The 55,213-nt window shown below is 70.2% G+C and carries 58 protein-coding genes, 3 pseudogenes and 4 CRISPR repeat arrays (1 of these 65 cut by a window edge); of the genes and pseudogenes, 16 read left to right on the top strand and 45 right to left on the bottom strand.

Translation table 11 applies throughout. The features are described 5' to 3' along the window. Window positions 1–435 carry the 5' portion of a GNAT family N-acetyltransferase gene (locus ACFWRT_RS33375; protein WP_380955206.1) on the bottom strand. The gene continues 129 nt to the left of window position 1, outside the view, so only the first 435 of its 564 coding nucleotides appear in the window; the start codon lies at window positions 433–435; its stop codon lies beyond the left edge, outside the window. A gap of 328 nt (window positions 436–763) precedes the next feature. Between ACFWRT_RS33375 and ACFWRT_RS33370 the strand changes: the two genes are divergently transcribed. From ACFWRT_RS33370 to ACFWRT_RS33355, 4 genes are all read left to right on the top strand, one after another. Next, a complete protein-coding gene (locus ACFWRT_RS33370) occupies window positions 764–1,036 on the top strand; it encodes a hypothetical protein (RefSeq protein WP_380955204.1) in 273 nt (90 codons plus the stop codon). Window positions 1,037–1,086: 50 nt separating this feature from the next. Next, complete coding sequence (locus ACFWRT_RS33365; RefSeq protein WP_380955203.1) at window positions 1,087–3,153, top strand: hypothetical protein; 2,067 nt, start codon at window positions 1,087–1,089, stop codon at window positions 3,151–3,153. Next, window positions 3,080–4,726 (top strand): site-specific integrase, encoded by a 1,647-nt coding sequence (locus ACFWRT_RS33360; protein WP_380955202.1) that lies wholly within the window; start codon window positions 3,080–3,082, stop codon window positions 4,724–4,726. Before ACFWRT_RS33365 ends, ACFWRT_RS33360 begins: the two co-directional genes overlap by 74 nt. Before the next feature lie 156 nt (window positions 4,727–4,882). Then, the gene (locus tag ACFWRT_RS33355; RefSeq protein WP_380955201.1) at window positions 4,883–5,299 is read left to right on the top strand and encodes a hypothetical protein; all 417 of its coding nucleotides are present in this window, start codon (window positions 4,883–4,885) and stop codon (window positions 5,297–5,299) included. A gap of 150 nt (window positions 5,300–5,449) precedes the next feature. Here the strand turns inward: ACFWRT_RS33355 and ACFWRT_RS33350 are convergent, their stop codons facing one another. The 11 genes and pseudogenes from ACFWRT_RS33350 to ACFWRT_RS33300 form a co-directional block, all read right to left on the bottom strand. Then, window positions 5,450–6,619 (bottom strand): hypothetical protein, encoded by a 1,170-nt coding sequence (locus tag ACFWRT_RS33350; protein ID WP_380955200.1) that lies wholly within the window; start codon window positions 6,617–6,619, stop codon window positions 5,450–5,452. A gap of 60 nt (window positions 6,620–6,679) precedes the next feature. Next, window positions 6,680–6,907 (bottom strand): hypothetical protein, encoded by a 228-nt coding sequence (locus tag ACFWRT_RS33345; protein WP_380955198.1) that lies wholly within the window; start codon window positions 6,905–6,907, stop codon window positions 6,680–6,682. A 209-nt stretch (window positions 6,908–7,116) separates the two neighbouring features. Further along, window positions 7,117–7,266: pseudogene (locus ACFWRT_RS33340) on the bottom strand (AAA family ATPase); the annotation flags it as partial. A gap of 95 nt (window positions 7,267–7,361) precedes the next feature. Further along, entirely contained in the window at window positions 7,362–7,529 is a 168-nt protein-coding gene (locus tag ACFWRT_RS33335; RefSeq protein WP_355882582.1) for a pRL2-8, read from the bottom strand. A gap of 1 nt (window position 7,530) precedes the next feature. Then, on the bottom strand, window positions 7,531–8,112 hold the full coding sequence (locus tag ACFWRT_RS33330) for a hypothetical protein (RefSeq protein ID WP_380955197.1): 582 nt from the start codon (window positions 8,110–8,112) through the stop codon (window positions 7,531–7,533). Window positions 8,113–8,239: 127 nt separating this feature from the next. Then, a complete protein-coding gene (locus tag ACFWRT_RS33325) occupies window positions 8,240–8,482 on the bottom strand; it encodes a hypothetical protein (RefSeq protein WP_380955225.1) in 243 nt (80 codons plus the stop codon). A 28-nt stretch (window positions 8,483–8,510) separates the two neighbouring features. After that, window positions 8,511–8,987, bottom strand: coding sequence for a hypothetical protein (locus ACFWRT_RS33320; RefSeq protein ID WP_380955196.1), 477 nt, complete (start codon window positions 8,985–8,987; stop codon window positions 8,511–8,513). A 28-nt stretch (window positions 8,988–9,015) separates the two neighbouring features. Further along, window positions 9,016–9,480 (bottom strand): RRQRL motif-containing zinc-binding protein, encoded by a 465-nt coding sequence (locus ACFWRT_RS33315; RefSeq protein ID WP_380955195.1) that lies wholly within the window; start codon window positions 9,478–9,480, stop codon window positions 9,016–9,018. A gap of 55 nt (window positions 9,481–9,535) precedes the next feature. Next, window positions 9,536–10,135: a hypothetical protein gene (locus ACFWRT_RS33310; protein ID WP_380955194.1), complete on the bottom strand. Its 600-nt coding sequence runs from the start codon at window positions 10,133–10,135 to the stop codon at window positions 9,536–9,538. A gap of 164 nt (window positions 10,136–10,299) precedes the next feature. Continuing rightward, entirely contained in the window at window positions 10,300–10,713 is a 414-nt protein-coding gene (locus ACFWRT_RS33305) for an NUDIX domain-containing protein (protein ID WP_380955192.1), read from the bottom strand. Between the two features lie 90 nt (window positions 10,714–10,803). After that, window positions 10,804–11,568 carry a hypothetical protein gene (locus ACFWRT_RS33300; protein WP_380955190.1) on the bottom strand — a complete coding sequence of 255 codons (765 nt, stop codon included), beginning with the start codon at window positions 11,566–11,568 and terminating at the stop codon, window positions 10,804–10,806. A gap of 102 nt (window positions 11,569–11,670) precedes the next feature. On the opposite strand from ACFWRT_RS33300, the gene ACFWRT_RS33295 reads away from it, so the two are divergent. Then, on the top strand, window positions 11,671–11,889 hold the full coding sequence (locus tag ACFWRT_RS33295; RefSeq protein WP_380955188.1) for a hypothetical protein: 219 nt from the start codon (window positions 11,671–11,673) through the stop codon (window positions 11,887–11,889). A 78-nt stretch (window positions 11,890–11,967) separates the two neighbouring features. Here ACFWRT_RS33295 and ACFWRT_RS33290 read toward each other — a convergent pair whose 3' ends face one another. The 16 genes and pseudogenes from ACFWRT_RS33290 to ACFWRT_RS33215 form a co-directional block, all read right to left on the bottom strand. Further along, entirely contained in the window at window positions 11,968–12,462 is a 495-nt protein-coding gene (locus tag ACFWRT_RS33290; RefSeq protein ID WP_380955187.1) for a hypothetical protein, read from the bottom strand. 84 nt (window positions 12,463–12,546) lie between these two features. Beyond that, the gene (locus tag ACFWRT_RS33285) at window positions 12,547–12,744 is read right to left on the bottom strand and encodes a hypothetical protein (RefSeq protein WP_380955185.1); all 198 of its coding nucleotides are present in this window, start codon (window positions 12,742–12,744) and stop codon (window positions 12,547–12,549) included. 43 nt (window positions 12,745–12,787) lie between these two features. Then, the gene (locus ACFWRT_RS33280) at window positions 12,788–12,976 is read right to left on the bottom strand and encodes a hypothetical protein (protein ID WP_073872947.1); all 189 of its coding nucleotides are present in this window, start codon (window positions 12,974–12,976) and stop codon (window positions 12,788–12,790) included. 41 nt (window positions 12,977–13,017) lie between these two features. Beyond that, window positions 13,018–15,315: a hypothetical protein gene (locus ACFWRT_RS33275; protein WP_380955183.1), complete on the bottom strand. Its 2,298-nt coding sequence runs from the start codon at window positions 15,313–15,315 to the stop codon at window positions 13,018–13,020. An 82-nt stretch (window positions 15,316–15,397) separates the two neighbouring features. After that, the gene (locus tag ACFWRT_RS33270; protein ID WP_380955181.1) at window positions 15,398–15,850 is read right to left on the bottom strand and encodes a conjugal transfer protein TraB; all 453 of its coding nucleotides are present in this window, start codon (window positions 15,848–15,850) and stop codon (window positions 15,398–15,400) included. 16 nt (window positions 15,851–15,866) lie between these two features. Continuing rightward, complete coding sequence (locus ACFWRT_RS33265) at window positions 15,867–18,641, bottom strand: hypothetical protein (RefSeq protein ID WP_380955180.1); 2,775 nt, start codon at window positions 18,639–18,641, stop codon at window positions 15,867–15,869. Window positions 18,642–18,764: 123 nt separating this feature from the next. Further along, window positions 18,765–18,971, bottom strand: coding sequence for a hypothetical protein (locus tag ACFWRT_RS33260; RefSeq protein WP_359252575.1), 207 nt, complete (start codon window positions 18,969–18,971; stop codon window positions 18,765–18,767). Further along, window positions 18,968–19,516, bottom strand: coding sequence for a hypothetical protein (locus ACFWRT_RS33255; protein WP_380955178.1), 549 nt, complete (start codon window positions 19,514–19,516; stop codon window positions 18,968–18,970). The genes ACFWRT_RS33260 and ACFWRT_RS33255 overlap by 4 nt, the downstream gene beginning before the upstream one ends. Window positions 19,517–19,651: 135 nt before the next feature. Continuing rightward, window positions 19,652–21,256, bottom strand: coding sequence for a DUF2637 domain-containing protein (locus tag ACFWRT_RS33250; protein ID WP_380955176.1), 1,605 nt, complete (start codon window positions 21,254–21,256; stop codon window positions 19,652–19,654). A 420-nt stretch (window positions 21,257–21,676) separates the two neighbouring features. After that, a complete protein-coding gene (locus tag ACFWRT_RS33245; protein ID WP_380955175.1) occupies window positions 21,677–22,039 on the bottom strand; it encodes a DUF6197 family protein in 363 nt (120 codons plus the stop codon). A 166-nt stretch (window positions 22,040–22,205) separates the two neighbouring features. Continuing rightward, window positions 22,206–22,379 (bottom strand): annotated as a pseudogene (locus tag ACFWRT_RS33240) (DUF5999 family protein); the annotation flags it as partial. A 192-nt stretch (window positions 22,380–22,571) separates the two neighbouring features. Further along, window positions 22,572–22,829, bottom strand: a complete 258-nt coding sequence (locus ACFWRT_RS33235; protein ID WP_380955174.1) for a hypothetical protein — start codon at window positions 22,827–22,829, stop codon at window positions 22,572–22,574. Then, window positions 22,826–22,984: a hypothetical protein gene (locus tag ACFWRT_RS33230; protein WP_380955173.1), complete on the bottom strand. Its 159-nt coding sequence runs from the start codon at window positions 22,982–22,984 to the stop codon at window positions 22,826–22,828. The genes ACFWRT_RS33235 and ACFWRT_RS33230 overlap by 4 nt, the downstream gene beginning before the upstream one ends. Window positions 22,985–23,318: 334 nt before the next feature. Next, window positions 23,319–23,789 (bottom strand): hypothetical protein, encoded by a 471-nt coding sequence (locus ACFWRT_RS33225; RefSeq protein ID WP_380955172.1) that lies wholly within the window; start codon window positions 23,787–23,789, stop codon window positions 23,319–23,321. Then, window positions 23,786–24,319: a WhiB family transcriptional regulator gene (locus tag ACFWRT_RS33220; protein ID WP_381121399.1), complete on the bottom strand. Its 534-nt coding sequence runs from the start codon at window positions 24,317–24,319 to the stop codon at window positions 23,786–23,788. Before ACFWRT_RS33220 ends, ACFWRT_RS33225 begins: the two co-directional genes overlap by 4 nt. A 191-nt stretch (window positions 24,320–24,510) precedes the next feature. Next, window positions 24,511–25,356, bottom strand: coding sequence for a hypothetical protein (locus tag ACFWRT_RS33215; protein WP_380955170.1), 846 nt, complete (start codon window positions 25,354–25,356; stop codon window positions 24,511–24,513). A gap of 309 nt (window positions 25,357–25,665) precedes the next feature. On the opposite strand from ACFWRT_RS33215, the gene ACFWRT_RS33210 reads away from it, so the two are divergent. The 4 genes from ACFWRT_RS33210 to ACFWRT_RS33195 all read left to right on the top strand — a co-directional run bounded on the left by ACFWRT_RS33210 (window position 25,666) and on the right by ACFWRT_RS33195 (window position 30,919). After that, entirely contained in the window at window positions 25,666–26,412 is a 747-nt protein-coding gene (locus tag ACFWRT_RS33210) for a GntR family transcriptional regulator (protein WP_380955169.1), read from the top strand. A gap of 1,047 nt (window positions 26,413–27,459) precedes the next feature. After that, window positions 27,460–30,042, top strand: coding sequence for a hypothetical protein (locus tag ACFWRT_RS33205; protein ID WP_380955168.1), 2,583 nt, complete (start codon window positions 27,460–27,462; stop codon window positions 30,040–30,042). A gap of 163 nt (window positions 30,043–30,205) precedes the next feature. Beyond that, a complete protein-coding gene (locus tag ACFWRT_RS33200) occupies window positions 30,206–30,523 on the top strand; it encodes a DciA family protein (protein WP_380955167.1) in 318 nt (105 codons plus the stop codon). A gap of 21 nt (window positions 30,524–30,544) precedes the next feature. Continuing rightward, entirely contained in the window at window positions 30,545–30,919 is a 375-nt protein-coding gene (locus ACFWRT_RS33195; RefSeq protein WP_380955166.1) for an SPFH domain-containing protein, read from the top strand. Between the two features lie 294 nt (window positions 30,920–31,213). Here ACFWRT_RS33195 and ACFWRT_RS33190 read toward each other — a convergent pair whose 3' ends face one another. From ACFWRT_RS33190 to ACFWRT_RS33180, 3 genes are all read right to left on the bottom strand, one after another. Then, window positions 31,214–31,612, bottom strand: coding sequence for a hypothetical protein (locus tag ACFWRT_RS33190; protein WP_380955165.1), 399 nt, complete (start codon window positions 31,610–31,612; stop codon window positions 31,214–31,216). Between the two features lie 287 nt (window positions 31,613–31,899). Then, a CRISPR array of direct repeats spans window positions 31,900–33,698; the repeat unit is 29 nt; unit sequence CGGCTCACCTCCGCTCGCGCGGAGAGGAC. 262 nt (window positions 33,699–33,960) lie between these two features. Further along, window positions 33,961–34,326 (bottom strand): hypothetical protein, encoded by a 366-nt coding sequence (locus ACFWRT_RS33185; RefSeq protein ID WP_381121397.1) that lies wholly within the window; start codon window positions 34,324–34,326, stop codon window positions 33,961–33,963. A 217-nt stretch (window positions 34,327–34,543) separates the two neighbouring features. Continuing rightward, window positions 34,544–34,675: a hypothetical protein gene (locus ACFWRT_RS33180; protein ID WP_381121395.1), complete on the bottom strand. Its 132-nt coding sequence runs from the start codon at window positions 34,673–34,675 to the stop codon at window positions 34,544–34,546. 149 nt (window positions 34,676–34,824) lie between these two features. On the opposite strand from ACFWRT_RS33180, the gene ACFWRT_RS33175 reads away from it, so the two are divergent. Then, the gene (locus ACFWRT_RS33175; protein WP_380956088.1) at window positions 34,825–35,700 is read left to right on the top strand and encodes a hypothetical protein; all 876 of its coding nucleotides are present in this window, start codon (window positions 34,825–34,827) and stop codon (window positions 35,698–35,700) included. Between the two features lie 460 nt (window positions 35,701–36,160). On the opposite strand, the gene ACFWRT_RS33170 is transcribed toward ACFWRT_RS33175, so the two are convergent. The 13 genes and pseudogenes from ACFWRT_RS33170 to ACFWRT_RS33110 form a co-directional block, all read right to left on the bottom strand. Then, a complete protein-coding gene (locus ACFWRT_RS33170; RefSeq protein WP_381121393.1) occupies window positions 36,161–36,409 on the bottom strand; it encodes a hypothetical protein in 249 nt (82 codons plus the stop codon). Then, window positions 36,406–36,540, bottom strand: a complete 135-nt coding sequence (locus ACFWRT_RS33165; RefSeq protein ID WP_380956089.1) for a hypothetical protein — start codon at window positions 36,538–36,540, stop codon at window positions 36,406–36,408. Before ACFWRT_RS33165 ends, ACFWRT_RS33170 begins: the two co-directional genes overlap by 4 nt. A gap of 22 nt (window positions 36,541–36,562) precedes the next feature. After that, window positions 36,563–36,685, bottom strand: a complete 123-nt coding sequence (locus ACFWRT_RS37660) for a hypothetical protein (RefSeq protein WP_380956090.1) — start codon at window positions 36,683–36,685, stop codon at window positions 36,563–36,565. A 46-nt stretch (window positions 36,686–36,731) separates the two neighbouring features. Continuing rightward, a CRISPR array of direct repeats spans window positions 36,732–38,346; the repeat unit is 29 nt; unit sequence CGGCTCACCTCCGCTCGCGCGGAGAGGAC. A gap of 91 nt (window positions 38,347–38,437) precedes the next feature. Continuing rightward, window positions 38,438–38,772: direct repeats of the CRISPR family, unit length 29 nt; unit sequence CGGCTCACCTCCGCTCGCGCGGAGAGGAC. Between the two features lie 262 nt (window positions 38,773–39,034). Continuing rightward, window positions 39,035–39,400, bottom strand: a complete 366-nt coding sequence (locus tag ACFWRT_RS33155; RefSeq protein WP_381121391.1) for a hypothetical protein — start codon at window positions 39,398–39,400, stop codon at window positions 39,035–39,037. Continuing rightward, the gene (locus ACFWRT_RS33150) at window positions 39,397–39,660 is read right to left on the bottom strand and encodes a hypothetical protein (RefSeq protein ID WP_380955614.1); all 264 of its coding nucleotides are present in this window, start codon (window positions 39,658–39,660) and stop codon (window positions 39,397–39,399) included. The genes ACFWRT_RS33155 and ACFWRT_RS33150 overlap by 4 nt, the downstream gene beginning before the upstream one ends. Before the next feature lie 302 nt (window positions 39,661–39,962). Beyond that, a CRISPR array of direct repeats spans window positions 39,963–40,602; the repeat unit is 29 nt. A gap of 435 nt (window positions 40,603–41,037) precedes the next feature. After that, on the bottom strand, window positions 41,038–41,703 hold the full coding sequence (gene cas6e, locus ACFWRT_RS33145) for a type I-E CRISPR-associated protein Cas6/Cse3/CasE (RefSeq protein WP_380955612.1): 666 nt from the start codon (window positions 41,701–41,703) through the stop codon (window positions 41,038–41,040). Beyond that, window positions 41,700–42,524 (bottom strand): type I-E CRISPR-associated protein Cas5/CasD, encoded by an 825-nt coding sequence (cas5e, locus tag ACFWRT_RS33140; RefSeq protein ID WP_380955610.1) that lies wholly within the window; start codon window positions 42,522–42,524, stop codon window positions 41,700–41,702. The genes cas6e and cas5e overlap by 4 nt, the downstream gene beginning before the upstream one ends. Next, window positions 42,521–43,696, bottom strand: coding sequence for a type I-E CRISPR-associated protein Cas7/Cse4/CasC (gene cas7e, locus ACFWRT_RS33135; protein WP_380955609.1), 1,176 nt, complete (start codon window positions 43,694–43,696; stop codon window positions 42,521–42,523). The genes cas5e and cas7e overlap by 4 nt, the downstream gene beginning before the upstream one ends. A 24-nt stretch (window positions 43,697–43,720) precedes the next feature. Then, window positions 43,721–44,386: a type I-E CRISPR-associated protein Cse2/CasB gene (casB, locus tag ACFWRT_RS33130; protein WP_380955608.1), complete on the bottom strand. Its 666-nt coding sequence runs from the start codon at window positions 44,384–44,386 to the stop codon at window positions 43,721–43,723. A 28-nt stretch (window positions 44,387–44,414) separates the two neighbouring features. Then, complete coding sequence (casA, locus tag ACFWRT_RS33125) at window positions 44,415–46,049, bottom strand: type I-E CRISPR-associated protein Cse1/CasA (protein WP_380955606.1); 1,635 nt, start codon at window positions 46,047–46,049, stop codon at window positions 44,415–44,417. A gap of 40 nt (window positions 46,050–46,089) precedes the next feature. After that, entirely contained in the window at window positions 46,090–48,813 is a 2,724-nt protein-coding gene (locus ACFWRT_RS33120; protein WP_380955605.1) for a CRISPR-associated endonuclease Cas3'', read from the bottom strand. A 2,793-nt stretch (window positions 48,814–51,606) separates the two neighbouring features. After that, a pseudogene (locus tag ACFWRT_RS33115) lies at window positions 51,607–51,795 on the bottom strand (TetR/AcrR family transcriptional regulator); the annotation flags it as partial. A 187-nt stretch (window positions 51,796–51,982) separates the two neighbouring features. Continuing rightward, complete coding sequence (locus tag ACFWRT_RS33110; protein WP_381121389.1) at window positions 51,983–52,180, bottom strand: hypothetical protein; 198 nt, start codon at window positions 52,178–52,180, stop codon at window positions 51,983–51,985. Between the two features lie 65 nt (window positions 52,181–52,245). On the opposite strand from ACFWRT_RS33110, the gene ACFWRT_RS33105 reads away from it, so the two are divergent. The 5 genes from ACFWRT_RS33105 (at window position 52,246) to ACFWRT_RS33085 (ending at window position 54,782) form a co-directional block, all read left to right on the top strand. Continuing rightward, window positions 52,246–52,401: a hypothetical protein gene (locus ACFWRT_RS33105; RefSeq protein ID WP_380943213.1), complete on the top strand. Its 156-nt coding sequence runs from the start codon at window positions 52,246–52,248 to the stop codon at window positions 52,399–52,401. A 29-nt stretch (window positions 52,402–52,430) separates the two neighbouring features. Beyond that, the gene (locus tag ACFWRT_RS33100) at window positions 52,431–52,961 is read left to right on the top strand and encodes a sigma-70 family RNA polymerase sigma factor (protein WP_331761511.1); all 531 of its coding nucleotides are present in this window, start codon (window positions 52,431–52,433) and stop codon (window positions 52,959–52,961) included. Next, the gene (locus ACFWRT_RS33095; RefSeq protein WP_380955604.1) at window positions 52,958–53,842 is read left to right on the top strand and encodes a hypothetical protein; all 885 of its coding nucleotides are present in this window, start codon (window positions 52,958–52,960) and stop codon (window positions 53,840–53,842) included. The genes ACFWRT_RS33100 and ACFWRT_RS33095 overlap by 4 nt, the downstream gene beginning before the upstream one ends. A gap of 269 nt (window positions 53,843–54,111) precedes the next feature. Then, window positions 54,112–54,363, top strand: a complete 252-nt coding sequence (locus ACFWRT_RS33090) for a hypothetical protein (RefSeq protein ID WP_380955602.1) — start codon at window positions 54,112–54,114, stop codon at window positions 54,361–54,363. A gap of 200 nt (window positions 54,364–54,563) precedes the next feature. Further along, a complete protein-coding gene (locus ACFWRT_RS33085) occupies window positions 54,564–54,782 on the top strand; it encodes a hypothetical protein (RefSeq protein ID WP_380955601.1) in 219 nt (72 codons plus the stop codon). A gap of 52 nt (window positions 54,783–54,834) precedes the next feature. Here the strand turns inward: ACFWRT_RS33085 and ACFWRT_RS33080 are convergent, their stop codons facing one another. Then, entirely contained in the window at window positions 54,835–55,002 is a 168-nt protein-coding gene (locus tag ACFWRT_RS33080) for a hypothetical protein (protein ID WP_381121387.1), read from the bottom strand. Here ACFWRT_RS33080 and ACFWRT_RS33075 point away from each other — a divergent pair. Next, window positions 54,997–55,188 carry a hypothetical protein gene (locus ACFWRT_RS33075; RefSeq protein ID WP_381121385.1) on the top strand — a complete coding sequence of 64 codons (192 nt, stop codon included), beginning with the start codon at window positions 54,997–54,999 and terminating at the stop codon, window positions 55,186–55,188. The two genes, ACFWRT_RS33080 and ACFWRT_RS33075, sit on opposite strands and share 6 nt — an antisense overlap. Window positions 55,189–55,213 lie beyond the last annotated feature (25 nt).

Here is a 55,213-nt window from a genome sequence, read left to right as displayed (position 1 = left end):
CTGATGGAGCAGGTCGAGACGCTCCAGACCCTCGACCGCGAAGATGTCGAAGGCCCAACTGGTGAGAGTTTCGAGAGCACGAGGGGCAACTCCTCGGCCTCGGGCGTGGGCTGCTGTCCAGTAGCCGACCTCTGCGGATTCCGGGCTGGGACCGGTCCGCTTCATGACCACGTTCCCAGCCAGTCGGCCCTCGCCAGTGCCGGAGTGATCTTCATACACGGCGAAGCTCAGCCGTTCTCCGGTCTCCCAGCCGCGTCTCTGAAGCTCCAGCCACTTGGCTGCATCCTCGATGCTGTCTACCTGAAGGCTCGTCCAACGACGCAACGTGGGATCGCGATATGCCTCGACCAGCGGCTCGACGTCGCCAGCATTCCAAGGGCGCAGGAAGAGCGCAGAGGCAGATGGCGTCGCGTCCGCCTGCAAGGTGACGTTCATCAAGGTCCTCCCCGAACGGTTCACTTGATCATCTCTCATCCCGTGAGCTGTGATCCGTGCGGTCGCGCGGTCAGCAGAACGCCGACAAGAGGAACCGAACCGCAGAAGACGTGCCGCGGGTCGACACAGGGCAATCGAAGAGGTGATCTGCACCACATCATTGCTCGTGGAATGCAACACGCGCACCGGACTGCGTCACGAAAACCGCTCGCGCCGAGGCGCCTGCTCAATCGCTACACGGCGTCACCCGCACACGGCCTCTGCGGACACAAGTCATGGCTTCGCGCTGGTGATGCTCGTGGTCCTCAATCACGTCATGGACCGGCGCATGGGCCTGACACCGCAGGAGCGGCGGGACTTCCGGCTCCTGTACGGAGATCCGTGGCGGATGGTGCAGGACCTGCTCGGACACGCCCAGCTGGAGACCACGAAGCACATCTACCTCGCTCCGGTCGCGGACTTGCAGCTGCGGTCGCTGCTCACCGACTTCCAGCCCGAAGACGGTCCGCTCTCCGAGGGACAGATGACGTCGGTGTTCGCGCGGCTGGCCCAGGAGAGCGAATGCATCCAGGACCTGGACGACAAGCTGGTATCGCAGTGAGCCGCCGTGGCCACGCGGCTGCTCTGCCGGACGGGCCGCACCAGCGGCCGATGGCCCTGGAGTACGACGCTCTGGTGGTGACGCACCAGGATCAGCAGGGCCGGGTGCGCCGCTACGACTTCGGCACCGTCCTCGTCCCCAGGCCGTGGCAGCGGTCTCTGGCCGTGCTCTTCGCTGCCAAGTGCACCCCGGGCGGTGGCTGGGACAGCGTGGAGAGCAGCGAGGCGACCTGGTACATGGTGCGGCCCTTCGCCGCATTTCTCAGCGGGCTGGAGCAGGCGCCCGAGGATGTGGACCGGCTGACCGCGGGCCACTGGAACGCGTGGCGGCTGAGCCTGCCGCCGAACCCGAACGGGTGCAGCAAGTACTCCGCTGTCGCCGGCCTCCTACAGCACGACCGACGGCTGTCGCGACCGGTGCGGGAGGCGATGGCCCAGCGGTTCGGGTGGACTGCGGGTCGCGTGGAGGCGTATACGCCGCAAGAATTCACGGCCATCCGCGTGGCGGCACGGCGAACGTTCCGGGCAGCGCTGCTGCGGATCCGGACGAACACCCAGCACCTGGCGGCCTGGCGGGCTGGAGGGATCGAGCCCGGCGGCACCGAGTGGCTGCTGGGTGAGGCGCTGGACGTGCTGGCCCGCACCGGCGATGTTCCCGTTTACGAAAAGCGGCGCACGGTCCGCAAGCGCTACCGGGTGGCGTTGGGCGGCGGGTCGGCGCCGTACACCTGGGGACGGCTCTACCTCAGCCGTAAGGAGACGGCCGCGCTGGCCGTCTTGATCGTCGGGGAACTCGGCCTGAACGCGACGCCGCTCTCCGAAATGCCGGTGCCCGAGACGCAGCCGGGCACGGTCGCAGCAGGCACGCCGGTCTACCGTCTACGGCTGGAGAAGCGACGCCGCGCAGGGCACCGCGGCCGCTTCGAAAGTCGGAACGTGACCGACTCCGGCGCCGACTCCGGCGGGCGCATCATCACCGAGGCCTTGGAGGCGACCGCGCACGCTCGTGCCCTGCTGAAGCAGCTGGATGCCGGTGTCGACCGGCTGCTGGTCTGGCGCCAGACCACGCCGCACGATGGGCAGGGGTATCCGAACGCGGTGCGCATCGGCTCGTTCGGGCTGGGCGTGGACGAGCTGGCCGGCGCCGCCTGGGGACGCTCGGTCGGCCTGCCGGGTTCCCCGCTACGGCGCCTGCGAAGAACAGTGAACGTGCTGCACCGACGCGAGCCCGGGCAGAACACCCAGGACACCCACGACCGCGTCTACGTGGCGGGTGAGCCGCGGGCCCAGCAGGCGGCGGTGCCGGTCATCGCCGACGGCGCGCTGGAGGCGGTGGATGCCGCACACCGTGCCGTCTTCACTGCCCGCCTCGCCGCTTCGGCGGAGGCCGGGGACCGGCAGACGGCGACCGCGGCTTGCGCCGGGTGGGAAGACAGCCCGTTCAGCCCGGCGGGGCAGGGCTGCACCGCGTCGTTCCTGTTGTGCACGGCCTGCCCGAACGCCCGGGTCACCCCCGCTCATCACCCTCGCCTCGCTCACCTTTTGCATGCCTTGGACCAGCTGCGCAGTGTGGTGGAGCCGGTGATCTGGGAGGCGGACTGGGCCGATGCCTATGCCCGGTTGACCGACCTGCGCGGCCGGCTCGGCGAGCCGCTCTGGCAGCTCTCGCTGAAGGCCGTTACGACACCGACCGTGTGCTCATCGGCCATCTTCTGCAAGGGGACTTCGACCTATGACCGCCCTGCCTGCCGGACTTCCGGGCCTGCCCGCCTGGGACACCCCGGTCGTCGCCCCGTCCCTGATCCTGGCTCCGGGCCCCGTACCGATGTCGATCTACATCGACGACGTGTGGTCGTTGGCCCCGCTCGTTGCCAACCCCAGCGCCACCCGGCCCAAGCTGGACTGGTCACGGTTCCCATCCGCGACGCGTCCCCAAGCGCAGATGGCGGCCTGGATGATGATCAACACACCGCTGCCGGCGAGCGTGCTGGTCGGCCATCCGACCTGGCACTCCCGACTGGGCCCGCCTGGGATCCACGACACCGTGCTGCGCTGGCAGCGCTTCATGACCTGGCTGCACCAGCAGGGCCTGAGCACCCTGCACGCGGTCACCGATGACGTTCTGGCCTCGTGGGCTGGCCACCTGGCCCGGCAGGGAGGCGCCAGCCGCGGCAAGGTCACCAAGGATCTGGTGGCCCTGACCCGTCTGTGGGCCTTCGACGCCGCCGGTCCCACGCCGAGCGGGATGGCGATGCCGCCCTGGCACCACCTGGGCATCGACGACTTCCTGCCCCGGGCTCCCGGCGCCGGCCGAGGCGAGAACACGACCGAGGCGATCTCACCGGCTACCATGGGACCGCTGCTGATCTGGGCGCTGCGCGTGGTCGACGACTTCGCCGATGACATCCTCACCGCCTGGTCAGAAAGCTGCCGAATGGCCGATGCGGCCGCCAGCACGCCGGCCACGCCTCAGTCGAAGATCCGCTTGAAGCGCTACCTGCAGGCCCTCATCGACCGCGGACAACCGGTACCTGCAAGGTCCAACGCCGGCTACCGCCACGCCCTGGCCAACATCTACATCGCCGCCGCGGTCGGCTGCTCGACCACGCAGGTCAACGGCCTGCTGATGACCGAGCGGTGGCAGCAGCTGCCTGCTTACGTCGATGCCAACCCCGGTCCCTGCCCGCTGGACACGCCCATCACCGGCGGCATCGAAGGCGAGCCGTGGACAGCGTTCATCGACTTCACCGAGACCCGCGAGCTGATGAGACATCTGGGCACAGCGTGCTTCATCGTCCTGGCCTACCTGACCGGCATGCGCCCAGCCGAAGTGCTCGGCCTGGAAGCCGGGTGCTGTCCTGAAGTCGTCTCCGGCCGACACCTCATCTACGGGCGCGAGTTCAAGAACGCCTTCGACGAAGACGGCAACCACCACTCGGCCGGACGCACACGCGAAGTCCCCTGGGTGGCGATCGCACCGGTGGTGAGGGCAGTCCGCGTGCTGGAGAAAATCGCCCCAGCCCACGGACTGCTGTTCGACACGGCCACGCACACCTTCGTGAACGCCCCCAGGCCCAGCACGGCCTCCCTGGGCTATCAGGGCATGCGCCTGCGTATCGAGGCCTTCGCCACTTGGGCCTCCAACCTGGCCCGCCGCCTGGGCCGCGAGAGCGAGATCATCCCCGACGATCCGCACGGCACGATCGGCCTGGCCCGCTTCCGACGCACCCTGGCCTGGCACATCGCCCGCCGCCCGGGCGGCCTGGTCGCGCTGGCCGTCCAGTACGGACACCTGCGCACTACGATGAGCGCCGGGTACGCCGCCCGGAGCCGCGACGGCATCCACGAACTGCTCGACATCGAGACTGCCCGGGCCACCGCCGACACCCTCACCACCCTCCACGACGACATCACCCACGGAGCGGGTATCTCCGGCCCGGCCGCCCGGCGCGCGATCCACGCCGCCGCTCAGGCACCGACGTTCATCGGGTCGATCCGCACCCACCGCCAGGCCCGCGACATTCTGGCGAACCCCGCCCTGACCGTCTACGACAACCCGCGCGCCTTCCTGATGTGCGTCTACAACCGCGACCGGGGCCCTGTGCCACCGCCTCGACATCACCGATGCCCCGCGGCTCGACCGCTGCCAGCCGTCTTGCGCGAACATCGCCCGCACCGACCAGCACGCTGACCAGCTTCGCCAGCACGCACAGGCGCTGGAGCAGCAGGCCGCCTCCGAGGCCCTGCCCGGTCCGCTCGCCGACCGGCTCGGTCGCCGCGCCGAACACCTTCTGGGCTTGGCCGGCCGGCACGAACACGACCGCATCGCCCTTCAGGAGCCGACGTCATGAGCCCAGCCCCGGACGAGCGCGAGCGGATCCGTGCCGCGATGGACCGCATCTTGGGCGGCACACCGCAGCGCTCGAACGGAGCGCTGACGATCGTCGCCCTCGCCGTGGAGGCCGGCGTCCCGCGCAACGCGCTCACCCAGCGGCACACAGACCTGAAGGCGGAGTTCTACGACAAGGTCCGGGCCCGGGGCGCCACGCCGGACAGCGAGCGCCGTCTGCGCCAGCAGGTCCGCAAGCTCAAGGAACTCCGGACGGCGGACGCCCGAGAGATCGCCCAGCTCAAGGCCGACGTCGAGGCTCTGGTGGGCGCCCTTCACCAGGCCACGGCAGAGAACAGTCACTTGCGCCGGCAGCTCGTCGACCGCCATGCGGTCGTGCGCGTGCTGCCTGCGCAAACGCCCCCCGATAGGTAGCCGGTCAGCTGCCGCAGGCACACCCACGGCCGCCAGCCAGGACAGCCCATGAACCCGGTCAGCCTCCAAGTACACCTGCGTGAGATCGACGTCCCTCCGCAGCGCGGCAGGACCTCGGCGGTCCGGAAGGCGGCGCGCGGCGGGGCTGTCCTACTCGGCCGGCAGACGGAGCATCGGTTCGAAGGCCGCGTCCTCCTCGCCCTCGACCGAAGGGAGGAAGCCGTCCGGGACGGTGCGGGCGGCCGTGGTGAGGAGGCGGGCCAGAACCTCGGCCTCGGTGGCCGGGGGGAGGCGGAGGGCGGCGAGGAGGCGGTCGCGGACCTCGGGGTGGTCCGGGTGGTCCTCAAGGTAGTCGGCGTTGAGCGCGGGGGGACGGAAGCCGGCCAGGGCGTCGTGCCAGGAGGGGAGGACGATGGCCAGGGTCAGGGCCTCGGCGAGGGACTCCGCGATGAGGGAGGCCTGGCCCTCGGAGTCGGTGTAGAGGACGGGACGGACGAGGTCGGAGCCGGCCGGGCCGCAGAGGTAGTGGGTGCCTCCCGCGTTGCAGCCGGCCACGGGCTCCACCGGGAGACCGGCCGGCAGAGCAATCGACTCGATGGGGTCGGTCCGCGCGAGGTCGAACTCGCCGTCGCAGGCAAGGTAGGACTCGACCTCGGGGTCAGCGGCGATCCGGCGGAGCAGGGCCTCGTCGGAGAGGGCGGCCGGGTTGAGGCCGTGGGCGGCCTCGGGGGTCAGGGGGTGGGCCGCGAGGACGTGGCGGACGGTGTCGAGGGGGACGGGCCGCCCGTAGTCCTCCTCGAAGTGCGCGTGGACGGCCTCGGGGGAGCGGTCGGTGAGGAGGCGGAAGAGGTGACCGGAGCCGTCCGGGTCCGGGCTGCCCGAGGGGAACTCGATGCCCGAGCCGGTGCGCCAGGCGCTGCCGCCGGTCTCCCACCACAGGCAGGCGGTGACCCGCGGGGCGCCGAGGCCCTCGTCGACGAAGGCCGGGTGGTCCAGGAGCGGGCGCAGCGTGGCGGGCACCTCGTCGATGACACCGGGCCAGACCTGTTCGTCGTCCGTGCCGTACGGGCTCATCTCCGACTCGTGGTCGAAGCCGCGGACGAGCACACCGGCCGGGGCGAAGAGGACGGAGAAGTCGTCACCCGAGCCGTTGTCCATCAGGGCCGCCTCCGTCCCAGGCCCCCAGGTGGTGGAGAAGGAGTAGCGGGAGAACAGCGGGTCGCGGCAGATCGCCTGGTCCAGCACGGCCAGCGCACGCAGGTACGCGCGGAGCTCGGCGGGGTCCGGGAGGAGGGCGGCGGTCGTGTGCACGGTGTCCATGGGCTCATGTAAGCAGCCGCCACTGACATCCAGGGCGGCGGTTCGGTCACACCCGCTCTCTCACTCAGGGAACGAAAAGCCCAGCTCACGCAGGCGGGGCAAGCACACTGCGAGGCATTGCTCCACAGACGCGGCATCGGTTCGCACAAGGACATCCTCGCGCAACGGCGCTCCACTGGCGACGAAGGTCCAAGGCTTGCCCTTCTCTGCCATCCGCTCAGCGTCGGCCTTGAACAGCACCGTTACGCCCTGTTCAGCCAGTGCTTCCATAATCGCGACGACGTCCACCGGCACTCTCCCCTCCCGAGGCGCTTCGAACGCGCCATCGGACGAACATACTCACTCCGGGCCGGACCCTGGACACCGCCCGCATGACCCAAAGTGACCGATCGGGGCGCTCTGAGCTGGAATAAACGACACCTAAACATGCGAGCTCACCAGTCCCGAGGCCGTGCAGGGCGGCTACTTCACCTCAACACGCTGAACTTGACAGAGAAGTCGTCGCTGACGACCTCGCGCAGTGCGTCCAGGGACAGGACCTGGGATGCGGGCCAGGTCCGCGCGAACGTGGACTTACCCGCGCCGGAGGGGCCGATGAGGACCACCAGGCTGTTCTCGGGCATCGGCGGGTAGATGAGCTCGGTCATGCGGATCTCCTCAGAACAAAGGGGCGCCGGGCAGCGGGGATCGGGGTGCTGCCCGGCGTGATGGGTGAGCGGGTCGGCGGCGTTGCCCGGGGTCGTCAGCGGACGATCATGTGGTCGGGGTGGCCGTTCTTCATGTGGTCCACGCACTGCGGGCAGTCCTCACGCGGGCCCAGAGCGGCGTGGGCCTGACGGCTGGCGTACGCGTGGAACCAGCACTGCGTGCACTCGCCGCGGGGCGGATTCGTCGCCCTCTCGTTCGGCATGTCAGCGCGCTCCGGGGCGGGTGGTGAGCCAGGTGGTGACGGCGGCCGCGCCGATCCCGATCGCTCGGTGGAGCGCCGCGTCGAGTTCCATCCACGCGGTGCCGGGACCGTTGATCTCGCGGGTGAGCGTGCCGTCGTCGTCCATGCGGACCGTCTGGCAGTGCTCGATGTAGCCGGTCTTCCCGGTCTTCTTCGCCAGCCACAGCAGTAAGGCGCCGCGGTCGATCGCGGCGTGCGTCGAGGCGTTGATGGCCGCTCCGGCGAGCAGGGCGGCCGGGGTGACCCGGTAGCCGAACGCCCGGGTGACCGCGATGGTCGCCCCGAGCTGCACGACGGTGTACGAGGCGACGTGGCAGGCGACCGCGCGCCTGCCGAGGGTGCTGGTGGTCATGGTCGGCCGGGTGGAGTCCTCCGTGGCGGGGGTGCCGTCGGCGTGGACCAGGTCCTCGCCGTGCATGCGCTTCCGGGACGCGGTCTTCGAGCCCTGGACCCAGTGGTCACAGGCGGGATGCAGCTCACCGAAGGTCGCCAGGAGGGTGGCGAAGAGGGCCAGGCGCTCGGTGACGAGGGGCAGACGGGGCATGCTGGGGTTCTCCTGATCTCGAATTGCGGGTGAAGGGGTGCGGGGCGGCCGGCTCTTTGCCGATGCTGCGGCCGACCCGTGAGCGGACTCCGCCCCCGGCCATGTGTGGCCGGGGGCGGAGTCCGTTTCAGAACGGGGGTTCGTCCGGCCAGGCCGGGACGGGCAGGAGCCGGATGCGGAGCTCGCGCCGGTTCGACCAGCAGCCGCACGCCTCCATCTCCGGGAACGGCCCGCCAGCCCACCGGCCGCCCTTGCCCCGGCAGTCGGGGCAGGAGCGGCGGGGATGCCGGTCGGCGTACAGCTGCCAGCGGCCGGCCTTGAGGACGGCGGCGGCCGCGGCGAGCGCCACAGGCACCGCAGCGGCCGCCATCAGCGAGCGGGGCAGGGTTCGCACCGGCTCAGCAGGTCGGGGTGCTGGCGCAGTACGGGCCGCCGGTGTCGCCGCTGTGAACGGCGTGCCCGCCGGTGGGGCGCAGCTCCTCCAGCAGCTCCAGGAGGTCGTTCTCGTCCTCCAGCAGCGATGCGACGTAGCCGTGGCCGCAGGTGCAGGGCACGAGCAGGGTGAGGACGTCGCGGTAGTCGGCGTCGGCGGTGATGGTGTGGTGGAGCCACAGCCCGCCGTCCAGGTGTGCCACGGAGCTGGGCTGGACGGCGGGGTCGCGCAGGGCGGGGTAGCCGGTCCAGGCGTCGTGGTCCACCGCCTGGCCGAGGGTGTCGGGGTAGGCGGTGTAGATGTGGTCGGCGGCCGCGGTCTCCGCCACGTCGCGCTCCTCGTCCGTGGTGAGGCGGGCGGTGGTCGCGACGATCTCGAACAGGAGGGCCAGCGGAGAGCCGGCCGCCGGGCTGATGGCGGGCTGCGTGAGGGTCTCGGTCACGGTGTGATCGCTCCTTCGGCTGAGGTGTTCAGGCGGCCAGCCGGTGCGTGACCGGCATGGCGATGGTGGTGAAGTAGGTGTCGGGGCTGGGCTCGTAGCCCTGGGCGCACGGGTCGCAGGAACCGACGGTGCGCAAGGGCAGGCAGTAGACGTACCGGCGCGCGCACTTCGGGCAGGTGCTCCTGGCGGCGATGGCGCGGTCCAGTGCCAGCTCCTGAGCCAACGTCGGCGTGCGCTTGGGCCGGGCCAGGTCGACCCGGAGGAGGAAGCCGCGGGTCGGGTGACGGCACGACCAGTTCGGGCGGGTCGTGCACAGGCGGCACCGCAGGATCGCGACCGGACCCTCGTTGTCGCCGGGGCTCAACCCCATCTCCCGCAAAGCGCGCCGCGTGACGAGGCCTTCGGGGACAGCGCCACGATCAAACTCGGGCAGGGCCGTCGCGCCGCGCGGCACCCGGGTCACCTCACGCCGCTTCTTGCGGGTGCGGGGCATCACCGGCTCCAGGTACCAGGGAGGCGGCGCTGGGGCAGCGGGTAGCGGGGGCCGGTCAGCGGGGGAGAGGCCGGGCCCGGAAGCGGACGGTGCCGGTGCGGTCGTCGCGACGGACGACCAAGAGGTCGCTCCGCTCAGCGGCGAGCGCCTCCAGCTCGGTCTGGATCCACTCGTTGGTGCGCTGGATCTCCAGGCGGCCGGAGTCGAACTCCGCGAGGTCGAGGTCGATATCGGGGTGCAGGAGGTTCCGGCGTGCCATGGCCGTCACCCAGGAGCGCAGCAGGTTCCGGGCGGTGTCCTCGTCGGGGCGGGGCGGGAGTTCGCGGGGCAGCGCCCGGCAGGTGTCCGCGTGGGCGTTGGCGGCCTCGGCGGCCTGTCCCAGCGCGTAGCGGATGTAGAAGCTGTGGTACTTGGTGCGGGTGCTGAGGAAGTGGCAGCCCAGGCACGCGACGAGGTAGTAGGCCGTGCCGTAGGGGTCCTGGCTGGTGCGGGCGACGAGGACGACGGCCTGGGCCTCGTTGTAGTACCGCTCGGCGACGGGGAGGCCCTCGGGCTTCCACGTCTCGCCGATCTCCGGCCACGCCTCCGGCTCGGGGGCCTCCGCCGGCGGGGCGGAGGCGGCGTGCTTGCGGGTGAACAGGTCGATGAGCGCCACTGCGGGCTCCTTCGTATTCGGGCGGGTGAGGGTGCGGGCAGCGCTGCGCCCCACCGGCATGTGTCGGCGGGGCGCGGGGTGTGGTGGGTGGCCGGGCGGCCTGCCCTGGTCCTCACCGGCCCCCGGGGGGCCAGGGGTGGGTGAGGGCCGGGCAGGTGGCCGGGTCAGCGGGTGGTGGCGGTGAGGATGTCGGCGTGGTCGAACGCCAGGGGCGGGAGGTCGGTCAGCGGCCACCAGCGGGCGTCGGCTGCGTCGTCCAGCGGTGTCGGGGCGTCGGGCTCGGGGAGAGTCGCGGTGTAGGCGACGGTGACGTAGCGGCCGCGCGGGTCTCGGCCGGGGGCGTCGAACGCACCAACCTGACCCAGGGCGTCGACGGGGAGGGTGATGCCGGTCTCCTCCTTCAGCTCGCGTACGGCGGCCTGGAGGGACGTCTCCCCGGCGTCCACATGGCCGCCCGGCAGTGCCCAGGATCCGGCGTGCGGGTTCCAGCGGCGCTGGATGAGCAGGACGTGGCCGGCGGCGAGCAGGACGACGTCGGCGGTGTAGCGGATGGTCTCGTCAAGGCTTTCGGGACTCATGCGGCGCCTCTTTCTCGGTGTGGGTCAGGCCGGTCGGCCTGTCCGGCCCTCGCCCACCGGGGTGGGCGAGGGCCAGGCGGAGCGACCGGATCAGTTCCGGAAGGGGCAGTTGCTGTTCTGGTCGACGGCCGGGGCCGGGGCGGGCATGTGGATGTGGACGTCGGGCCGGGTGGGGGTCTTCGCGGGGTGGGCCGGGCGGCCGACGGTGCGGCGCAGGGTCAGGCCGTTCAGCGCGAGCGCGGACAGGAGTGTCCAGCCCAGGGCCGTCAGGGCGACGGCGATGGTGCGGCTGGTGTCCGGGGTGGCTGTCCAGACCATGAACACCGTGGCCGCGCCCCATCCGGTCCACATCGCGCGCAGCGCGTTGCTGCGGGTGAAGTAGCCGAGGACCACGGCGGTGATGCCGGTGGCCAGCCACAGCGTGTAGACGGTGGAGGCGGCAATGGGGAGGCCGGCGGAGTGCTGGGCGATGTAGGTGCGGACCGGCTGGTCGACGATGGCGAGGACGCTGTCGGAGGTGTCGACGCCGACCTGCACCGTGGGCACCGCGGCGAGCAGCTGGTGCACGGTGCGGAGGACGGCTTCACCGGCGGCCAGGACCGCCAGGAGGACGAAGGACGCTGCGACCAGCATTAGGACGGCCCGGATCCAGGGGGCCATGTGTCGCGGCCCGTCCTGGGGGACGTTGAGGATGTCCATCCACATCAGGTTCAGGACGCCGTCGTCTTCCCACGCCTTGTCCCACCAAGCACGGAGCGCCGCGAACGGCCGGTCCTTGGTCGGTGCCTTCGGGAAGGGCACGGGGAGGGGGGCGAGCTCCTGGCGTTCGGTGCGGGGCGCGTTGTCGTTCTGCACGGGGCAACTCCTTGTTGGTGATGCAGGGTTCACGGAGCGTGCGAGTGGGCCAAGCTGTGGGTGAGCGACGGAATCGACAGAGGGTGAAAGGGGGCGGCTGCGATGGGGTGGTTCACCCGGGATGAGCCGGTGGAGATCGTCTTCGACCAGGTCATCGATACGGACGACACGATCTGGCCCGCGTTCACCGACGACGACGGTGTGCTGTGGATCGACGTCGACTACGAGGTCGAGGTGACGGTCAACCGGGCGATCGTCGACGGGCAGATCCGGGGTGCCGAGGTCGATGACTACGGGCGGATCTGGATCGACTACGACTGACCGGTGAGGCCGGACGGCCTGTCCCGCACCCGAGGCCCGGCGAGCGGGCGGTGTCGGATGCGAGGCAGGGCGCCCGGGTCAGCGGACGTCGTTGCGGGTGCGGGAGAACATCCCGCGCGTGGTGCTGGTGTTGGTGATCTGCGTGTTCTGGGTGACCGGGCCCTCGTAGACCGTCTTGGATACCGACCGGGCCTTGCTGACCGCGCCGCCGATCGCGGTGGCGACCATGGCGAGCCCGGCGAACGGCAGGGTCACCATCAGGACGCCGTAGAGCGTGACGGAGGCCAGGCCCTGGAGGACGAGCCAGGCACAGCAGCCGAGACCGACGGACCCGGCGCCGACACCGATGCTCGCGACGGCGATTCCGGCGGCCCAGGCCGGGACGATCCGCTTGTCGTCCTGATGGACGGGCGGGGTGTCGCCGTACGGCGGGACCTTGGTGTCGTCGCGGAACGACGTCGGGAAGTGCCGTACGGGCGGGGCCGCGGGCTGGAAGGACTGGGTGATGATCCGCTCAGCCTCGGCGCGGGCTTCGTCGTCGGTGAGCGGGCGAGTGATGGGCTCGAAGTCCACGGTGATCTCCGGGAGGGGGAAAGCGGGGCGCCCTCCCCGCCAGGTGGGCGGGGAGGGCGCAGGGGGTGGGGGAGCGGGGCGGGGCTACTGCTGGTCGGCGGCGGCCTCGTCGAGGGCGTCGGGCGTCGGGTACTGCGTCAGCGACCGGCGGTCCGCGGTGCGGACGACCAGGCCGTTGCGGCGGCCGGTGAGCAGCAGCTCGGTGACGAGCGCGCGAGCTTCGGGGCTGGCCGCGAGGACGTCGGCGGCGTCGGCCACCAGGACCAGGGGGCGGTTCGTCATCGTGCTCTCCTTCGCGTTCGGGGTGGGCGAGGGTTGGGGCTGGTCAGAAGCTGCTGATCCAGCCGGTGAGGGAGGAGACGGCGCTGGTGATCGTGGGGGCGATGCCGGTGTTGGCGAGGAAGAAGCCGAACAGGGCGACGGCGGTGCCCGGCAGGATCCGCTGGTAGCCGGTGCGTACGAGGATGACGACGATGATGCCGAGCAGGACGACCAGGGAGATCGACAGGGCCACGGTTCGTTTCCTTCGGTGAGTTGGGGTGCCAGGGGTGCAGGTCAGCTGTCGGTGAGCTGCCAGACGCCGCGCTTGCGCGTGGTGGCCAGGCCTTTCGCCTTGAGCTGGGAGCAGGCGTTGCTGACGCTGGAGGGCTGGAAGCCGGGCAGCGCGGCGCGCAGGTCCTTGAGCGGCTTGGGCCCCTCCGCGAGGAGTTCGAGGATCTGGTCCTGGAGGCCGGGCTCCTCGCCGGGATCGTTGTCAAGGCCGAAGGGGATGTCCCCGAACGGCGCCCCGAAGGGAGCAGATGCAGGAGCTTCGCCTTCGCCGTCGGTGCCGGTTGCGGGGGCCGGGGCTGCTGGGGTGCTGCCGGGGGCGTCGGAGAAGGCCTGGGCGAGGGTGTCGCAGTCGGCGTACGGGTTGGTGTGCCGCAGGTCGTAGAGGCCGACCTTGGCCTGCGCGGCCGCCGCCTCACCGGCGGTGAGTCCGTTGGCCGGCTCTTCGCCGTACAGGGCGATCAGGTCCGGGTAGACCCCGTCGACCTTCTCGGCGAAGAACGTGCGCATGAACTTGGCCCGGCCGTCGAGGAACATGTACGCCATCCCCGCCGTGGACTCGCCGTCCTCGTCGTCCTGGCCGGAGAACAAGGCTTCGATCTGCCCGTTCTCGTAGATCCGAGCCGGGATGTTCTCCATCTGAAAACCAGCTGGCGCGATGCCGTCCAGGCCCATCTCCTTGGTGGACGAACTCGCGGTGCGCATGAGGAACAGGGCGCCGACCTTGCCCTGCTGGCGGATCGCGTCGTCGTCACCGAGGTCCTTGAGGTGCAGGGACTGTACGGCGAGCCGGATGCCGATGCCGACCTTGCGGCCGGTCTTCTGGATGTCGGCAATGAGGTAGGCGGTCGCCTTGCGCATCGCTTCGTCCGGGTGGGACAGCAGCCGGTTGATCTCGTCCAGCGTGATGTTGATGAGCGGCCACGGGCGCCCGAGGGCGAAGTCGCCGCGCCCCATCTCGTTGGACAGCCGCTCGCGGTACTTCATGACCGCGTGCGCGGCCGTGAGCATCAGCAGCGTTTCGACCGGGCCCTTGGCGAACCAGTCGACCCTGCCTTCCGCCTCGGGGAGGCTCATGCCGCCCTGGACGTCGCCGACCCAGGAGACGATGCCGGAGCGCTTCTCCCCGGCGAGGATCAGGTTCTGCAGAACGGACTTGCCCGCTCCGGTGACGCCGGCGGTGATGCCGCGCAGCGCGCCCTGGCCCGGTTCCCACAGGCGCATCCGGGCAGGTTTGCCGTCGTGGCAGACGCCGATGGTGATGCGGCCCTTGTCGTCCATCGTCAGGTCGTCGATGGTGGCCTTGCGGACCTTCATCAGCGGGTTGGTCTTGTAGACGGAGACGACGCCCTGCCGGATGCCGTCGGTCTCGATGACGAGGCGGGAGGGGTCGTCGATGCCGAACGCGGAGCAGATCGCCGTGTGCGGCAGGTAGATCGTCTTGCCGGGCGGGGAGGCGACCAGGAGGACGATGCGGTCCTTCTCGGTGCGGTGGTCGATCAGGTCGACGCCGGGGGCTGCCTTGCCCGGGGCGGCGACCGCGGTTTCCCACAGGCCGCGGATGCCTTCGGCGACGGCCTCGGTGTCCTCGGAGGTGGGGCGGGCGACCAGCCGCATCCGGCCGGGCCCCGAGCCCTGCACCGGGCGCATCCGCACCGTGCCGACCGGGAAGTCGAACGCGGCGGCCAGCTGCACCTCCGTGAAGGTGGGGACGGCTTTCCCGGCCTGGGCGACGACGACGGCCTCGAAGTCCGGCCGGTCGGCGCGGAAGGGAGCGATGGAGACGAGCCGGGTGCCGTCGCCGGTGGCCTGCGCCCACTTCGCGGCGAGGAACTCGGTGTACGTCAGCTCCCGGGGCGCCAGTCCGGTGCCGGTCGGCACCTGGTGGTCGGTGAGCTCCAGGACCAGGGAGGCGCTGCGGGTGAGCGGCGCCATCCAGCCCATCAGCCCGGCCCACGCGGCGGCGTCGACGATCTCCCACCAGTTGAAGCCGGGGGTGATCAGGTTCGCCACGTAGGTGCCGGCGGCCGTGAGGAACGGGATCGCGCGCTGTGCCCGGGTGATGGCGCTCAGGCCCTGGTCGGTGTTCTTCGTCTTCGCGTACAGCCAGGCCAAGGTGCCCAGTCCGATGCCGCCGGAGGCGAGGTAGGACCAGGCGCTGTCGTCCAGCTGCGGGCCGACGGCCATCCCGGCGGCGGCGAGGGCGTAGGAGGTGCGTTCGGCCAGGACGCGCCGGTAGAGGACGTGCGTCGGGACGCGCTTGGTGGTATCGACGGCCGGTGCCGCCTGGTCGGTGGTGTTCAACGCAGCCTCCGTGTCTGGGCAGGGCGCAGCAGGGGCCGCGCCCGGTGTGGGTGCGGCCCCTGCTGCGGTGGGTGGGTTGGGGTTAGTTGCGGCGGCCGGTGCGCCGGTAGAAGCCGGGTTTGGCCTGCTGGACTCCGGAGCCGTTGGAGGCTTCGTAGCCGGGGCGGTACTCCTGCTCGTGCGCGCCGTTGAAGCCGCGGGCGTCGGTGTCGACGGAGTCGGCGGCGTTGACCATGTCGCCGGAGGCCTCCGCGACGCCGGTGAGGGCGGTGGAGACGTCCTCGATCATCGAGGTGAAGCGCGGCTCGACCTCGGCCTGGCCGCACATCTCCGCCAGGCGCAGCGCGGCGGTGGAGTTGGCTTCCATGTGGGAGCGGAGCCGGTGCATGCCCTCCTTGAGGAAGAGGGCGGAGGCGGCGAGCTTCGCGGTGCGGCCCGCGAGGGCGAGGAAGCCGAGGCCGCCGCCGCCCGTACCGCCGGTGCTGCTGGCGACGGTGTTGTTCATGCCGGGGATGGCGGGGAGGTTGTCGCTCACGTTCTGATCTCCTCTCTTAGTTCTGGTTGTGGATGCGGGCGGCGGGGACGGCCAGGCCGGTGTCCTCGGTGGCCTGCTGGAGCGGCCGGTAGGCGTCGAACATGGCGTTCTCCGCGCTCTCGGACAGCTCGGCGGCCGTCAGGGACTTGGTGGCCATCTCCCTGGCCTTGCGGTCCAGCACCTCCATCGACTCCGCGAGCTTCGCCATCGCGGCGCCGGTCAGGCGACCGATGACGTTGTGCGTGGAGCGCAGGTCGGCGGCCAGGTCCTCCAGCTCGTACCGGATCTGCCTGGCCTTGGCGGAGAGCTTGTTGCAGGTCTCGTGCGCCGTGAACGACTGCGCGGTGAGCTCCTCGAGGACGTCGAGCGTGTCGTCGAGGGTCACCTCCGTCTGGTGCTGGGCGTCCATGTCCGCGATGCCGCCGCTGCCCCACTGGGCCATCCAGCTGTCGCGGGTGTCGGGCGCAGTGCTCACGCTGTTCTCCTTCGTGCTCGGGTGGTCGGCGGGACCGCCCGCACCGGACGCCGGGCTGGGCCCGGGGGTATCGGCGCGTTCGACCGTGATCGGCCCGGCCTGGGCGGGTACCGCCGTGGCCATGCCCATCGCCTCGAACGGCGTCAGTCGCTGCTGACCGGTGCCCGGCACCGTGCCCCCGCCCACCGAGGCCGGAGCCGTAGCGGGTCCGGTGGCTGCGGCGGCCGGGGCCGGTACAGCAGCAGGACCCGGCGGAGCCGGAGACGGGGGCGAAGCGGTGGCAGCACCGGCAGTTCCGGCCGGCGCGGCGGGCGCGACGGCCGGGGCCGGTGCAGATGCCGGGGGGTTGGGTGGGACCGGCGGCGCGGACGGGGGCGTGGTGGTGGTGCCGGTCGCTGGGGTGGGGACCGTGGTGGTGCGCATCCGGGCGCGTTTGCGGGCTCGCGCCTTGGCCGTGGACCAGGGCGTGCGGCGGGTCGGGGCCTTCGCGGCCGGACCCGACGGTGTCTTCGCTGCGGGCCCGGAGGGAGCCTTCCCGGCGGGGCCGGCGGGCTTGGTGCTGCCGGGCTTGGTGGTCTTGGTCTTCGGGCCGGACTTCTTCTTCGGCTTCCTGACCTTGACCTTCGTGACGACCGGCGGGCCCATCTTCTTGCGGCGGCGCTTGAGCCGCTTCTCAGCGGTCTCGTGCACAGCCTCGCTGAAGGTCGTCCGGCCCCGGGCGGCGGACTTCATCGCCCCTAGGACCTTCCGGCTGTACTCCTTCTTGAAGCGGCGGCAGGCGCGGCAGCGGCAGTCCTGCTTCACCGATGACGCGAACGTGCCGTGCGCGATGCCCGGCGTCAGTACCTGCTTCTTGCCCTTGCGGGACTTCCCGCCCGGTGCCGTGGGAACCGGCGCGGGCACCGAGGCCGGGCCCGTCCCGCCCTTGCCGGAGCGGGCCTTGCCCTTCTTCCCGCCGCCGCGCTTGCTGCCGGGCGCTGTGGTGCCCGAGCCGCTGCCGCCCTTCGACTTCGGCTTCGTCTTCGGGCCGGTGCCCGAGGTGGTAGAGCCGGGCTTCTTGCGCAGGATCCCCGACGGGCCGGTCGTCCCGCGCGGCCACTTCTTCGCGCCGCTCTTCGGCCCGGACGCTGTGCCCTTCCCGGTGCCCGACCCCTTCGGAACCTTCGGGCCGGACGCACCGTACGGACCGGACGTGGACTTCCCGCCCGTCCCCTTCGTAGGGGGTGTGGTCTTGTTCCCCTTGCCCAGGTTGGGGCCCGTCGTCTTGCCGGTGCCCGGACCGTGCTTCTTGTGCGAGCCACCCGCGGACCCCCCGGCACCGGTCCCGGTGCTGCCGGGTCCGCGCTTGCGGTTCAGGACGGAGCCACCTCCGGAGGAGCCGGACCCGCCACCGGGGCCGCGGTTCTTCCTGCCGCCGCCACCGCCGCTGTTGTTCGGCCCCTTACCGGCGCCGCCCGAACCGCCCGAGCCCCCGGACGAGCCGGGGTTGCGGTTCTTCTTGAGGCTGAGGCCGCCGCCCTGCGAGGTGCGCGTCAGCGGGGTGACTCCGGAGCTGTTCTTCTTCGGCGAGTTGGTGCGACCGCCGCCACCGCCGGAGCCTGAACCACCGCCCGGACCCCGTCCTCGGCCACCACCGGAACCGCTGCCGGAGCCGCTGGGCGACTTGGTCGTCGACCCGCCGCGCCCCCGTCCTCCCGAGCCACTGAGCGACCCGCTGCCGCCCCGCCCGGAACGGCCCGGACCACCGGAGCCGGAGCGTCCTGACGAGCCGCCAGGACCGCTCTGGAGGGCCTTGCGGCCGTACTCCGGTCCGGACGGCACCGGCTTCTTCGAACCGTCCTTCAGGGAGCCGTCCTTGCCGCTGCTCGCGGTCTTCGCGACCGCCTCACGCTGCTCCCGGCTGGCCCGGCCCGTGGCGATGCTGGAGTGAATCCCGCGCATCGCCGCAAGGGAGACTGCGAGGACCGCCGCCAGGGACAGCGAGCCGAGCCCCGGCGTTGCGGGTGCCGGGGCGCCCTCCGAGCGGAAGGTCGACGGCACCGCCGCACCGGTCGGAGCCGGGGTCGCGGTGGGCCCCGGAGCGGCGGCGAACGGGGCTCCCTGACCGGGGTCCGGGAGGGTCGCGATGACGCCCATCGGGTCGGTCCGCGTCGCGGGCGCAAACGCCTCCGGGGCGGCCGGGGCGGGGTCTGCGGGGGCGGCGAACGGTACGTCGGCGGGTGCCGGGGCGGGGGGCTCGGCCGGGGGATCGGTGGGAGCCGTGAAGCCCACGCGGGGGAAGTTGATCACGTTGTTGGGGCCGTCGTCGTCGGCCATGACGTCTCCCTCTCGGAGTTGACAGACGGTCACCGCCTGGGGCACCCTCGCGCGCGCACGACACGCGCGCGCCTTGGGGTGCTCCGGGCGGTGGGGAGGAGGCGGTGATGAAGAAGAACTTCGTCACCCTCCGTGCTGCTTGTAGAAGTCGTGCAGTACCTGGGTGAGCGCGGGCCACAGGCTCGGCCTGCCCTCGCGCTCGGCCTGGCGGGCCAGGGTCCGGCACGCGTCGTACCAGACCCCGGCCCGCTCCTGATCGGTCGTGGCCTCGGCAACCCGCCCGTTCCAGTGCTTCGCACGGTTTTGCGTCTGCCGAGGCGTCGTCGTCACTGCCCCTCTCCCTTCGCGAAGTAGTCGTTGATCGTGCTCGTCGGCCGCTCACCGCCGGCCGCCATCGGCCACTGCTGCCAGGGGTTGTCCGGGGCCACGAACTCCGCCGGCCTCGCCTGCGGAACCGTGCCGCCGGGCTGCTCCTGGGGGGTGTTGAGCGCGGTCACCGTGCGGTTCAGCGACCCGGCGACGGCCGCGCCGACGGCGGCCTGGCGGCCCTGCTTGCGCTCCAGGCGCTTGGCCTCCGCGACCGCCCTGCGCTGCGGGAGCTCCAGGACCTCGTTGACGTAGGTCGCGTACAGGGCCTCGGCCTTGGCCGCGGCCTCGGTGGACGCCTTCTCCATGGCCTTGAGCTGCCGGGCGACCTTCCAGGCCCGCAGCCTCTTGGCCATCCAGCGGTCGCCCTCGATCGGCGTCTGCTGGAGGCGGCTGCGCACGATGCCGGCGATCTGCCCGTATTGCTGGGCGTCACGAACGTGCTGGTCGCGGACGGTCGCGGTGAAGGCCCGCAGGCCCTCATCCGTGAACAGGGCGTTGATATCCATGAGGGGGTTCTCCTTCTGGGGGCGGGGGCGATCTGGGAGGCTTTGTCGTGGCGTTGCGGCGCCTTCACCGCGTCCCCGAGGCGCTGTCTTCGTCTCGGGGGCCGGTGGAACCGTCGAACGGCCTGTTGGTGCAGGTCACTGCCCCGGCACGTAGCCGTCCGCCAGCAGCTGGGCGGCTTCGGCGCGGTACTCGGATGCAGTGCCGGGGGAGCTGAGCAGCAGCTCGTGCTGGATGTCGGCGAGGGGCAGGCTCTCGGCGTCGCCGCCGACGGCGAGGATCATCCGGGCGACCTTGCGCAGCCCCCGCTCGCGCGGCTTGAGCCGTGCGATGTCCTCGGCTTCGACCGCGGCCCGCTCCATTTCGGCAGCAGCCCGCCGCGTTTCGGCAGCGGCCATCGCCGTTTCGGCGGAAGCCTTGCGGGCGGCCTCGATACCGGCGGCGGCGACCTCCTGCCGCTCGATCTCCTCCGCCTCCAGGCGCGCCGTTTCGGCAGCAGCCCGCCGCGTTTCGGCAGCAGCCTTCTCCGTTTCGGCAGCACGCCGGTCGGCTTCGGCAGCAGCCCGGCGGGCTTCGGCGATGGTCCGGGTCTCGACCGCCTGCGCTTCGGCGGCGGCGACCCGGTCGGCCTCCGCCGCCGCCTTCCGCTTCTCGGCTGCAGCGGCTTCCAGCTCGGCCGTACGGAGGTCAGCGTCGGCCGTCGCCTCGCGGGCTTCGGCCTCCTCGCGCTCGGCCTCGGCCACGCGGGTGCGGGCCTCTGCCTGGACGACGGTCTCCAGCGCCGCCTCGTCCCGGGCGGCGGCCTTCTCCGCGGCGCTGATCTGGGCCTTGGAGTGCGCGCGGGCCATGCCCTTCTCGCTGTCCACCCGGGCCCTCACCGTTTCGAGCTGGCCGTCGGCCTCCAGGCGCTCGGCCTCGGCCCTCTTCTCGGCGAGCTGCTTGCGCGTCGTCGCCTCCAGGCGCCGCCGCTCGGCCTCCTCCTCGCGCTGCTCCGCGTCAGCTTCTTGCTGGTCAGGCATGGCGAGGGCCTCGCGGACGGTGTAGCCGTAGGGGGCCATCTTCATCGGCAGGCGCTCATCGTCGGTGGCCTTGGACAGGTCGCCGCTGTACTTGCGCTTGAGCCACTGCTCATAGGCCAGGAGGTCCTGCTCACGGCGGACCATCTCCGGATAGGAGGCCACCCCCCACAGCCGCATCCGCCGGTAGATCCGGGGCGTGGCGAACGGCGCCAGCACCCAGCGGATCAGCGGAATCGCATCGCGGCCCTCCCGGCCGGGGCGCACGATCCGGTCGATCGCATCCCGGCCGACCTCCACGATCATGATGAACAGGACCGGAACGACACCGTGCGCGAACGCGGCAACGTAGTCCACCAGCTCCCACGGCCGGTTCTTCGGCGCGGCGGAAGCAGCGTTGAGGACGACGGTTGCGCTGGTCAGGAGCCATACCGGGTAGCGGATCCAGGTGATGGGCCGCTTGAGCCAGGCCATCAGCAGGTCGACCGCGATCATCACCATGATCCCGACGTCGACACCGACCGCGAACAGCTGGCCCTTTTCCAGCGACCCGAAGCGCAGCTCCTCGTGCGCAAAGCTCGCGACGTGCGCGAACGACAGGTAGAGGCCGATGCCGGCGAGCACCAGGGCGAAGACGATGATCCCGCCGATCGCCAGCTTCTGCATACCCGTCAGCGGACCGCGCGGGACGGCGGGAGCGGTCTCGTCCGGATTCCGCTTCTGCATCTCCGAACCGAAATCCGGCGTCTCCGAAACGGGTCCGGGCGTTCCCGAAACGGCGGCCGGTGTCTCCGAAACGGCGGTCGGCGCGGGCGAAACGGGGTCAGGTTCGGCCGCGGTGTGCGGCCACTCGGTGATCGTCATGGAGGCCTCCGGAATGAGGGATGCAGGGCGTAAACGAATCGGGAGGCGCTGCCCCCGAAACGCGGGCGGCTGCTCCCGAAACGGGGCGGGGTGGAGACGAAACGGGGGTCGACGTGGCTCACCGCTCCTGGCTCAGGTCTGTCTCCGCGAGGTTCAGCGCGGCGGGAGCACCGGCCGCCTGGACGGCGGGTGGCCGGTGCTCCCGAAACGCTGCCGGGCGGATACGAAACGCAGAGGGCCGGGGCCGGAACGCGGGACGGCTCGGCTCGGATACCGAGGGGGTCAGGCCGCTGCGGCCTGTGCGGGTCCGTAGGTGCGGGCGAAGACGGCAGCGGCAGCCAGCAGACCGAAGACCTCCTCGGCCGGGCGGGCCGGGTGCTGGTCCCATGCCTCGTAGTCGGCGGCCGGTGCACCGGTCAGGGCCCGGATCAGCAGCTCGAAGATGCGGCGCAGCGCGTAGCGGGTGTCGGTGGTGAACCGCTGCTCGGGGTCGGTGCGCACCGCGTGGGCCAAGGCGTCGCCGAGACCGCGACAGGCCATGAAAGAGGGGTCCCAGCCCGCGGCGCGCAGCCAGTCGGCGGCGGCCTCGGCGTGGGAGGCGATCAGTTCGCCGGTCATCGGCACCCCGCTGAGTCCCCCGGACATCCACTCGGCGCAGCAGCCGTCAGACCGGCCACGCGGCACCGGTGACCCGGGCCGCCATCACCGCGTCGAGCGCGGCCAGATTGCTCTTGCCGCTGCGGCTCGTGCCTCCGATGAACGAGGCGGTGTCCGCGCCCCGGAGGAGCGGGGTCCTTCCGACGGTGTCGGTGGGCCGGTGCGGGTAGACGACCTGGCCGTCGGGGAGCAGCGCTCCGGTGTCCTCCCAGAGCAGCAGGGAGTTGCACAAGAGGCTCCAGCCCTGCTCCGGGTGGGCAGCTACGACGTGCGCGGCTTCCCGGTCGGGGCTGTCGGCGCTCGGGCATCGGGGGGTGTGCTGGCACAGCGAGTCGGGGAGCCCGGTGGTCGTCGCGGGTTCGGGGTGGGTGGTGTTGCGCATGGGCTCTCCTCCGGAAGGGGGGCGAGGTGGAGCGGGCTGTCCGGCTCCCCTTCACCGCCGCGCCCCGCCCGCCCCGACTACGCGCACGGGGCGCGGCGGGGTGGGCGGGGCGCGGCGGATCAGGCAGCTGGCAGACCGTCAGGCCGCTGCCGGGCGGGGCGGGCGGATGCAGGTAGCGGCGTGTTCGCTGGCGAACTCGAGGCTGAGGAGGGCCCAGGCGTATTCGCCCCAGCCGGTGCAGTCACTGCTCAGGGAGCCGTCACTGTCCTGGTAGACGTGCACGTCGGCCCCGCCCCCGGTGGGGATGCTGGACAGGAGCACGGGGGCCGGCGGGGAGACGTACTCGGCCTCCGTCCCGGCGGTGCGACTGGCGGAGCTGATCGGGGTGACGGTCATGACGTGCCCTTCTTCTCGCGGAGGTGGGTGAGGTAGGCGTCCTGCAAGCGGGTGAACCGCTCCCAGAGCTGCGCCCCGGCGGGGCAGTTGGGCTGGGTGGTGGTGCAGGTGCCGCAGTGGGCGGCATGGTCAGCCCAGGTGCGATGGGTTGCCATGTAACGGGTGTAGAGGTCAGCCACTTCGGGCTTCCTGTGCAGGAGTGGGGGAAGGGTGGGTGTCGGCGACGCGATGTCCCCGGTCCCACGCCCTGGCGGCCGCCGTTGAGGCGACCACCAGGAGCGTGAGAGTGAGCGGGTGAGCCAGTCCGTAAGCGGTGATGGCCCGGACCGCGTCGCGCTGAGCGGTCCGGGCCGCCCTTATCCGGTGGGGCATCAGTGGTCTACTTCTTGCCGCCGCACTGGCACGGCTCGTGCCGCACCGACTGGAACGGCTTGCCGTCAGCACCGGTGCTGTTGACCGTGACCAGGCGTGGGGGGTGTCCGCAGCTGCTCATGAGGCAGACGCCCGCAGAGACGCCGTCGGCGCCGGAGCAGCCCGGCCGCAGCGGCACCGCCACCAGCCGCACAGCACGCACGCGTCGTCCGCGCTCGCCTTCGAGACGGCCGGGACGAACGTGAGCTCCCGGGTCATGCGCAGCACGGGCTGCCGGGTCAGGCCGGGGTCCATCTCGGCAAGCGTGCGTCGCGCTCGGCGGCCTGCGGTCCCAGCTCGGTGGTCCCCGTCGGCAACGAGGCGCTGGACGAGCTGGTGGTGCGAGGTATCGGACTCGTCGCGCTCGTACCCGCGACGGTTGTCCTCGTCCTCCATGCCGCCCCAGCCGCCCCCGGCCACGGAGGCGAGGCGCGGCCGGTGGGCGGAGAGGCCGGGCCGGATGCCACAGCGGCAGGTCTCGAAGTTCCCCTCGCAGTTCGGGCACGTACCGGTGGCCGACGGCCGGGTGGGAAGGGTCGCGGTCGTCATGCCGCCACCCCCCAACCGGCGCGCGCCCGGCGGGCGGTACGGACCTTGGCGATCTGGAGGCTCAGCGACCGGATCCGGACATTGTGCTCCTGCTGGACCACGGCCGCCGGCACACGCTTGCCGTCCCGTACGCGCTCGGTGGACGTGGTGGCCACGACGTGCCGCTGCGCCATGAGCATGTCGAGCTGGCTGCCTTCGGTGTCCCGGTCGGCGTCGACCGCGACGGCCAGCCGTACGGCGTGGGCGACTCGGGCGGCGGCCAGCTCGGGACCGGTCAGCCCGCCGCGTACGATCTCGTCGGCGCCCGGGTCGCCCTCGCCGACGCGGAGGGCGAGTTCCTCGCACGCGGCGCGGACCGGGCAGGCCGCGCAGGTGCGGAGCGCGGCGGTACGGCGCGGGGCCCACTCGATGTCCGTCTCACCGTCGATGCGGAAGAAGGCGTCGATGTCGATGCTGGTGCAGGCCGCACCGGCGTCGACCGCCGCCTGGAGTACACCCCGCCGCAGGTGCCGGGCCGTGGCTGATGTCATCCTGTGCATGCGCATGTTGCCCTTCTTGGAGGGTGATCTGCGAAGACGCACCCCCGGGGCCGTAATCCCTGGGGGTGCGTCGCTGTTCGGGGCCGGTGAGCCCCACGGCTGCTATACGAGCAGCCACGGCCCCGGCCATCCCGTACGACGGGGGATGGCCGGGGCCGTGGTCGTTCGTCTCGGTGAACGGGTCAGATCGACGGCGCGGCCGTGGTCTTCCGGGCGTACTGCTGACCCAGTACGGCCTGCCGCTGGTCGTGCACCTGCTGGTTCGGCGGGGAAAGCGGAACCTCCGGGCCACGGAACTCCGAGACGGAGCCCGGACTGCGTTCCCGGACAACGTTGTTGGCCTCCTCGACCGCCGTACCGCCACGCTTCGTCAACGAACTCCTCGTTTTGGCCGTGGTCTCGGTGTACCGGCTCCATGTCCGGGCCGTCCGATGCCGCGCAAGTAAGGCATCAACGCGGGCATCGCGGACTCGCTGGCCCTCGGCCTGCTCCCGCTCGGCGTACAGAGCGGCGATCCGGGCCCCCTCCACACACCGGTGCAAGCCCGCGCACCTACCGGTCTTGCCGCTGTCCCGGCACCTCCGCAGGTGGGAGCGGTACGCGGACAGAGCCTCGACCGGCGTGCCGGGGGCCGAGGACATCCTCGCGATCGGCTCGGCCGGCGCCGGGATCGGCTTGTAGTGCTGGCGGGCGGAGCGGCGGCCCGTCGCCGTGCTGTCGGCGGCGAGCATCGCCTCAGCCCACCGCTCGACGGTGATGTCGAGGAGGACCGACTGGTTGCTGCCGGGGCACCGGGTGTGCTCCTGGCAGTCGGTGCCGCCGCCCGTGCATCCGCGGGCGCAGTGCTCGCGGATCTTGAGCTGCGTTTCTCCCATCAGCCGCCACCAGCGCTCGCAGTCGGGGCAGACGATCGATTTGGTCTCTCCCTCGCGGAGGTTGATGTTCTGAGGCTTCATCATGCTGAGCAGCAGCGGGGGGCGTCGGTTGTCGCGCCTGGTGCGGACGCGGCCGGGGCGGGTACGGGACATCGGTCCTCCTCGTTCAGAGCCAGGTGCGGTGCTGCTCTCTCCGCCCTCCAGGTCCGACCGAGTACCGGAGTACCGGGCGGTCCTGGCTGACGGACAGCGCAACGTCGCTGTTCAAAGGCAAAACGGGTGGAGCTATTCGGTACAGGAGTCGCCGACCGGGGGAGCGCGGGCTCAACCCCTTGCCGCCACCATGGGAGGTGGTGACACCTGCTGTTTCGTAGTGACGCCCCAAACAATGAACCCTTCTAGAAGGGTTGTCAACCCTTCTAGAATCATGTTCACTGAGCAGCATCAACTAGAGGAGTCGCAGTGTCTTCACCTACGCAGCCGCCGAAGTGGCGACAGATCGCGGACGAGATCGCCGCAGAGATTAGGGATGGGCGCTACGGGCCTGACCAGCGACTCCCTTCGGTACAAGCGCAGGTCGCGGCGGGAAGGGGAGCCACAGCTACGGTTCATCGCGCATACCAGGCACTAGAGGCGGAAGGACTGGTGCGAATGGTTTTCGGGAGCGGCACCGTAGTGCTCGGCCCGGGCGACTCGCCGCACACTGTGGTTACAGGCGCAGCTCGGCTTGAGCGGCTTCGCCGGACGGGACAACCGCTGACGCCGGGCGAGACCTACGTGAATGCCCGGTCGACCATTCGCTCCTGTGCCGATGCGGAGATCGCGACGCTTCTGGGCATCGAGCTGTATGACGAAATTGTCATCCGCAGCCGTACCTTCATGCGCGGCGAACGAGCAATTGCCCTGGCCCTTAACTGCATTCACGTTCGAGCGCTGGCTGTTCTGCCTGAACTGATGGACTCCGGGCCCATGCCGAAGTTCCGCCACGATCTCTACGCTGAGCGCACAGGCCGCCAGTTGACGGCTGGCCCCCAGAGGAGCGCTGCCCGGTTCGCATCAACAAACGAGCTCGCCGAGTTCGGTATCGACGTGCCACCCGACGTCCCCGTTCCCGTGCTTGTTCTCCGCACGGTCTTCTCGGACGATGACGGTCCCCTTGAAGTCTGGGAGGACATCCTCCGCCCCGGGATGTGGCACACCGGGCCGTAAGCCCAGTCTCGCTCGGAACGCGGACCGAACCCTCTCCGCGACAGAGGTGAAATGACGTCAGCAGGTCGTTGAGGTAGTGGTATCGACACGACTCACCCAAGGTCCGGCGGGATGGGTTCCCAGCGGTAGGGTGGCCTCTGACCTAGATCAGAAATGCGAGTGGTCCCGTCGACCGGCTTGGCAACCGGGAGGGACCACTCGGGCCAAAGACCTTGTAGTGGGGGTCGTTTGGCCGGCCGCTTGCTCCTACAACCCAGGAGGTGGCGACGTGTTCAGGGTACCCGTACCCGCACGCGCACACACTGCACCCCGCCGTGGGGTCAGCGACCTCGGTCGCTGGTCCTTCGACGGGGTGTTCGTGCTGCCTGAAAACGCCCCCGCCCGCGCCTCTGTCGAGGGGGTCGGGATGCAGTAGGTCCTCTTGGGGCGGCACCCATAGGGTCTGCCGCCCCGGGCCTCCGAGCCGCGAAGCGATTGCAGTCGCTTCGCCTGGAGCGCCCTTCTGACACCGGAGGAGCCTGCCAGGGCCCCTCTGAAGGGATTGCCCGTCCGGTGCCACCCGGTCGAGCGGTTCAACATCAGGTTTCGGGACGAAACCAGAAGCCCTCACTGGGGCTTCGTCGTGCCATGAGGCGATGCCCCCGACACGGGAGTCATTGTGCACGACGTTTCGTGCGGCGGCCAGCTTCGGCATGCCCGCGCGCTCCAGATCCGGGCGTATTTCCAACGCCCGGCACTCGGCCATGTGACCGATTTCACGGCTGTTCCCGCCCTTCGGCGGGCTCCTCGGCATGTCCCGTACGCGGGTTCCCGCACCGGCGGGGCTGGCGTACGGCAGTGGCGTACGGCCGTTCTGGTCGATTCGCTGACCGCTTTCTCCTCCAGCCCTGTCACACCGGAGACGATCTTCGGACTTGGGCTGGGTATGCACGTTCGCCTCGTCCTCGTCCCGTCCGGTTCCCCGCCTTCCATCCGATGCGCCGTACGAGTACGCCCGCAGAGGATCGTGGCCCCTGCGGGTTCCACTCTCGCCGGGGCGGTGGGCCGGTGAGCGCCGCGGCGGCACCGGCGGCGCTCCCGCGCCCTCGTACGTTCGCCGGTGGGGCTGGCCGGGGTCGGCTGCGGTCGGTCCCGGCGCAGGCCGGGCCGGTCCCGAAGCGGGCGGCGGGTCATCCGCTGTCGCTCGGCCGGGACGCGCGTGCCCGGTTGGGCGGAGCGGTACGGGCCCTGCTGGATGCGGCCGGGCTGGAGGGTGCGTCGGACGCGGTGCGCCTGGCGGTCCTGGTGCTGGCGTCGCGGACGCCGTCGGAGACGGGTGTGGTCGAGATCCGTACCTCGGAGCTGGGCCGGTGGATCGGGGTGTCCGCGTCGTACGCGGCCTCGGTGGTGGTGCCGGGGCTGCGCGACTCGGGTGTGGTGTCGGTGGAGACGGCGGAGGGCGAGTTCGGTCAGGACACCGGGCTGGAGTGCAAGGTGCGGCCGCTGTGGGGGGCGCAGGGCGTGCTCGGGCACCCGCTGAGGCTGGGCAAGAAGGAGTACGTGACGCTGAAGCGGCTGATGGAGGCCGTGATGGGGCCCGGGTGGAAGCACCGGGACGGCCGGGTCACTCCGGCCGGGCTGCTCGGTACACGCACTGGTCGGGGCGCCGCGACGGATCGTCTCGCGCTGCTGTTGCTGGTGCTGGTGGCGCGGGAAACCGGGCGGGTGCGGCAATGCGGCGGGACCGTGGACACCAAGCGGGGCCGCGCGGCGGCGACGGTGGCCCGGCTGCTCGGGTGCACCGCGTCGGCGGGGGAGCGGGTGCTGGAGCGCCTGGAGCAGCGGGAGCTGGTGCTGCGGGTGCGTGTGCGGACGGGCTCGGGCTTGCGGAACCGGTCGCGGCTGATGGTGCCGGCGGTCGCCGCCGCTCACGGCCGTACGGTCGCCGATGACGTCCTGGAGGACCGTGCGCGGGCCCCGGAGCCCGAGTTTTCAGACCCCGACGGTGTGGCAGGGGCTGGTGAAGTGCCGGAGCTGGCCGAAGAGTCGCAGATCAACGGCGTGCCGGTGACGGGTGTCGCGGATGTGGCAGACCCCGACGTTGCGGCAGCCCTTCACACTGATCACCCTTCTCCGGTTACTCCCGGCTCTCCTCTGTCGCTCTCTGGTGGCTTTTCCGGCTACGGCCGTGGGGGTGAAGGCCGTCGGACGGAGCGCGCGTGCACGGGCGAGGACCGGGCCGTCGACGGCGAGAGCGTCGCTGCCGAGACCGGGTCGCCGGTGGCAGGGGGCGGCCCGCTCCGCGGGGAAAAGCCGCAGAAGTCCCCGGTCGATGAGCGGGGGGAGAAGCCTGCTGCGGGGGCTGGGGCCGGTAGCAGGCCGAAGGCCGCAGGGTGGGCAACGGCGCAGCAGCGGAGGCGGGTCGCCCTTCCGGCTGATCTTCGTCTGCGGGTAGCGCTGGGGCCAGTGACGTGGCTGTGGGAGCGGCTGTCGGGGTGGCAGCAGGACCAGGTGGAGGCCGCCGCGAAGGCGGAGCTCGCGCAGATGGCGGGCCTGGGTGTGGCGCGGGAGGGCGCGGCGCGGCTGCTGGCCGACCGGCTGACCGACCGCCTGGCGGAGACCGGTGGCGAGGCGATGGTCACCGGGCCGTACGGGTGGCTGATTCGCCGGGGCCTGCCCCAGCGTCGGGCCTGCTCGCACCGCAAGTGCGACGACGGTGTCCGGCTCGACACTGGCGAGGACTGCGAGAACTGCGGCAACGTCATCCACCTGCGCCGTGCCTGGCGTGCCCGGATCGGCGCGGACATCGACCGGGAGCTGCCCGGCCTGGCCGACGGCGAGCGCCGCCGCGTCCTTGAGGAGCGGCTGCGCGAGCGGGCCGCCATTGAGGCGGAGGACCTCTCCTGGCGCCGGGAGCAGGCCCGTGCGGAGCGGGCCTGGCGCGATGCGGCCCGTGCGGCAGCCGCTGAGCAGGCGGAACGCGAGCGGCAGACCGCGGCCGCCGCCGACGTTGTCCGCCGGGTGCTGGCGTGTGAGGACTGCGGGCGCGGCCAGGCGGCCGGGCTGTGCGAGGCGTGCGACCACCGCCGTCAGACCGAGTCCCTGATCGGCGAGGCAGGCCTTCTCGCGGCGGCCGGGGTCGCCGACCTGAGCGACCCGGCCAGCATCGCGGCCGCCGTAGCCGGGGCCCGTACGGCCATCGAGGACAGCACCGCCGCCGCGTGGCAGGAGTTCCTTCAGATCACCGACGTGGCCACCCTGGAGGCCGATCCGCAGGCCGCTGCGGACGCGTACGCGTTCACCGCGTTCCAGGCCGTGCAGCTGGCTGTCGGCGCGTACCAGGATGACGCCCTGGCGGTGCTGTGCCGTACTCCGGAGGCCGAAGCCGAGGCCCGCCGGGCGTACCGGGCCGAGCAGGGCCGACCCTGGTTCCAGCACCACCCGACCGGCGCGGACGCCGTCGCCGCCGCGACTAACGCCGCCGCGACGGCGAGGGAGCGCGTAGCCGAGCAACTGCTGGCGGCACGGCTGAAGCAGCTGCACGAGCGGTCCGCCGCCCCGGCCCGCAGGCCCGCGTCGTGGACGGAGCGGCTGCCCGGACTCGCCGGACGCCCGCTGGGCGGCGACGCCACCGGGGCGGTGATCGCATGACCGGCGAGCTAAGCGGCGTCGACCTCGCCCGTCAGGCCTCATCGCGGCCCGGGAGGCGGCGAGGAAGAACGGCGCCACCCAGACGAAGAAGCCCAAGCGGCGCACCACCACCGTCGTACGCCGTGACGGCCGCGAGCCGCTCGGGCTCGGTGCGGCCATCGGCATGATGATGACCGAGCGCGGCATGGCCGCCTCCGTCGCCGGCGGAAACGTCCTCGCCAGCTTCGACGCCATCCTCGCCGCGGTCGTGCCCGAGCTCGCCGGGCGGGTCCAGGCCGTCGCCTTCGACGCGGAGACCGGTCGCCTGGACGTCGTCCCCGACCTTCCGGCAGCCGGTACGCAGCTGCGCTGGAGCGCGCCGAAGCTGATCGCGGCGGCCAACGAGCGGGTGCCCGGCGCGAACGTCCGCGCCCTGCACGTCCTGGCACCCGCCCCCGCAAAGGCTGGCCCCGCCACGGCGGCCTCCGAACCGGCCCCGTAGCCGACCGCACCCGACGCACCGATGCAGCGCGCGGATCCGCCGGAGGGCTACCGCGAAGCCATCACCGCCCACCGCGCCACCTGGAACGCCACCCGCCAGCGCACCAGCCCCGAGATCCAGGCGGCCGCCGAACGGCAGCTCCGCGACCGGATCCGGGAACCGGAGGAGAACTTCGCCGACGGCCGCCAGGCCCTCGAGGAGCTCCGCGCCAAAGCGGCCGCCGAGCAGCAGGTGCGCCCCAGCGACGCATCCCGGGCACGGGCCCTGCAACGCCTCGAGGCTGAACGGGCCGGGCTGTCCACCATCGCCCCGGCGACCGAGCCCCGGATTCTGGGGGCACCGCATGAACGGGGTTGCCTGGGCGCGGCTGCGACCCTCGGTCGCCACACAGGGTGACCACTACGCCTCGGATTCCTGGCCATGCGGCTCACCTCCGCTCGCGCGGAGAGGACAGGCCGAACTGCGGTCCCAGCATCAGTGGGTTCGGCTCACCTCCGCTCGCGCGGAGAGCACGACAAGCTGATGGCCTGTCACCTCGCGTAAGGGCCGCCCGACCGTCAAGTCTCCCTGGCCTGCTGCCTGATCTGCTTCAGACGCCTCAAGAAGCCCCGGTCATGACCGCGTTACGTGCTCATAGCGGGCAGAACGTGCTTTATGGCGCCGATCTTGCCGTCGGCTACATCATCTTCGTTAGGATTTGGTGGGCGGCCTGTCGTCGATGCCGGCGCGACATCCTTCGAAGTAGGCGTCTTGGTCGGCAGAGTCGGTGTACTCCTGCTGTGACCAGTCACGGCAGTGGCTTGCGACCTGCAGGGCAACCGTGAGGGTGTCGTCCTTCGGATTCGCCTTGGGCTGCCCGGTGACCGGGTCGAAGATGATGGCCTTCTCCGTGCTCTTGAACTCCGGGTCGGTGCGACGTTCCTGACCGTGGGCGTAACCGTCCATGTATGGAGTGATCGCCGGGGCCTGGGTGATCGTGGGCGCGGCCGTAGCGCTGGCTTCGGCCTTCGACTCAGGGCTGCTGCCGCCGCAGGCGGTGAGCAGTAGGGTTGCGGATAACGCGGTGATCGCCGCTATAGCTGTGCGCATGGCTCGGTGTGCTCCTTCATGGGCTGTGTCGCGCGATCGTGGATTCTACGGCCTCCAGACATGCCTTCGGCTCCCCCGATTTCTGCGAGGGCGGGGTGCGTTAGGCGCTCAGGCTCACCTCCGCTCGCGCGGAGAGCACGGCCCCCGCCGACGTCGGCGGGGGCCCTCCTGCGGCTCACTTCCGCTCGTGGAGAGCACCCTGTGGCCCGGGGAGACGGTGTACTGCGTCACGGCTCCTTCGCTCGCGCGAAGAGCACGCCGCACCCGTCGGAGCGAGCACGACCAGCACGGCTCACCTCCGCTCGTGCGGAGAGCACGCGACGTAGTCGGTCTCCAGCGATCCGCTGATCGGCTCACCTCCGCTCGCGCGGAGAGCACGCGTCCAGGTCGCCCGTCACCGAGTCGGACCGCGGCTCACCTCCGCTCGCGCGGAGAGCACTGGGGTCCGTCCCAGACCGAGATGCCCCGGGACGGCTCACCTCCGCTCGCGCGGAGAGGACAGGAGGTACACGCCGTCGCCGAGGCCGACGGCCGGCTCACCTCCGCTCGCGCGGAGAGGACAGCTCGTCCCACCCGAAATCCACGTCCTCGAACGGCTCACCTCCGCTCGCGCGGAGAGGACGTCACCTTCGACGGCGACGCGATGCCGAGCGCCGGCTCACCTCCGCTCGCGCGGAGAGGACGAGGGGTCCGCGCCGATCGGCACGACGACCCGCGGCTCACCTCCGCTCGCGCGGAGAGGACCACATGATCCAGCGCGTGGACACCGGGCTGATCGGCTCACCTCCGCTCGCGCGGAGAGGACCACATGATCCAGCGCGTGGACACCGGGCTGATCGGCTCACCTCCGCTCGCGCGGAGAGGACCTGGTCCGGAACTGGATCAGGTGACTGCCCTCCGGCTCACCTCCGCTCGCGCGGAGAGGACGCCGCCCGGAGGTAGCCCCGGAGGAACCGGACCGGCTCACCTCCGCTCGCGCGGAGAGGACCGGGTCTCGGAGCGCCGGTTGGCCTCTCCGACCGGCTCACCTCCGCTCGCGCGGAGAGGACCGAAGGTCGTGCGGCGCAGCCGCTCCCCATTGCGGCTCACCTCCGCTCGCGCGGAGAGGACGACGGCCGCCGCGAGGATCAGCCGCACCTCCGCGGCTCACCTCCGCTCGCGCGGAGAGGACCGGGACCGCAGGAGCGGACTCGGTCACCGCGGCGGCTCACCTCCGCTCGCGCGGAGAGGACTGCCGGTGGCCCTTCTCGGCCGGGCGGACCGACGGCTCACCTCCGCTCGCGCGGAGAGGACAGCTACCGATCGGAGGCGGCGGCCCCGGGCTCCGGCTCACCTCCGCTCGCGCGGAGAGGACGAGTATCAGGCGTCCAGCGACGTGCTCGGCCGCGGCTCACCTCCGCTCGCGCGGAGAGGACACCCGGTCGTCCCAGGCGGGGCTGGTGAGCAGCGGCTCACCTCCGCTCGCGCGGAGAGGACTCCTTCTCCGTGACTTGGCCGTCCTTGGCCTTCGGCTCACCTCCGCTCGCGCGGAGAGGACTTGAACAAGTCTCCGATCGCGGGCCCCAGGAGCGGCTCACCTCCGCTCGCGCGGAGAGGACGTGGTCTCCCGCCGCCACATCGCGGACACCGACGGCTCACCTCCGCTCGCGCGGAGAGGACGCGGTCAGTGGGGTGCTACTTGCGGCGGCGGGCGGCTCACCTCCGCTCGCGCGGAGAGGACAGCGGAATAGCGGTCGCGCATGGCACCATGTCCGGCTCACCTCCGCTCGCGCGGAGAGGACGGCCACAAGCATGGTGCGGAATCCCGTGATGACGGCTCACCTCCGCTCGCGCGGAGAGGACGTGTGGTGGCCCGCCCTTGTCATGCGGCCTGGCGGCTCACCTCCGCTCGCGCGGAGAGGACGGATGGCGGAACACGGGATGAAGGCCCCCGAACGGCTCACCTCCGCTCGCGCGGAGAGGACTGGAACATGCGGGACTCCAGGAACTGGGAGTCCGGCTCACCTCCGCTCGCGCGGAGAGGACTGCCTGGCCCGGGCGCTGGCGCCGCTCGAGGACGGCTCACCTCCGCTCGCGCGGAGAGGACCCTTCGCGACCTGCCCTTACTCGGGCGCTTTGCCATCTCTTTGCAGATCGTTTTCGTCCACGGATCCCGATTCGTTGCCGTTGCGCAGCGAGTGTAAAGGCGCGCTGCTCATCTCGGTTCTGCCTCGGGGTATTTGGGGGCCGGTGTCAGTGGGGGCGCTATCTCTAGCCACGGCACCCCGCGCCCCGCCGCCGTCGACCGGTAGGTCGCGACGGCACCGAGCCGGCCTGTGCGTCCGGAGAGATGCCACCCGACGAGAGGGTCAGCTCGTCCAGGTCTTGATCTGAGCAGCGACCTCGCGCACCGGGAGACCGTCCCGGGCGGCGTTGGCTAGCGGGAGGACGGTGTCCAGGCCAGGGCTCACCGGCATCCCGCACGCTGACAGGTAGGCCGCGGTCACCGTGGCCGCGAACAGCAGATTCCGTTTCTCCAGGCTCGGGTTTCGCGCCAGCTCGCACAACAGAGCCGCGGCCTTGTGATGCGGCTCGGGATACACCTCGTGGTCCAGGACTTCCGCCCGATGACGTGCTTCGGCTGCTACCGGCACCCCGTAGTCGACGACCTGCGGATCCCCCGGGACCTGCTGCGCCACCGCCAACATCCAGGCGAGATCGATGCGAAGATTCACGCGGCGTCCCGCGGCGCGCTCTCGGCCAGCCCACGAGACGTAAATACCGGGCCAGGACTCCTCCGACGGCTCACCTCCGCTCGCGCGGAGAGCACACGGTCCGCCCGGAACGGATCGAGACCGAGGCCGGCTCACCTCCGCTCGCGCGGAGAGCACACCGCCGGTACCCGGGCGGGCGGTGAGACCGACGGCTCACCTCCGCTCGCGCGGAGAGCACTCAGCCCTGGCGCAGCGCCGAATCCGGTTCATCGAAGCAGACAACGCCCAGTTCGTCCGCGAACTCCGTGAGCTCAAGACCAAGTAGCCGCCACTCTGCGCCGTGCAGAGTGAGGATCGTTTCCGTGGTCATGGTCTCTCCTTGGGAAGTTTCGGTTGGGGCAAGTCTGCAACACGGCGCCAACGCCTCGGGCCCGCCTGATGGTTCAGGGCGGGCCCATGGTGGGCGTGCGTGGAGTCGCGCGCACTAGGCTGTGCCAACACCGATTGCCAGGGGGCGACTTGATCCAGTACAGCGCGTTTCGGACGTGGCAGGCCATGCAGAAGCGGTCGAACAACAGCATCCTGGCGCTGTCGGTGGGGGCGAAGCACGCTCGGCGGGAGATGGGCCAGGCACCGGACCCAGAGATCAAGGCCCGCATGCTGCTCAACGCGGTACCCCTCACGGAGCGCCTTGACGTCACGGCTGCCGAGGCAAAGAGGATCTTCGAGTCTGCGGCAACGGACATGGCCTTTCTCGCCATCCCCCAGGTAGTGGCGCTCCACATCGAGCTTTGCGTCGAGACGATCGTTGAGTGTCAGTACTTCGCTGGCCGGATCAAGCAGCATGACAAAGAGCCCGGGTGGTGGTCGGTACCACTACTGCACAAGACGGTCCGGTTTGGTGAGCACAAGACCGCCGCCGGCCACCTGCTGGATTTCGTCCTGAAGCTGCGCAACACAATGATGCACGGGGCGGGCAAGGTCGACGAGGAACTGGAGAAGGTATGGAAGAACCTTCCTCCGGCAGCCAAAGCTCGATGGCATAGCCTGGCGGGTCGACCGTTCACGTACACGAAGGTCGGTGTGCTGCCGACCCTGGGTTGGCCCGAGATCATGGCCACGTTGGCGGTGACGAAGGAGTCGGCCCATGAGATGAATGGGCGGGTCCGGCGCGCTCTCACTCGCGCCCAGTGGGCGGAGGTTATCGCTCGTGACTACCGTGACTCAACGACGGTTGGCCGTCGGCGGTTCAACGCCGCGCCGGCTGGTCACGGGGTGGCAGGTCCCGAACTGGATCGGGTGGTGCAGCGGCTTCAGGGGCATGCGCTGACGTACTACAGCGACTTGGCAATGACCCCTGCCGAATTGCGGGCCGGCCGGGATGCGGTCCGTTAGGAGCGGACGCTCTGCTTGAGCTACGAGTCGACGCGAACGTTGACTGGCCCGGACTTGCACCGGGATCTTCCGCACAGTGGCGGTTCCGGTGATGAACCGGGCCCATCCTGAAGATGACCGCCTGGTCCCGACCTTACCGGACGGGGCCTTTCGTCGTCACCGCGTCGGCCGTCACGTGTCCTCCAGGACGTATCCGGTGCGCCAGCGCGCCCTGTCGCGGGCCTGTCCGGGCTGGATCATCGCGGGGGCTCCTGGGTGCTGAAGTCGTGTCGGTGGCCTTCGTGGCAGCGGCGGGAGAATCCGGCACCGTACTGCTTGCGGTACCAGTCGCGGTGTACGTCTCCGGGGTGGCTGCAGGCCGTGCACGGGGTGGTGCAGGTGTAGGGCGTGCAGCCTTCCCGGACGTCGGCCTGGGTGGGGCCTCCGCAGGTTCGGCAGGAAGTGACGGTCGGAGGGGAGGTCATCGCGGGGGCTCCTGGGCGGTGTTAGCGCAGGCGGCGCAGAACCGGTACATGTAGGCGGCCCAGTGGCCTTCGATCTGCGACCGAGTGCGGAGCGTCATGTAGGGCTCGCGGAACTCGTCGCGGTCGATGATTAGACTGTAGGTGCGGATCGCCGGGTTGCAGGCTGCCTGCTGGTCATCGTTGAAGCGGTGGAGGTCGTACATGTCCTCGGTCGTTCCGGCCCACTCGCGGGCGTCGGCGGTCATCGCGGGGGCTCCTGGGTGGTGGGCTGTCCGTAGACGTCTCCGTCGTCGTAGATGGGGTCGGTCTGGGGCTCGTTGACGGTGGCGGTGGGGTCTGGGCCGTAGGTGGCTCCGTCGTCGTAGATGCCGCTCATGGCGTTCTCCTTCGGTTGTGGTCTACCGCTGACGGACGAGCGCGAGGCAGACGGTGCACCATGCCTCGTTCTCCTTGGCCAGCCGGATCGGTACGTCCTGCTTGGGTGCGGGCGCGACGATTCCCTCCTCCTCGCTGCACGCCATGGGGTGGAAGTCGCACTCCCCGGTGCACCGATGGCCGGCGGCGGGCTGGCTCACCTCCGCTCGCGCGGAGAGCACGGTCAGCACCAGGATCGCTGCCACGGTGCCAGCGGCTCACCTCCGCTCGCGCGGAGAGCACGGTGGCGGCACCTCGTCGTCACGGTTCTGTCACGCCTCACCTCCGCTCGGGCGGAGAGCACACTCCCGTCGTTCCTCCGCAGCTTGATTGTGGCGGCTCACCTCCGCTCGCGCGGAGAGCACGACAAGGCACGGAAGTCGGACGGGCCCGAGAACGGCTCACCTCCGCTCGCGCGGAGAGCACTGGATCGTGCCCGCATACGCCAGGTCCACGTGCGGCTCACCTCCGCTCGCGCGGAGAGCACGCCCCCTCCGTCCGGTCGACCGCAACCTGCAACGGCTCACCTCCGCTCGCGCGGAGAGCACGACGACTCGGCCGAGCGGGACGCCCAGTTCGTCGGCACACCTCCGCTCGCGCGGAGAGCACGGCGATCTGCGCACGGAGCCAAGCGCGCTCATCGGCTCACCTCCGCTCGCGCGGAGAGCACTTCAAGCTGGCTGACGCCCCGGAGCTGGGCCTCGGCTCACCTCCGCTCGCGCGCAGAGCACCGCGTCTCGCGGACGAGGACCTGCCCGTGCCGCGGCTCACCTCCGCTCGCGCGGAGAGCACTCGGTGCCGAAGACCTTCGCGACGTCGACCATCGGCTCACCTCCGCTCGCGCGGAGAGCACTGCCGGGGTGTCCAGTGGAGTCCGTCTCGGGGCGGCTCACCTCCGCTCGCGCGGAGAGCACAGCACGGTGGGGCTGGCCGCGGCCTTGGCGTCCGGCTCACCTCCGCTCGCGCGGAGAGCACGCCACGGCCCTAAGGGTGCCCTCACCCCTCTACGGCTCACCTCCGCTCGCGCGGAGAGCACCTCACCCTGCTCTACCTCATAGGAATCATCGGCGGCTCACCTCCGCTCGCGCGGAGAGCACGACATCAGCCCCCGGCGGCCCCGCATCACGGTCGGCTCACCTCCGCTCGCGCGGAGAGCACAGCCCCTGCGAGCCACCGCCCCCGGACGGCTGCGGCTCACCTCCGCTCGCGCGGAGAGGACTCCTCCGGTTGTGCTGGTGCGTTCTCTGACGGCGGCTCACCTCCGCTCGCGCGGAGAGGACCAGAGCAGGAGGTCGGGGCGCTGCTCCCCCACCGGCTCACCTCCGCTCGCGCGGAGAGGACGTCGACGTAGGTGGCCAGCTCGGGGGAGTTGACGGCTCACCTCCGCTCGCGCGGAGAGGACGCCGGATCCCCGGCCGAGGCAGAGGTCGCCGCCGGCTCACCTCCGCTCGCGCGGAGAGGACGGCCGTGGCTTCCTCCTGTCCGGGTGCTGCCGCGGCTCACCTCCGCTCGCGCGGAGAGGACGTGCTCCTCGATCGTGCGGCACGTCCAGAGGACGGCTCACCTCCGCTCGCGCGGAGAGGACTCCGTGGCCTACCGCGCTGGCGGCTGCGGCGGCGGCTCACCTCCGCTCGCGCGGAGAGGACTCCACCAGCACGGCCGGCCGGAACATCCTGACCGGCTCACCTCCGCTCGCGCGGAGAGGACGATGTGGCGCGGGCCGCCATGGTCGCGTACCGCGGCTCACCTCCGCTCGCGCGGAGAGGACTCCGGCCGGCAGGAGTGGGCCGGGTCGAGCTGCGGCTCACCTCCGCTCGCGCGAGAGGACGCCGGGCCCATGGCGGCCGCCTGAGCACGGTGCGGCTCACCTCCGCTCGCGCGGAGAGGACTTCACCTCCACGTCGCCGGAGATCTCCAACGACGGCTCACCTCCGCTCGCGCGGAGAGGACGCCGACCCGATCGCCTTGCCGAACGCCCCGGACGGCTCACCTCCGCTCGCGCGGAGAGGACGCCGACGCACGGAGCGTCGAGGGGTACTCGGCCGGCTCACCTCCGCTCGCGCGGAGAGGACGGGCGTGCGCTCCAGCGAGGACATGACGGCTCCGGCTCACCTCCGCTCGCGCGGAGAGGGCCCCCGGGCAGGGCGTCAGGTGGACAGGAACCGCGGCTCACCTCCGCTCGCGCGGAGAGGACCCTTCGCGACCTGCCCTTACTCGGGCGCTTTGCCATCTCTTTGCAGATCGTTTTCGTCCACGGATCCCGATTCGTTGCCGTTGCGCAGCGAGTGTAAAGGCGCGCTGCTCATCTCGGTTCTGCCTCGGGGTATTTGGGGGCCGGTGTCAGTGGGGGCGCTATCTCTAGCCACGGCACCCCGCGCCCCGCCGCCGTCGACCGGTAGGTCGCGACGGCACCGAGCCGGCCTGTGCGTCCGGAGAGATGCCACCCGACGAGAGGGTCAGCTCGTCCAGGTCTTGATCTGAGCAGCGACCTCGCGCACCGGGAGACCGTCCCGGGCGGCGTTGGCTAGCGGGAGGACGGTGTCCAGGCCAGGGCTCACCGGCATCCCGCACGCTGACAGGTAGGCCGCAGCCACTGTGGCCGCGAACAGCAGATTCCGTTTCTCCAGGCTCGGGTTCCGCGCCAGCTCGCACAACAGAGCCGCGGCCTTGTGATGCGGCTCGGGATACACCTCGTGGTCCAGGACCTCCGCCCGATGACGTGCTTCAGCTGCTACCGGCACCCCGTAGTCGACGACCTGCGGATCCCCCGGGACCTGCTGCGCCACCGCCAACATCCAGGCGAGATCGATCCGAAGATTCACGCGGCGTCCCGCGGCGCGCTCTTAGCCAGACCTTCCGGAAGACCGGGGTACCGGTCTTCACCGACTTCCGCCTCGAACTCGTCCGCGTACTGGGCCAGGAATGTCGCAGCGCCGGCCATGAAAGCGGCACGTGCCTGATTCACATCGGCCTCGATCAAGTCGGCCACGTACCCCTGCAAGGTCAGACCGCGGCGCTTGGCCCGGTCCTCGGCCGCGGCCTTGACTGCGTCGTCCAAGCGGATATTCGTCTGCTTTGCCATACCCACCATCATAGCTATTCCGTGATACCAACAGCTAGCAGACGGCGTCGAAGCTCCTGCAGCCATGCACGAGCACCTCTCAGACGACCTGGTCGGTAGCAGGCCACCGTCACCTGTTCCCGCTCCGGGGCCTCTGGGCTCCCTCGTCGTCCGGTGGCAGCACAGCATGGCCCCCGCGGACCGGGACGCCAGTCCGCCGCTGGTAGGTGCAAGATCCGTCTGGACAGCGAGGCCATGGTCCGCCGGGAACGGATCGCTCGCGCGGAGAGCACCGGGCCAGCCCGGCTACACCCTGGGCCGGTACGGTTCACCTCCGCTCGCGCGGAGAGCACACCTACAGCAGTGCAGGCCGCTGATACAGGATCGGCTCACCTCCGCTCGCGCGGAGAGCACCGCGCCGCATCCGTTCAGAAGGCCGGGAACGTCGGCTCACCTCCGCTCGCGCGGAGAGCACCCATCGCTCACCCACGGGGTCGGCAAGCTCGGCGGCTCACCTCCGCTCGCGCGGAGAGCACGAGGTCGGAGGCGTGCCGCCGCCGGACGGAGGCGGCTCACCTCCGCTCGCGCGGAGAGCACAAGGCGAAGCAGTCCCCGGCCGAGCTGGCCAGCGGCTCACCTCCGCTCGCGCGGAGAGCACGCGCTCATCGGAGTCTCCGCACGTCGCGACCACGGTTCACCTCCGCTCGCGCGGAGAGCACGGGTAGGCAGGCTCACGTCCGTGACCGCCGGGCGGCTCACCTCCGCTCGCGCGGAGAGCACGTGTAGAACTCCAGGCGGGTCCGGTAGGCGGGCGGCTCACCTCCGCTCGCGCGGAGAGCACGGCGCCTTGACCCCGGTCGCGTCCGTGATGACCGGCTCACCTCCGCTCGCGTGGAGAGCACGTGATGTCCTTTCCGACGTTTTCCAGGTCGTACGGCTCACCTCCGCTCGCGCGGAGAGCACAGCAGCGACGCTGCGAACAGCGCCGCCTCCGTCGGCTTACCTCCGCTTTCGCTGAGAGCTGCGCGGTGTAGTCATTGACGAACGGGTCAGCTCCGCTCCTGTGCATAGCACACCGCGGAATTCCTCGCTGACATTGCGACGACCGGCTCACGCCCGTTCGTGTAGAAAGCTCTCTTCGCTGCCTCCACTTGAGAGCCTCGCGTCATTCCGCTGATTTCCGCGCGAGCGGAATTTGACCGGAGGTGGTCACGCAGAGTATCGGGCGGTTGCCGGTTCGCAGAATTCGCACGCGGACGGCGACACCTCCTTCTGATACTGACTTGGTGGCGACTTGGTCTCACTTCCCTGCCTGGGTGGTCATGGAGAAATGCAGAAGTCCTGCAGAATCCCTGCGACCAGGAGTCTAATACGGGTCTGATCGGTGCACAGTCGAATTCATTGAACGGGAGCAATGCTGAGAAGTCCACATCCGTATGCCTTGCCACGCCCGATGCCGGTAGCTAGCTTCTCGCGAAGCAGTTCGGCGTCGAGGATTCGAGCCGTCCCATCGAATTGCGTGCGGGCATGCTGAACTCTCTGTTTTGCAACAGGACCCTTGGAACCCTGCTGGCCTCGTACAGTGGCGAGCGGGTGGGCGGTGATGTGCAGCGGCTCCAGCCCGCTTGCGTTGGACTGGCGTTCCCACCATTCAACAGCGGAATTGCCGCTCAAGGCCATAACCGGGGGGAGCTTATAAGCTTCCCGAGAGGTGGCACCTGGCTTCCGCACGGGGCTGGCGACGCAGCGATAGTTGACGACCATCCCCTTGTGCAGGTTTGACAACAAGGAATCGAGGGATCGTGTTTCGGCGTTGCCGTAAGCATCTGGCAGGCGTGCGGAGTCAGGTTCTATGTGGCTCTGTAGCAGGATCTGTGGTCCCCGTGGACTCTCCTCGGCTCGGAACAAAACCCCGAATGCGGCCCGGGCCGGGCCTTCGACTCCATCGGGAAACATCTGTAGCATGCGTTGGTGCAGCCGGATGCCTTGGTCGCTGCCACCGAGGTCCCTTCGGGCTTCGCGAGAATTGGGCGAGGGTACGATGCGGGTCAGCCACAAAGTCACCGGGCGCTCCTCTCCGGTTTGACGAAATGGGTGTCGATATAGGTTTGGAGCTTTTCCAGGTAGCCGGTGCCGAAGCCTTCGTATGCGGCTTCCGGCAGGTGTACGGCTCGCCGGTACAGCGGCCGGGGCCGGTACTGGCGCTCCAGCGGTGCGAAGGACAGCGGCTCGTCGGTGACTTCGCCGCTGTGGTGATCGCCGTCGCCTCTGTCGGGGGCGTCGGTGTCCACGGGGAGCGCCCCGAGCGGTCTGTCGCTGTAGAAGTCGGTTGCGTGTGGGCCGCGGCGCGGCCTCTTGGTTGCCAGGGGCAGCCGTACGAGGTGGTGCAGTGGATCTTCTACGGTTCCCAGCAGGATCGGGCCCTCCGGCGGGCAGGACCGGCGGCCGAGGAACAGGGGCCAGTCCGGGTCACGGAGGGCATCGGCGCACATGTGAAGCAGCTCTGCGTCGTCGGAGGTGAGCGCGAGGGTGAAAGCGGCGTCGGCCAGATACTGACGCTTGGAGACCAGAGTGCCCTTGTCCTCGGCCCTGCGTTTTCCGTCGACGGTGATCACTTTTTCGTCGGCGGGTAGCCCACCGCCTACGGTGTGGAAGTCGGACAGGACTACGCCGGGGCGGTCGACCCGTACTGTCATCGACAGTGCCGTGAGGTCGTCCAGGGGTCCTCCGCGCTCCCGCCCGAGACCTGCGGCCAGCATGCCTACGACGCCGGACCGTGTGGGGAATCTGGCGGTGTCACGCAGGAGGTACTTGCTGTGGGTGCCCCAGGACTGCAGTGGGCCGGCCAGGCGCAGCAATAGCCCGCGGGCGGGTTGCTCGGTCACTGCGGAGCCTCGGCGAACGCCACGTCGACGGCGGCGGTGACGAGGGCTTCGAAGGACGCGTGACGCTCTCCGAGGTGCTCCAGCTTGTCGAAGTGGAGGGAGGCGTGCGCCGCGTGGAGAACGCGGCTGGGGCCGAGGAGGGTGTTGGCGGCCTGGGCGTAGGCGTCGATGCCTTCCACGGAGCGCGCAACGTAGCCGCCGTGCTGGGCGGACCGTACGGGCTCCTCGAAGGCTGCGGCGAAGGACAGGGGCCGGTCGGAGCGGACCGCCAGGTGGACCAGGTGCGGGAGCGAGTGCGGGGCGGTGGAGTTCTTCTTGGCCTGCGGAAGTGACTCGATGAAGGAGAGCAGGAACTGGCCGGCGAGTTCGCGGGCGGCATCGACGGCGATGTCGTTGTCGTCGCTCAGGTTCTTGGTGAGTTCCTTCAGGTCGACTGTGGCGAACCGGTACAGGGTGCCGGTGCTGAACTCGGCGGTGCCCATGTGGCCGCTGCCTGTCTCATCGCCCTTTGTCGCGGTGACATCGTCGACGGCTGCGAAGTAGTCGAGTTCGACCTCGGTGGTGTGGGTGGTGAAGGCGTGCGCGACCTGGACGGCGCCGTCGACACCGGCCTGGTCGACCTCGGCGAGCATGCGGCCGAAAAGGTTGATGACGCCGTTCCTCTTGAGAAGGATCTTGTCGATCTTCCCTTTCAGGGCGCTCTCGGGCTTCGTCTTTCCCTTGCCGGTGAAGTCGGTCGTGAGCGCGTCCTTGTGGGCTTCGGCGATGTCCGCCAGTTCCTCGACAGCGTCTTCGGGGAGGTAGATGAGCGCGTTGGTCAGAACCTTGTTCGTGATGGGCTGCTTGTCCTTCCCCTTGGCCACCTCCCATTTGATGCTGCTTCCCGCCGCAACATGGGCACCGGCGCGTCCGGCAAGCGCCTCATCCCACCCACGGTCGCGGAGTACTTCGGCGACCCGCTCACCGATGCGGCGTGTGCGCAGCGCGCTGTCACCGAGCGCTTCCTGGAAGTGCTCTCGGATGGCCCGCTTCCAGGACTGGCTGGAGATGCGGGTCCGCAGGGCGTCGCCGTAGAGCATGGTCTTGACCGAGTTGGTGTCGTCCCGATTCAGATTCGCGTAGGGAACGGGCTGAACGACGTGGATATCGAGGAAGCGTGGCTTGAGGACCATCAGGAGCTCCTGTGGGTGAGAGGGTCAGTCCCGGTCGGCACGTGCCGTGATCCGGTAGAAGTCCTGCAGCCAGCGGCGACTGATACGCCCCGACTGGTAGGGCCAGTTGACGAGGTCTGCCAGCAACTGTCCCCAGTCGATCGGGGCACCGGCGGAGCGCACCTGATTCACCGCAGCGGGGAGGTGCAGGTGGATACCGCGGAGACTCTGGCGCGTGAGGAGGTTTATGCGGTTCTCTGCGGCGCTCATCCGCATGGAGGCGCCCTTCGCCATGACGGCTTGTCCCAGAGTTGCACCGAACGAGGACCCGTACGGGGTGGCTTCTGACGGGGTGGTTGCCTCGTCCGGTTCGCCGTTCTCTGGAAGAGCCTGCTCGCCATGTTCGGCGGCGGTGTCTTCGTCGTCTTCCTGGCCGGGTGCGAAAGCGTGTCGTGGCTGGGCTGCGATCAGTGAAGCCACTGTGTAATGGGCCTGCGCTTTTTGGCCATCACACTCTTCCGGCAGGCGCGTCGTCAGCAGCCGGTGCATGGGGCGGGCGCGCGGGTGGTCCAGATCGCGGCGCAGCCCCGCGCGCAGCGCGGCACGCGCTCCGGGGTCAGCGTGGCACAGGCGTTCGATACTCAGGGCGAAAGCGGCATACGAGGCGCGAGTCCTCTGGCGCTTGCCTGCTTCAGGAGCTTCGGGGGTCACTGCCTGTCCTCGGGTCGGTGGGCGACGCTCACGACTTCTTGGCCGCCCTGGTCGTCTTCGGTTGCTCCATCGCCTTGAGCGGGTCTTTCAGGGCGGCCAGGATGATCGCCTTCGCGCTGGTGACGGCCTTCGCGCCCCGCGGGGTGCGTGTCACGGAATCGGTCACCGCCTCGTACGCGTCAAGTGCGTGGCGCCCGAAGGCCCGGCATGCGGCCTCGAAATCGAAACCGGAGTCCACAGCGCCGTCAGATCGGGTCAACTGCCGGAACCTCGACCAGAACTCGTCCTCCGCCGACGGCCAGTACCGTGCCGCGACCGCGTCCAGCCAGGCCCCAGGGTCGTTCTTCTTGTCATCCGTGTACTTCAGCCACGCTTCCTTCGTGGCCTGCTCCAGCCGGTGCCCGAAGAGCTCGCCAAGTTCGCGGAGCTGGCGTACGGGCAGTTCGCTGCTCACCACGTCTTCCTCTACGCGGGAGAGGAGTACCGGGGTGGTGGAGTCGACGTACTGATGGTTGGCCGCCTGGCTGGCGTCCTGTTCGAAGCCGAGCGCACGCACTCGCAGGTACTCGCTGACGTCGAAGGCGTGGTCCATCACCTTCGGCTGGATGGGGCTGGCGTCGTCCAGCTGCTTCAGCAGAAGGGCGTCGATGTCCCGCCAGAGGGAACGGGAAGAGCGAGCGAGCCGGGGGAACGTCTCTCCGTCCTTGCCGATGTCCCAGATCAGGTAGTCGTCCTCCGGGCGGATCCGCCCGGCATCGTAGGCCCAGGTGATGTACGCGTCGGTGGTGTGCTCGCCGTCCTCGGCAGCGACCAAGTACAGGGCGTGCTGCGAACAGGCGGTGAGCCGCGAGCAGGGGCCCTGCGGTTCGGGCATCGGCTTGAGCGGGTCCGGAAGATCCTCTCGCTCCCACGGGCACAGGTCGGTCTGCCGGCTGACGTTGCCGTCCGGCGGGGTCAGGCCCGCCAGCAGCGTCATGAATAGGTTGTCGCACTCCGGGTGGTACGACAGCGCGGCCCGCAGGGGTGACGCCTTCGCGTAATGGTGGCTCACATGGCCGACTGCACGCCTCGAGAGGGCCCCGGGGGCTCCCCAGTAGTGCCAGGTCAGCAGCGACAGCGTCGCCTGCGAAAGGTGGGGAAGAACGAGCTCGGCATGGCTCCAGTGCCCGAACCAGGAGTGGTTGTTGCCCGCTGACCGGCTCATGACCAGCTTGTGGATCCCGGCAGTCTGGTTCCTGTCGCACTGGTCGGGGAGACGAGGGTCCTGGAGCCAGGGACGATCACGGTCGAACAGGTCGAAGCGATGAGACCACTGGTCGAAGTAGCCCGCGATGCCCGCCTTGCGGCCGCCGGGGAGTTCGATGCTCTGCTCAGGAAAACCCTGCTCAAGGATTGCCTCCCGCCGATCGCCCCAGCTTCCGGGACCGGCCTCGTCCAGAGCGGTGATCCGGGCGGTCAGCGCGTACAGCAAGCGCAGCAGCGCCGAGTGAGCCGGAGCTTCCGGAACCAGCAGCGTGCGAATCTCCCCGGCACGCAGGAACAGACTCCTCAGACCCACATACGGCGGACCCGACTTCCCCTCCAGCCATGCGACAGGAATCCATGGCTGATCGATCAAATCGGACGCAGGCGTAGCCACGCCCCTCCCCCCGTGGTCGGACATCTTCTAGATGCTAGACGGACTCACGGGACGGAGTACCCGTTTACGGCAACTCGTCGATCAGCAGGCCGTGTTCACTCATGCAGAACCGATGCTTCGGGCCGGTGTACACCCACCTACCGTCTTCCGACTTCTTCAGATTCAGCCGGAGAACATTCTTGAGGGCGGCCATGCCGCGCCAGGCATTATTGGCATCCCCCTCCACGCCCTCGACGAGTCGCTTCGGTACCGGAATCAGATACGGGACCAGCTGGCCCGGCACTGGTCTCCTCTTGAGACCGTGCTCAAGTCTCCGCTCCGGGACGCTGTCCTCCAGGAGATACACCCGGTTCCCCGGCCGGCCGTGCTCGTACAGACAGACCACCTGCACCACCTCCTCCCCGAGAACGGAGGAGAGGAGCTCGGGCTCCATACCGGCGTGGTCGCGGCTCAGCAGTCCGAGGTCGCCATCGAGCTCCCACGGTCCAGGCACCGCCAGCCACCGCGCAGTACCGCTGGCCTGGTGTCTACGGACCGTGCGCTGGTTGTCGAGCTGCTGGAGCTCACGCGCCGCCGGCCGCTCCAGCCTGTCGGCGAACTCGTCGGCATACACCTCATCCAGCACTCGGGGCAGCTCTTCGGGCAAGGCAACCGTCCTGCCGGTCCCCAGGAGCAGGTCAGTGCGCCGTACCAGCGCGGCATCGTCCAGTTCCGACGCGTTGTCCGCTCGGAGCACCACCAGCCTCGACCGGTCACCCACGCTCTGCACCGCACGGGCCAGCAAGGCCGCGAGCGGCGCCGGTCCGGATAGGACGAGGTCGAAATGCAGGCCCCGGACATGCTCCAGCATCGACGTCGTCACCAGCACCGAGGGACCGGAGACTCCACCATTCGGGGCGAAGGCACCCCGGCAGGCTGCGAGACGCTGCCACCGGTCCTTGTTCCGCATCTGTTCATGGATCAGGGTCACGTTCAGAGAGGGGAAGTCCTTCGTCAGCTGATGGAACGTGCGGATGGCTTCCGCAGGCGTCGCCCGGTAGACGGCGGCTCTTCCGCTTCCGGCTGCGACGATCGGTGCAAGAGCCGCCTCGATCTCGCCGTACGGCGTACCGTCAACGACTTCGACGCTGAGCGTGCTCGCACGAGCGGCATCGGCAGGCTGCTGGGGCAGGTGACCGCCTCCGGACTGAGCATCCACGAACGACCACCCCGGCGACCGGCGGGGCTGCGTCACTGGCTCCCTGCCCCCTCCTGCGCCATGGCGGTAAGCCGCCAGCATCGCGTCCACCGACTTGTCCGCAGCCATCGCGGCCAGGACAACCGGGATCCGCAACGCTGCAGCCCACTCCAGGAACCGCAGCATCAGCTCATGCCCCCAGGCGCCGCGGGCATGGGCTTCATCCACCACGACGACCTTGCCGGAAAGAGCAAAGAGCCTCATGACGTTGAACTTGACCGGCATGACAGCCTGCAGAAGTTCGTCCACCGTCCCCGTGCCGAGCGCAGCCAATAGCGCGCGGTGATGGGAGTTGAGCCAGCTGTTCGCTGTCGGGGCCCACTCTTCACCAGGCTCCGGACTGACTCCGCCGGCCGCATTGGCGTGCGCCCACTGCTCCGCAGCTTCCGCCGGCTTCAACCGCGAAGAGCTGTGGAGCAGCAACGACCGCCACGGGCCGGTAAGTGCCTGCTCGGCGAACGCATGCACCTGCGCCATGTGGCTGTCAGCCGCTGAACCGGTCGGCAGTGCGTAGAAGAGGCCCCGCGCGCCCGCTGCATGCCCGAGGACGGCCGCTGCGCGAAGGGCCGCTTCCGTACGCTCCTCCGACGGCGGAGCCGTCACGACCACCATGCCCGGCCCGTGCTCGGCCACCAGATCGGGCACCTGGAGAGCCATACTCGCCCCAAGACCAGGCTTTCCTACACCCTGAGCAGGTTCCGGCGGCCGGGCGAACCCGGTCCCGAGCAGGTCCGTCCGCTTCAACAGGCGAGGAGCGGCCCAGCGGGCGATCTGCCAGTAGGAGTCCAGATCGTCAGGAGTTCCAGCCCATGCCTCTTCCCTGAGCCGGGTCCGAATCTCCTCCTCAATACTGGCCAGCCAGTCCGACAAGGTCACCAACCCCGTCAGGACGACGGCCGCTCCTGGCGCCATCCGACCCTGCGGAACCGACCTCACTCCGACCACTCTGCGCACCTCATCGAAGTGGAGCCGTCGCTGCTTTTCCCAACTCCCCACGCCCATACCGGGGTGACGCGCTGCAGGGCACCGCGAGTCCTTGTCGTAGACCACCGGGTGGAAGCGGCCACCGTGGCCGCCGAGCAGCTGCGCCACCGCGTGACTGAGCTGGGACTGCGGACGCCGCTTCGATGACGGATAGCCGATCTCCTTGAAGATCCCCACCAGCCACCAGTGTGCCGCCGCTTCGTGCGACTGCCGGTCCTGCACGGCGTCGGCACCGAACGTGTACCCCGGCTCACCGCCCAGCTGCTGAGTCAGCAGCTTCCCCCCGTGCTTCGGTCCATTCCGGTGCAGTTGAAACGGCACGCTGATCTTCCCGATGTCATGCAACCCCGCCCAGAATGCCGCAAGCGCCCGCGCCTGCTCATCCGAAACCTGCAGCGCCTCCGCTACCGTGCTCCGCTGGTGCACGGTCAGCAGCTCGTCCCAGACGACCTCAGCGACGGCGGCCGTGTCCAGCAGGTGGCAGATCAGAGGATGCGTATGGTCTGCACCGCGGGCGTCCTCGCCCAGCCCGGCAGCCTTGCCCCAGAGGCGGGATTCCAGAGGCACGGTGCTCCTTGTCACGAGATCGGACTTCCGAAGAACGCAGCAGAAGAAGCTGTCTCGCAATGCCTCGTCGCCTTGCAGCATCCCTGTGAAGACCGGCGCGGGGGAGTTCGGACAACCGCAGGTACACCAAGTTCGTCGTCCCGTAGGGTACTTACTGCTGCACGCCTCTCTGGGAGGTGCGCGGAATCCCATTGGCTCTTCAGGCGACAGCACATCGAGATGAACGCACGACCCTCTCGAGGGATGTGGCGCAACCTCGACCGTGTCTGCGCTCTGGAGAAGCAGTGTCTCGGTTCCTGCGGAAGTTCGTTCTGCGACGCGAGGTCCTCCTCGAGGTATCGCGCGTGGTGGTCAGCACGGTACTCCGTGTCCTGATCAACGAACTCGTCAGCTGGCTCTTCTGAGCCAACGGCGACGGATCCCAGAGGTCCGTCGCCTCCTACATGGCGAGGATGTCCCGCTGGCTTCCGATGTTTCCCCATTACGGCTCTGTCTTCCCGCGCGTCCAGCAAAGCTCTTCGCGCGAGCGAGGTAGACCCAAACGCATGAGGTATGGGTCCCTACCCTTCTCCGTCGTGGAGTCAGCTCCGCGTGAGCGGGGGCCAGCCAGTGTTGCGCGACACACTGCGCGGCGCGTTGCCTCGACGTCCGTTCCTTGAAACGTGAAGAGCGTGATTGTTGTCCCCATGCGCGAGCGGAGGTGAGCCGGACGTCCTCAAGGAGGTCTGGGCGAAGGGCATGTGCTCTCCGCGCGAGCGGAGGTGAGCCGTGTTCTCCGTCGCTCACAAGGCGTCGCTCCAGGTGCTCTTCGCGCGAGCGGAGGTGAGCCGCCAGCCACGTTCCCTCCGACGATCGGGACCACGTGCTCTCCGCGCGCGAGCGGAGGTGAGCCGCAGTACTGCACGTGCCGCATCCGCTTGATGACGTGCGCTTCGCGCGAGCGGAGGTGAGCCGGTGTTCCGGAGGGGCCCGTACGTCATGGGTTTGTGCTCTCCGCGCGAGCGGAGGTGAGCCGCCGTGCTTCCGGATCCCGTGCCCTGACCCGGTGTGCTCTCCGCGCGAGCGGAGGTGAGCCGATGGAAAGCAAGGGGACCGCCGAGGTCGGCCTGTGCTCTCCGCGCGAGCGGAGGTGAGCCGGACCTCCTGCCCACCGTCCAGGGGTTCGTGACGTGCTCTCCGCACGAGCGGAGGTGAGCCGCTCTCGGCGTGGCCGACGTGGACCCGGGATGCGTCCTCTCCGCGCGAGCGGAGGTGAGCCGTACAGGACGGGGACGTTGCCATGCATCGCCAGGTGCTCTCCGCGCGAGCGGAGGTGATCCGGCGCTCACGGACGCCCGCGCCGAGGCCGGGAAGTGCTCTCCGTGCGAGCGGAGGTGATCCGAACATTCACCCCTACGTCGAACAGGTCGGGAGTGCTCTCCGCGGGAGCGGAGGTGAGCCGAAGGCGTCCACTCGGGCCACTGACCTGGTTCAGTCCTCTCCGCGCGAGCGGAGGGCCAGCGCCGCCGTCGCTTCCCCGCTGTCTACACCCGGTGCTCTCCGCGTGGGCGGAGGTGAGCCGGAGGGCGTGACCTCCTGGGCGTAGACCCTCTGGTGCTTTCCGCGGGAGCGGAGGTGAGCCGCCGCATCACGCCACCTGCCCGTCCCCGCCGCCGTGCTCTCCGCGCGAGCGGAGGTGAGCCGGCTTCGGCGGAGCTGGCCAACAGTTCGGGGGCGTGCTCTCCGCGCGATCGGAGGTGAGCCGGCTGCGAGCATCGCGGCAGCCCAGGGCCAGGTCGCCGCGGCGCGCTCTCCGCGCGAGCGGAGGTGAGCCGTCGACCCGCCACAGCCGGAACCAGCGGGCGAGGTGCTCTCTGCGGGAGGGTGACTACCGTGCTCTCCGCCCGAGCGGAGGTGAGCCGTGGGACTCCAGATTCGTGCTGTCCCGCCAGTAGTGCTCTCCGCGTGAGCGGAGGTGAGCCTCTGGACCGCGAGATCGCGGTGGCGAAGGGCACGGTGCTCTCCGCGCGAGGGGAGGTGAGCCGAAGGTCCGCAAGGACGTCGATCGGTTGCTGCCGTGCTCTCCGCGCGGGCGGAGGTGAGCCGCGCGAGTACGAAGACGACGAGTTCGCGAAGGCTTGTCTCTCCGCGCAAGCGGAGGTGAGCCGACGTGGAAGCTGATGTACCGCTGCTTGGAGACGTGCTCTCCGCGCGAGCGGAGGTGAGCCGCTCGACCACCCAGTCGGGTGTGGCAGCGGCTTGTGCTCTCCGCGCGAGCGGAGGTGAGCCGCCGACAGGGTACCGAGGCCGAGGGCATGGGTGGTGCTCTCCGCGCGAGCGGAGGTGAGCCGACGCCCATGCCCCCGACGAACCGGGTGACGCGGTGCTCTCCGCGCGAGCGGAGGTGAGCCGCCCAGGACATCGGGCTGGACGCCCGCGGCAACGTGCTCTCCGCGCGAGCGGAGGTGAGCCGATCACCGACCGGCAGGACGGCATGGCGCTCGAACGCCCGGCGGGCTCTGGGCCCGCCTGGGTGTTCTCCGCGCAAGCGGAGGTGAGCCGGTCCGCGTCGACAAGCTGGACGCGAACTACCGGTGCTCTCCGCGCGAGCGGAGGTGAGCCGGCGCTCAGCCGGAAGGCCGCGTAATGGCCCACGTGCTCTCCGCGCGAGCGGAGGTGAGCCGCTGACCCGGGCCAGCGCCCGCCTGTCGCTGCTCTTGGGGTTACCCAGTCGCCGCGGGGCCCGAAGGCGGCGTCCCTTTTCCCACCGATCAGAACCCGGACGATGGGCGGCTCGGGCGAGCAGCGAGGACCCCAGGCTGCCTCGATCATCTGGAAGACCTCGTCCACCGCGTCCTGCGACTCGGCTGCCTCGCAGGCCAGTGCGGAGGCGTCGATCACGAATCGCGCGACGGTCCGGCAGTCCGTCGACGCCTCCGGTACGCCGAGGGCGGCGATGGCGGCGGCCAGCGAGTCCGCGAGGCGCAGCCGCATCGACTCGTCGCGACGGTGCACCTCCAGGTCGACGCGCGCCCGGTCGGTTGCGAGTACGGGGCGATGCCGCCAAGGCCTGGGTGAGCTGGCATGGACCGCGAAGATGGACGAGACGCCGGGTCGGCGCGCTGGCGCGCTTGCCTCCCGCATCGACTGACGGTGATGTAGGTCACTCCGGATCTTTGCTCCCTTTGCGCTAACTCACGCTCTGGTGGGCTTCTTCGGGAAAATCGCTGGTGGCGAGGTTGGCGTTGAGGTGGCGCGGGATGGTTGTCGTTGCTGGATAAGCGATCGAGAACATCTGTATGTCACCAGAGATTCGCTCTGGGTGACATTCTTCGGGTTGCCGCTGCACACCAGCGCGTTCGGGATCGTCGTTGTGGTGAAAGCGCACTCCGGCGCACTCCCGGGCACCTCCAGCCGCTGCCCGGACCTTCCCCAGGAGAGGGGCCAACGTCTGTGACGACCCAACTCGTAGGTGATCTGATGATCCTCGCCTTGCTGGCACGCGTCTTCGGCGCGGACGCCGTCGCCTTGCTCCGTCGCCTCGCCGCCGCCGGTGTGCGCGCCGGCGTCAGCGAGATGACCCGTCACGAGCGAGGAGACGGCCGGTGACCCGAAGCCGACGCCGGAACGCCCCCGCCGTGACCGCAGCAGATCGCCCGGACCTCTCCTTCACCGCGTTCCACCAGATGAACCGGGCCAGCTACGTCCGCTACGCCGAGACCTACCTCCGCCACCGCCAGGACGCCGAAGAAGCCATCGACAGCACCTTCGAGCACCTGCTGCGTGCCTGGGATGAGGTCCTCCTCACGGAGAACCCCGCCGCGTACGCCTGGACCATCATGCGGAACAAGGTCATCGACCACGCCCGCGCCCGCACCCGCCGGCCCCCGCTGATCGACGAAGCCGCCTTCGACACCGTGGCGCTGCTCGGCGCCGTCGACCCGATCGGCCAGATCACCGAGTCGCTCGCCCTCTTCCGAGCGCTGCGCCAGCTCACCGACCGGCAGCAGGACGTCATGGTGATGACCTACCTCCAGGGAATGAACGCCCCCGAGGTTGCCGCCGTACTCGGAATGACCAGCGCCACCGTTCGATCCACGGTCCGTCACTCCCTGCGCCGCCTACGGGAGATCCTCGGACCCGACCGCACCATGGAAGGACAGCGATGACCCCGCACATCGACGAGTTCCTCTCCCGCGCCCGCCTCGTCTCCACCCCGTACACCCAGGCCGACGTCGACGCCGCCGAAGCCCGCGTCCTTGCCCGCTTCCATGCACCCGCTCCCACCAGCGCCCCCGCTGCCGTGAGCTCGGATCCCGCCCCTGCTGGTAAAGGTGCCGTGGCCGCGAACGAGCCGACCGCCATCGAGGCCGCCCAGAACCTCCAGAACCTCTGCGCAGCCGTCGTCACCCACACCACCGCGCTGCGCACCCTGCGTACCTTCCTCACCCCCCAGCTCCCCGAACCCCCCGGCGCCCGCGTCCTCGGGTGCATCCTCCAGCTCGCCGAATCCGAGGAGAACGCCCGCTTCTGGTGGCAGTACGCCGCCGGAGCCGGCGACCCGGCCGCCTCCTACTGCCTCTACCTCCACCACCGCGCCCTCGGCGAACACGCACCCGCCCGCTGGTGGCACGAACAGGCCGAACTCCTGCAGAACGCCCCCTCGACCGACTGCCCCAGCACCCGCGCAGAGCCCGGCATCGAAACCGACGACGTCCCGTACGCGGTCACCACCGCGCTCAACGAGGTCTCCGCCACGGACGCGGACCTGCTGCCCACCGCCCTGCGCATCCTCAGCGCCCTCAGGACCGGACCCGCCTCCGTACCGGCCACCGTCGGAGCCGTCATCGACTACGCTCCTGCCGCCGTCGGCTATGTCGACGACTTCGACCTCCCCTTGACTGACCCCGACTTCACCGACCACATCCGCACCCTCATCGCCACCGACACCACGCCCAGCCGCATCCGGAACCGACTCCAACCGCGCCCGAAAGCATCGCGGCCCTTGATCGCCGCCGCCCGTCGACACCGAACCTGGGCATGGGGGTGAGGGCAAGACCCGCACGCCCCGTTTCGTGATGGTCGCTCCGGGCGGCCGACGCTGATCGTCGAGGGACGGCATGAGCGAAGGGCCTGTGCCGCGACGGGGCACGCCCTCCACTTTCATCTGTGTGCGCCCGATGGCGGGGTCAGCCCTGGCGGCCGACGTGGGCGTCAAGGCCGCTCGTCGAGGCGGGCGTCGCGGCGACGAGAGCTGGGGATCGGCTCTGAGCGTGTTGGCCCAGGCCGGCAAAGGTGCGCCGGGGCTCCTGCCCGGCGGTGAGAAAGAGCCTCGTCGGCGGGAAGGTCGGCCTCGCCTCAGATTTCCGCAAGGTGAGCAAGCCGATGTCCCGCAGAGTCAGCTTCGGGTACGGCGGTGCGGGCAGGAGGCCACGTAGGAGAGACGAGGAGACAGATATGCCATTGGCCGCATATAACTCGGACGACCCGGTGGGCACGATCGGCATGCTCGTGCTCGGAGCTCTGGTGGCCACCGTCGTGATCGTCCGGGAGAAGAGGAAGAGTAAGTAGCGCCACTCACCGTCCCCTCAGGACAACGGTGAGCAGCATGGCCGCGCCAAGCCAGGCGAAGAGCGGAGCGCCCCGCCGTGGAGGCGTGGGATGCGGTCCGCACCGGTCGGTTCCCGGACGAGCGCACCCGGCAGCATACGAATCGACTCGTACGCCCATGGCGATCACCGATCCCCTCGTGCCCGCTCGGCCACCGCAAGGTGACCCGTGGGCCTGCCGTTGGCCCGTGTCAGACACGGATCAGCCGCAAGCAGTCCGGCGCCGCCACCTGGACACTGGACTACCTCAACCGGCTCTCCGCCCACTACGGCATCCCCGTCCCCGACCTCGTCGCCGGAGTTGACCGCTCCATCCAATGCCTGCCCACCCGCCGCCGTGCACCGCTCCCCGGCGCCGCCCAGCTCACCATCAACCCCTGACCCGGCGGCCGTCAGGCTGTCGAGCGGGAGACGCATGGTGGATTGATTTCGGTCATAGCACTGTCGTCTCGCCCTCGCGGTACCAGCGGTTGATCGGGCCCAGGCCGGGCTCGGGGATGGTGAGGCCGGCGGCGAAGGACGCCATCTCCTCGGCGGTGCTCGCCTCGTAGGGGTCGGTGACCAGTGCGCCGGCTGCCGGGAGAGGGACTACCACGTGCACGTCGGCGACCGGCTGCTCGTCAAGGAGACCAAGGACGGCACCTGCCCCGGCTACAGCGCCCCCTGCGGCAGGCCCGTCGTCAGCGCGGGCCTGTGCCTGCACCACGTAGATCTGTTCGTCATGAATAGGTTGTCGCACTCCGGGTGGTACGACAGCGCGGCCCGCAGGGGTGACGCCTTCGCGTAATGGTGGCTCACATGGCCGACTGCAC

It is taken from the genome of Streptomyces cyaneofuscatus, from assembly GCF_042718795.1.
Lineage (GTDB): Bacteria > Actinomycetota > Actinomycetes > Streptomycetales > Streptomycetaceae > Streptomyces > Streptomyces cyaneofuscatus_A.
The sequence above is the reverse complement of the archived record's forward strand: the minus strand, read 5'-3'. Positions and strand labels throughout refer to the sequence as shown.

Coding starts and splice junctions, on each gene's coding strand:
- ACFWRT_RS33330 (WP_380955197.1), bottom strand. CDS start 8,112: ATGCCCCGTCTGCCCCTCGTCACCGAGCGCCTGGCCCTCTTCGCCACC.
- ACFWRT_RS33235 (WP_380955174.1), bottom strand. CDS start 22,829: ATGACCGTCACCCCGATCAGCTCCGCCAGTCGCACCGCCGGGACGGAG.
- ACFWRT_RS33150 (WP_380955614.1), bottom strand. CDS start 39,660: ATGGCAAAGCAGACGAATATCCGCTTGGACGACGCAGTCAAGGCCGCG.
- ACFWRT_RS33200 (WP_380955167.1), top strand. CDS start 30,206: ATGATGATGACCGAGCGCGGCATGGCCGCCTCCGTCGCCGGCGGAAAC.
- ACFWRT_RS33170 (WP_381121393.1), bottom strand. CDS start 36,409: ATGACCGCCGACGCCCGCGAGTGGGCCGGAACGACCGAGGACATGTAC.
- ACFWRT_RS33355 (WP_380955201.1), top strand. CDS start 4,883: ATGAGCCCAGCCCCGGACGAGCGCGAGCGGATCCGTGCCGCGATGGAC.
- ACFWRT_RS33365 (WP_380955203.1), top strand. CDS start 1,087: ATGGCCCTGGAGTACGACGCTCTGGTGGTGACGCACCAGGATCAGCAG.
- ACFWRT_RS33305 (WP_380955192.1), bottom strand. CDS start 10,713: ATGAGTCCCGAAAGCCTTGACGAGACCATCCGCTACACCGCCGACGTC.
- ACFWRT_RS33225 (WP_380955172.1), bottom strand. CDS start 23,789: ATGACGACCGCGACCCTTCCCACCCGGCCGTCGGCCACCGGTACGTGC.
- ACFWRT_RS33220 (WP_381121399.1), bottom strand. CDS start 24,319: ATGACATCAGCCACGGCCCGGCACCTGCGGCGGGGTGTACTCCAGGCG.
- ACFWRT_RS33295 (WP_380955188.1), top strand. CDS start 11,671: ATGGGGTGGTTCACCCGGGATGAGCCGGTGGAGATCGTCTTCGACCAG.
- ACFWRT_RS33325 (WP_380955225.1), bottom strand. CDS start 8,482: ATGGCGGCCGCTGCGGTGCCTGTGGCGCTCGCCGCGGCCGCCGCCGTC.
- casA (WP_380955606.1), bottom strand. CDS start 46,049: ATGTCCGACCACGGGGGGAGGGGCGTGGCTACGCCTGCGTCCGATTTG.
- ACFWRT_RS33230 (WP_380955173.1), bottom strand. CDS start 22,984: ATGGCAACCCATCGCACCTGGGCTGACCATGCCGCCCACTGCGGCACC.
- ACFWRT_RS33350 (WP_380955200.1), bottom strand. CDS start 6,619: ATGGACACCGTGCACACGACCGCCGCCCTCCTCCCGGACCCCGCCGAG.
- ACFWRT_RS33190 (WP_380955165.1), bottom strand. CDS start 31,612: ATGCGCACAGCTATAGCGGCGATCACCGCGTTATCCGCAACCCTACTG.
- ACFWRT_RS33215 (WP_380955170.1), bottom strand. CDS start 25,356: ATGTCCCGTACCCGCCCCGGCCGCGTCCGCACCAGGCGCGACAACCGA.
- ACFWRT_RS33265 (WP_380955180.1), bottom strand. CDS start 18,641: ATGGCCGACGACGACGGCCCCAACAACGTGATCAACTTCCCCCGCGTG.
- ACFWRT_RS33250 (WP_380955176.1), bottom strand. CDS start 21,256: ATGCAGAAGCGGAATCCGGACGAGACCGCTCCCGCCGTCCCGCGCGGT.
- cas7e (WP_380955609.1), bottom strand. CDS start 43,696: ATGGTCCTCAAGCCACGCTTCCTCGATATCCACGTCGTTCAGCCCGTT.
- ACFWRT_RS33255 (WP_380955178.1), bottom strand. CDS start 19,516: ATGGATATCAACGCCCTGTTCACGGATGAGGGCCTGCGGGCCTTCACC.
- ACFWRT_RS33180 (WP_381121395.1), bottom strand. CDS start 34,675: ATGACCACGGAAACGATCCTCACTCTGCACGGCGCAGAGTGGCGGCTA.
- ACFWRT_RS33195 (WP_380955166.1), top strand. CDS start 30,545: ATGCAGCGCGCGGATCCGCCGGAGGGCTACCGCGAAGCCATCACCGCC.
- ACFWRT_RS33370 (WP_380955204.1), top strand. CDS start 764: ATGGGCCTGACACCGCAGGAGCGGCGGGACTTCCGGCTCCTGTACGGA.
- ACFWRT_RS33095 (WP_380955604.1), top strand. CDS start 52,958: ATGACCCCGCACATCGACGAGTTCCTCTCCCGCGCCCGCCTCGTCTCC.
- ACFWRT_RS33165 (WP_380956089.1), bottom strand. CDS start 36,540: ATGAGCGGCATCTACGACGACGGAGCCACCTACGGCCCAGACCCCACC.
- ACFWRT_RS33315 (WP_380955195.1), bottom strand. CDS start 9,480: ATGCCCCGCACCCGCAAGAAGCGGCGTGAGGTGACCCGGGTGCCGCGC.
- ACFWRT_RS33245 (WP_380955175.1), bottom strand. CDS start 22,039: ATGTCCGGGGGACTCAGCGGGGTGCCGATGACCGGCGAACTGATCGCC.
- ACFWRT_RS33285 (WP_380955185.1), bottom strand. CDS start 12,744: ATGACGAACCGCCCCCTGGTCCTGGTGGCCGACGCCGCCGACGTCCTC.
- ACFWRT_RS37660 (WP_380956090.1), bottom strand. CDS start 36,685: ATGGCGTGCAGCGAGGAGGAGGGAATCGTCGCGCCCGCACCCAAGCAG.
- ACFWRT_RS33335 (WP_355882582.1), bottom strand. CDS start 7,529: ATGCCGAACGAGAGGGCGACGAATCCGCCCCGCGGCGAGTGCACGCAG.